The 56,621-nt window shown below is 47.7% G+C and carries 54 protein-coding genes and 2 tRNA genes (2 of these 56 only partly in view); 33 read left to right on the top strand and 23 right to left on the bottom strand.

The window, feature by feature from the left end; genetic code table 11:
• The 6 genes from EHO60_RS16925 to clpX all read left to right on the top strand — a co-directional run.
• Positions 1 to 305 carry the 3' portion of a molybdenum cofactor biosynthesis protein MoaE gene (locus EHO60_RS16925; RefSeq protein ID WP_135769391.1) on the top strand. 139 nt of this gene lie to the left of the window's left edge, so 305 of the gene's 444 nt are visible here — the last part of the coding sequence; the start codon falls outside the window, past its left edge; it ends in the stop codon at positions 303 to 305.
• Positions 286 to 903 (top strand): molybdenum cofactor guanylyltransferase, encoded by a 618-nt coding sequence (gene mobA / locus EHO60_RS16920; RefSeq protein ID WP_135769390.1) that lies wholly within the window; start codon positions 286 to 288, stop codon positions 901 to 903. The genes EHO60_RS16925 and mobA overlap by 20 nt, the downstream gene beginning before the upstream one ends.
• Before the next feature lie 190 nt (positions 904 to 1,093).
• Positions 1,094 to 1,165, top strand: a tRNA-Gly gene (locus tag EHO60_RS16915).
• 33 nt (positions 1,166 to 1,198) lie between these two features.
• A complete protein-coding gene (gene tig, locus EHO60_RS16910) occupies positions 1,199 to 2,584 on the top strand; it encodes a trigger factor (RefSeq protein ID WP_135769389.1) in 1,386 nt (461 codons plus the stop codon).
• Positions 2,581 to 3,174 (top strand): ATP-dependent Clp endopeptidase proteolytic subunit ClpP, encoded by a 594-nt coding sequence (clpP, locus tag EHO60_RS16905; protein WP_135769388.1) that lies wholly within the window; start codon positions 2,581 to 2,583, stop codon positions 3,172 to 3,174. The genes tig and clpP overlap by 4 nt, the downstream gene beginning before the upstream one ends.
• A gap of 22 nt (positions 3,175 to 3,196) precedes the next feature.
• Positions 3,197 to 4,468: an ATP-dependent Clp protease ATP-binding subunit ClpX gene (clpX, locus tag EHO60_RS16900; protein ID WP_135769387.1), complete on the top strand. Its 1,272-nt coding sequence runs from the start codon at positions 3,197 to 3,199 to the stop codon at positions 4,466 to 4,468.
• Positions 4,469 to 4,489: 21 nt separating this feature from the next.
• Here the strand turns inward: clpX and tatC are convergent, their stop codons facing one another.
• Positions 4,490 to 5,296: a twin-arginine translocase subunit TatC gene (tatC, locus tag EHO60_RS16895; RefSeq protein ID WP_135769386.1), complete on the bottom strand. Its 807-nt coding sequence runs from the start codon at positions 5,294 to 5,296 to the stop codon at positions 4,490 to 4,492.
• Positions 5,297 to 5,366: 70 nt separating this feature from the next.
• A complete protein-coding gene (locus EHO60_RS16890) occupies positions 5,367 to 5,609 on the bottom strand; it encodes a Sec-independent protein translocase subunit TatA/TatB (RefSeq protein WP_135769385.1) in 243 nt (80 codons plus the stop codon).
• A 106-nt stretch (positions 5,610 to 5,715) separates the two neighbouring features.
• On the opposite strand from EHO60_RS16890, the gene EHO60_RS17175 reads away from it, so the two are divergent.
• From EHO60_RS17175 to EHO60_RS16860, 7 genes are all read left to right on the top strand, one after another.
• Positions 5,716 to 5,886: a hypothetical protein gene (locus EHO60_RS17175; protein WP_167880249.1), complete on the top strand. Its 171-nt coding sequence runs from the start codon at positions 5,716 to 5,718 to the stop codon at positions 5,884 to 5,886.
• A 4-nt stretch (positions 5,887 to 5,890) separates the two neighbouring features.
• Entirely contained in the window at positions 5,891 to 6,700 is an 810-nt protein-coding gene (locus EHO60_RS16885; RefSeq protein WP_135769384.1) for a hypothetical protein, read from the top strand.
• A 52-nt stretch (positions 6,701 to 6,752) separates the two neighbouring features.
• Entirely contained in the window at positions 6,753 to 7,067 is a 315-nt protein-coding gene (gene trxA, locus EHO60_RS16880) for a thioredoxin (protein ID WP_135769383.1), read from the top strand.
• Between the two features lie 36 nt (positions 7,068 to 7,103).
• Complete coding sequence (locus EHO60_RS16875; protein WP_135769382.1) at positions 7,104 to 9,254, top strand: cAMP/cGMP-dependent 3',5'-cyclic-AMP/GMP phosphodiesterase; 2,151 nt, start codon at positions 7,104 to 7,106, stop codon at positions 9,252 to 9,254.
• Positions 9,255 to 9,269: 15 nt separating this feature from the next.
• Positions 9,270 to 10,400 carry an acyl-CoA dehydrogenase family protein gene (locus tag EHO60_RS16870; protein WP_135769381.1) on the top strand — a complete coding sequence of 377 codons (1,131 nt, stop codon included), beginning with the start codon at positions 9,270 to 9,272 and terminating at the stop codon, positions 10,398 to 10,400.
• A gap of 34 nt (positions 10,401 to 10,434) precedes the next feature.
• Entirely contained in the window at positions 10,435 to 11,658 is a 1,224-nt protein-coding gene (locus tag EHO60_RS16865; RefSeq protein ID WP_135769380.1) for an Lsa36 family surface (lipo)protein, read from the top strand.
• A 180-nt stretch (positions 11,659 to 11,838) separates the two neighbouring features.
• Positions 11,839 to 12,450, top strand: coding sequence for a hypothetical protein (locus tag EHO60_RS16860; protein WP_135769379.1), 612 nt, complete (start codon positions 11,839 to 11,841; stop codon positions 12,448 to 12,450).
• A 40-nt stretch (positions 12,451 to 12,490) separates the two neighbouring features.
• On the opposite strand, the gene EHO60_RS16855 is transcribed toward EHO60_RS16860, so the two are convergent.
• The 11 genes from EHO60_RS16855 to EHO60_RS16805 form a co-directional block, all read right to left on the bottom strand.
• Positions 12,491 to 13,786 carry an MFS transporter gene (locus EHO60_RS16855; protein WP_135769428.1) on the bottom strand — a complete coding sequence of 432 codons (1,296 nt, stop codon included), beginning with the start codon at positions 13,784 to 13,786 and terminating at the stop codon, positions 12,491 to 12,493.
• Between the two features lie 117 nt (positions 13,787 to 13,903).
• On the bottom strand, positions 13,904 to 14,260 hold the full coding sequence (locus EHO60_RS16850; protein WP_135769378.1) for a phasin-related domain-containing protein: 357 nt from the start codon (positions 14,258 to 14,260) through the stop codon (positions 13,904 to 13,906).
• Between the two features lie 84 nt (positions 14,261 to 14,344).
• A complete protein-coding gene (locus EHO60_RS16845; RefSeq protein ID WP_135769377.1) occupies positions 14,345 to 14,920 on the bottom strand; it encodes a bifunctional nuclease domain-containing protein in 576 nt (191 codons plus the stop codon).
• 58 nt (positions 14,921 to 14,978) lie between these two features.
• The gene (locus EHO60_RS16840) at positions 14,979 to 16,856 is read right to left on the bottom strand and encodes an alpha/beta hydrolase (protein ID WP_135769376.1); all 1,878 of its coding nucleotides are present in this window, start codon (positions 16,854 to 16,856) and stop codon (positions 14,979 to 14,981) included.
• Between the two features lie 436 nt (positions 16,857 to 17,292).
• Positions 17,293 to 17,366 (bottom strand) — tRNA-Ile (locus tag EHO60_RS16835).
• Between the two features lie 38 nt (positions 17,367 to 17,404).
• Complete coding sequence (locus tag EHO60_RS16830; protein ID WP_246028371.1) at positions 17,405 to 17,920, bottom strand: condensation domain-containing protein; 516 nt, start codon at positions 17,918 to 17,920, stop codon at positions 17,405 to 17,407.
• Positions 17,917 to 18,414 carry an LIC_11959 family protein gene (locus tag EHO60_RS16825; protein WP_135769375.1) on the bottom strand — a complete coding sequence of 166 codons (498 nt, stop codon included), beginning with the start codon at positions 18,412 to 18,414 and terminating at the stop codon, positions 17,917 to 17,919. Before EHO60_RS16825 ends, EHO60_RS16830 begins: the two co-directional genes overlap by 4 nt.
• A gap of 1 nt (position 18,415) precedes the next feature.
• Complete coding sequence (locus EHO60_RS16820; protein WP_135769374.1) at positions 18,416 to 19,747, bottom strand: HEAT repeat domain-containing protein; 1,332 nt, start codon at positions 19,745 to 19,747, stop codon at positions 18,416 to 18,418.
• A complete protein-coding gene (locus EHO60_RS16815) occupies positions 19,683 to 20,171 on the bottom strand; it encodes a response regulator (RefSeq protein WP_135769373.1) in 489 nt (162 codons plus the stop codon). The genes EHO60_RS16820 and EHO60_RS16815 overlap by 65 nt, the downstream gene beginning before the upstream one ends.
• 110 nt (positions 20,172 to 20,281) lie before the next feature.
• The gene (locus tag EHO60_RS16810; RefSeq protein ID WP_246028370.1) at positions 20,282 to 21,415 is read right to left on the bottom strand and encodes a 6-hydroxymethylpterin diphosphokinase MptE-like protein; all 1,134 of its coding nucleotides are present in this window, start codon (positions 21,413 to 21,415) and stop codon (positions 20,282 to 20,284) included.
• Between the two features lie 240 nt (positions 21,416 to 21,655).
• Entirely contained in the window at positions 21,656 to 22,192 is a 537-nt protein-coding gene (locus EHO60_RS16805; protein ID WP_135769371.1) for a DNA primase, read from the bottom strand.
• 85 nt (positions 22,193 to 22,277) lie between these two features.
• Here EHO60_RS16805 and EHO60_RS16800 point away from each other — a divergent pair, with 85 nt between their 5' ends.
• The 8 genes from EHO60_RS16800 (at position 22,278) to EHO60_RS16765 (ending at position 30,652) form a co-directional block, all read left to right on the top strand.
• Entirely contained in the window at positions 22,278 to 22,907 is a 630-nt protein-coding gene (locus EHO60_RS16800) for a TlpA family protein disulfide reductase (RefSeq protein WP_135769370.1), read from the top strand.
• A complete protein-coding gene (locus tag EHO60_RS16795) occupies positions 22,904 to 23,620 on the top strand; it encodes a type 1 glutamine amidotransferase (protein WP_135769369.1) in 717 nt (238 codons plus the stop codon). The genes EHO60_RS16800 and EHO60_RS16795 overlap by 4 nt, the downstream gene beginning before the upstream one ends.
• A 48-nt stretch (positions 23,621 to 23,668) precedes the next feature.
• Positions 23,669 to 26,398, top strand: a complete 2,730-nt coding sequence (secA, locus tag EHO60_RS16790; RefSeq protein ID WP_135769368.1) for a preprotein translocase subunit SecA — start codon at positions 23,669 to 23,671, stop codon at positions 26,396 to 26,398.
• Positions 26,395 to 26,868 (top strand): hypothetical protein, encoded by a 474-nt coding sequence (locus EHO60_RS16785; RefSeq protein ID WP_135769367.1) that lies wholly within the window; start codon positions 26,395 to 26,397, stop codon positions 26,866 to 26,868. Before secA ends, EHO60_RS16785 begins: the two co-directional genes overlap by 4 nt.
• A gap of 138 nt (positions 26,869 to 27,006) precedes the next feature.
• A complete protein-coding gene (locus EHO60_RS16780) occupies positions 27,007 to 27,342 on the top strand; it encodes a hypothetical protein (protein WP_246028369.1) in 336 nt (111 codons plus the stop codon).
• Positions 27,343 to 27,473: 131 nt separating this feature from the next.
• Positions 27,474 to 28,898, top strand: a complete 1,425-nt coding sequence (locus EHO60_RS16775) for a TolC family protein (RefSeq protein WP_246028368.1) — start codon at positions 27,474 to 27,476, stop codon at positions 28,896 to 28,898.
• Positions 28,899 to 28,908: 10 nt separating this feature from the next.
• Positions 28,909 to 29,910, top strand: a complete 1,002-nt coding sequence (locus EHO60_RS16770) for an efflux RND transporter periplasmic adaptor subunit (RefSeq protein WP_135769365.1) — start codon at positions 28,909 to 28,911, stop codon at positions 29,908 to 29,910.
• Between the two features lie 25 nt (positions 29,911 to 29,935).
• Entirely contained in the window at positions 29,936 to 30,652 is a 717-nt protein-coding gene (locus tag EHO60_RS16765) for a hypothetical protein (RefSeq protein WP_135769425.1), read from the top strand.
• Between the two features lie 384 nt (positions 30,653 to 31,036).
• On the opposite strand, the gene EHO60_RS16760 is transcribed toward EHO60_RS16765, so the two are convergent.
• The 5 genes from EHO60_RS16760 to EHO60_RS16740 all read right to left on the bottom strand — a co-directional run bounded on the left by EHO60_RS16760 (position 31,037) and on the right by EHO60_RS16740 (position 35,387).
• Positions 31,037 to 32,686: an outer membrane beta-barrel protein gene (locus tag EHO60_RS16760; RefSeq protein ID WP_135769424.1), complete on the bottom strand. Its 1,650-nt coding sequence runs from the start codon at positions 32,684 to 32,686 to the stop codon at positions 31,037 to 31,039.
• Between the two features lie 272 nt (positions 32,687 to 32,958).
• Complete coding sequence (locus EHO60_RS16755) at positions 32,959 to 34,275, bottom strand: CCA tRNA nucleotidyltransferase (protein ID WP_135769364.1); 1,317 nt, start codon at positions 34,273 to 34,275, stop codon at positions 32,959 to 32,961.
• Positions 34,272 to 34,619 (bottom strand): hypothetical protein, encoded by a 348-nt coding sequence (locus tag EHO60_RS16750; protein WP_246028367.1) that lies wholly within the window; start codon positions 34,617 to 34,619, stop codon positions 34,272 to 34,274. Before EHO60_RS16750 ends, EHO60_RS16755 begins: the two co-directional genes overlap by 4 nt.
• Positions 34,620 to 34,665: 46 nt before the next feature.
• On the bottom strand, positions 34,666 to 35,061 hold the full coding sequence (locus EHO60_RS16745; protein WP_167880254.1) for a ribonuclease HI family protein: 396 nt from the start codon (positions 35,059 to 35,061) through the stop codon (positions 34,666 to 34,668).
• Positions 35,062 to 35,078: 17 nt separating this feature from the next.
• Positions 35,079 to 35,387 carry a hypothetical protein gene (locus EHO60_RS16740; protein ID WP_135769362.1) on the bottom strand — a complete coding sequence of 103 codons (309 nt, stop codon included), beginning with the start codon at positions 35,385 to 35,387 and terminating at the stop codon, positions 35,079 to 35,081.
• Positions 35,388 to 35,500: 113 nt separating this feature from the next.
• Here EHO60_RS16740 and EHO60_RS16735 point away from each other — a divergent pair, with 113 nt between their 5' ends.
• The 4 genes from EHO60_RS16735 to EHO60_RS16720 all read left to right on the top strand — a co-directional run bounded on the left by EHO60_RS16735 (position 35,501) and on the right by EHO60_RS16720 (position 40,772).
• Entirely contained in the window at positions 35,501 to 36,298 is a 798-nt protein-coding gene (locus tag EHO60_RS16735; RefSeq protein ID WP_135769361.1) for an arginyltransferase, read from the top strand.
• A gap of 71 nt (positions 36,299 to 36,369) precedes the next feature.
• Entirely contained in the window at positions 36,370 to 37,110 is a 741-nt protein-coding gene (locus EHO60_RS16730) for an SDR family NAD(P)-dependent oxidoreductase (RefSeq protein ID WP_135769360.1), read from the top strand.
• 30 nt (positions 37,111 to 37,140) lie between these two features.
• The gene (locus EHO60_RS16725) at positions 37,141 to 38,628 is read left to right on the top strand and encodes an FAD-binding oxidoreductase (RefSeq protein ID WP_135769359.1); all 1,488 of its coding nucleotides are present in this window, start codon (positions 37,141 to 37,143) and stop codon (positions 38,626 to 38,628) included.
• Positions 38,629 to 38,678: 50 nt separating this feature from the next.
• A complete protein-coding gene (locus EHO60_RS16720; protein WP_135769358.1) occupies positions 38,679 to 40,772 on the top strand; it encodes an O-antigen ligase family protein in 2,094 nt (697 codons plus the stop codon).
• Here EHO60_RS16720 and EHO60_RS16715 read toward each other — a convergent pair.
• On the bottom strand, positions 40,729 to 41,979 hold the full coding sequence (locus EHO60_RS16715; RefSeq protein WP_135769357.1) for an acyltransferase family protein: 1,251 nt from the start codon (positions 41,977 to 41,979) through the stop codon (positions 40,729 to 40,731). The two genes, EHO60_RS16720 and EHO60_RS16715, sit on opposite strands and share 44 nt — an antisense overlap.
• On the bottom strand, positions 41,966 to 43,507 hold the full coding sequence (locus EHO60_RS16710; RefSeq protein ID WP_246028366.1) for an ArnT family glycosyltransferase: 1,542 nt from the start codon (positions 43,505 to 43,507) through the stop codon (positions 41,966 to 41,968). Before EHO60_RS16710 ends, EHO60_RS16715 begins: the two co-directional genes overlap by 14 nt.
• 166 nt (positions 43,508 to 43,673) lie before the next feature.
• Here EHO60_RS16710 and EHO60_RS16705 point away from each other — a divergent pair, with 166 nt between their 5' ends.
• Both EHO60_RS16705 and EHO60_RS16700 read left to right on the top strand, forming a co-directional pair.
• Entirely contained in the window at positions 43,674 to 45,248 is a 1,575-nt protein-coding gene (locus EHO60_RS16705; protein ID WP_135769355.1) for an LA_3751/LA_3752 family putative glycosyltransferase, read from the top strand.
• A 45-nt stretch (positions 45,249 to 45,293) separates the two neighbouring features.
• Positions 45,294 to 46,949 carry a hypothetical protein gene (locus EHO60_RS16700; protein ID WP_135769354.1) on the top strand — a complete coding sequence of 552 codons (1,656 nt, stop codon included), beginning with the start codon at positions 45,294 to 45,296 and terminating at the stop codon, positions 46,947 to 46,949.
• Between the two features lie 17 nt (positions 46,950 to 46,966).
• Here the strand turns inward: EHO60_RS16700 and EHO60_RS16695 are convergent, their stop codons facing one another.
• Positions 46,967 to 48,133, bottom strand: coding sequence for a DUF1577 domain-containing protein (locus EHO60_RS16695; RefSeq protein WP_135769353.1), 1,167 nt, complete (start codon positions 48,131 to 48,133; stop codon positions 46,967 to 46,969).
• An 81-nt stretch (positions 48,134 to 48,214) separates the two neighbouring features.
• On the opposite strand from EHO60_RS16695, the gene guaB reads away from it, so the two are divergent.
• The 3 genes from guaB to EHO60_RS16680 all read left to right on the top strand — a co-directional run bounded on the left by guaB (position 48,215) and on the right by EHO60_RS16680 (position 51,279).
• Complete coding sequence (gene guaB, locus EHO60_RS16690; protein WP_135769352.1) at positions 48,215 to 49,741, top strand: IMP dehydrogenase; 1,527 nt, start codon at positions 48,215 to 48,217, stop codon at positions 49,739 to 49,741.
• A 91-nt stretch (positions 49,742 to 49,832) separates the two neighbouring features.
• Positions 49,833 to 50,576: an outer membrane lipoprotein-sorting protein gene (locus tag EHO60_RS16685; RefSeq protein WP_135769422.1), complete on the top strand. Its 744-nt coding sequence runs from the start codon at positions 49,833 to 49,835 to the stop codon at positions 50,574 to 50,576.
• A 1-nt stretch (position 50,577) separates the two neighbouring features.
• On the top strand, positions 50,578 to 51,279 hold the full coding sequence (locus EHO60_RS16680) for a 16S rRNA (uracil(1498)-N(3))-methyltransferase (RefSeq protein ID WP_135769351.1): 702 nt from the start codon (positions 50,578 to 50,580) through the stop codon (positions 51,277 to 51,279).
• Between the two features lie 3 nt (positions 51,280 to 51,282).
• Here the strand turns inward: EHO60_RS16680 and EHO60_RS16675 are convergent, their stop codons facing one another.
• Positions 51,283 to 51,669 (bottom strand): hypothetical protein, encoded by a 387-nt coding sequence (locus tag EHO60_RS16675; protein WP_246028365.1) that lies wholly within the window; start codon positions 51,667 to 51,669, stop codon positions 51,283 to 51,285.
• 57 nt (positions 51,670 to 51,726) lie between these two features.
• Between EHO60_RS16675 and thiS the strand changes: the two genes are divergently transcribed.
• The 3 genes from thiS to EHO60_RS16660 all read left to right on the top strand — a co-directional run bounded on the left by thiS (position 51,727) and on the right by EHO60_RS16660 (position 53,502).
• Complete coding sequence (gene thiS, locus EHO60_RS16670; RefSeq protein ID WP_135769350.1) at positions 51,727 to 51,927, top strand: sulfur carrier protein ThiS; 201 nt, start codon at positions 51,727 to 51,729, stop codon at positions 51,925 to 51,927.
• Between the two features lie 8 nt (positions 51,928 to 51,935).
• Complete coding sequence (locus EHO60_RS16665; RefSeq protein WP_246028364.1) at positions 51,936 to 52,613, top strand: thiamine phosphate synthase; 678 nt, start codon at positions 51,936 to 51,938, stop codon at positions 52,611 to 52,613.
• Between the two features lie 61 nt (positions 52,614 to 52,674).
• Positions 52,675 to 53,502: a WecB/TagA/CpsF family glycosyltransferase gene (locus tag EHO60_RS16660; protein ID WP_135769349.1), complete on the top strand. Its 828-nt coding sequence runs from the start codon at positions 52,675 to 52,677 to the stop codon at positions 53,500 to 53,502.
• Positions 53,503 to 53,509: 7 nt separating this feature from the next.
• Here the strand turns inward: EHO60_RS16660 and EHO60_RS16655 are convergent, their stop codons facing one another.
• Positions 53,510 to 56,621 carry the 3' portion of a tetratricopeptide repeat protein gene (locus EHO60_RS16655; protein ID WP_135769348.1) on the bottom strand. It continues 599 nt past the right edge of the window, so the window shows 3,112 of its 3,711 coding nt (coding positions 600-3,711); the start codon falls outside the window, past its right edge; the stop codon is at positions 53,510 to 53,512.

The following is a 56,621-nucleotide window of genomic DNA, read 5'->3' as shown; positions in this document are numbered from 1 at the left end:
ATCATCTGGAATACGAAGCGTTCCCCGAAATGGCGGATCGGATGATACGATCCATTCTTTCGGATGCAGGCAAAAAATGGGATTTACTTCATGCAGATTGTAGGCACCGCCTCGGAAAATTGGAGATTTCGGAAATCGCAGTGATTGTTACGACAGGTTCCCTGCACCGAGAGGAGGCGTATTCCGCCAATCGGTACATCATAGATCGGGTCAAACACGAAGTTCCGATTTGGAAACGGGAATTTTTCGAGGATGGCACTTCGGAATGGTCCCAAGGTTGCACCCATGAACAACATCGGCATTGAGCCGATCGGAGTTCTTTTGGCGGGAGGTTTCAGTTCCCGTATGGGGAGAGATAAGGCTTTGTTGCCCTTGGGAAAAAAAGAATCCCTCTTTCTCACTCGTTCTTTTCGTAAGTTGCGATTTTTGTGTTCTACCGTTTTTGTTTCGGTCCGGGAAGAGCAGATTCCGTCTTACTCGGAATGGATCCCACCCGAGAATCTTCTTCCCGACGAACCGTTTTCCTTCGGGGGACCTCTGAAAGGAATCTTGAGCGTATTTTCCCATTGTGTCAAAAATGCGATCCTATCCCCGTTTTTGACTCTTCCCGTGGACATGCCGAAGGTCCGAATCCGTACTCTCGAACGGTTGAAATCCTTGGGAAAGAATTCTTCGGAAGGGGTGTTCTACGCCGGAGCAGACGGACCGGAACCTTTGTGCGGATTTTATCCTCTGGAGTATTTGGCGGATTGGAGGAAGGAATGTGAATCCGGTCGGATCGTCGATGCTTCTCCCCGGTCCAAGATCCTCTCTCGAAATCCTCTGCTGTTGGAATTGCCTAGATTGGAGAAGGATTCTTTTCGAAATATAAACGTTTGGGAAGATTACATAAATATAAAATAATATGTAAAAATGTCATGTCGCATTCTTCGAATGTTTCGTTCTACCGTACGATTCGGACAGAGTGAAATTCCTTCCCGTCAAAAGAAGGCCCGAATTTTTGCCAGGGAAGGTGTGGAACAAGCGGCCGTTTTCTTCCCAAAAAACCGGTTTACAGGCGGTTCCGGGTCAAAATGATGGTTCTACCAATCGTGCGGGAATAGCTCAGTGGTAGAGCACCTCCTTGCCAAGGAGGGGGTCGCGGGTTCGAATCCCGTTTCCCGCTTTTTCTTTTTTTCGCCTTTCGGCGCCTCAATCCATGGAATTTAAGACTAAGAAAAACGCAAACGCATCCGTAGACCTCAAGTTAACCTTTGACAAGAGCGATCTAGAAAAAGCCTTTGAAAAGGCCTACGTCCAAAAACAGAAGGACCTGAAAGTACCTGGCTTCCGACCGGGAAAAGCGCCCTTGGCAATGGTCAAGCGGCATTTAGGGGATTCCGTCGCGAGTGACGCGATCAATCTCCTTTTGTTCGAGTCCGTGGATTCATTGAAGAACCAGCTCGAACACAAGATGGTGCGATTTCCGAAATTCACCGTAGAGGATTACGTTCCGGAAAAAAGTCTGGTAGCGACTGCGGTCTATGATACGGAACCGGAAGTCACCCTCGGCAAATATAAGAAAATCAAGATCAAGCTCCCGGAAGTGAACGTGACCGAAGAGGATGTCCAGGACGAGCTGGAAACGATCCGGAAGCAGCTTGCTCGCAAGTTGCTTAGGGAGCCGGAGGAAACCGCTCAAGTCGGCGACACTGTAGACATGGAATTCATCGTCCATGAAGAAGGAAAGGAATCCGGGAACGCCAAAAACGGGTCTAGCGATTATAAATTAGGGGAGCCGAACAATTTGCCCGGTTTCGATGAGAATCTCTACGGGATGAAAATGGCGGAACCGAAAACTTTCTCCTACTCTTATCCCCAGGATTATCCTCGAGAAGATTTGGCCGGAAAGACGATCCAGTTTGAAATGACTTTGAAAGCCGTTTACAAAGAAGTTCTTCCCGAGCCGGACGACGATCTCGCGAATGAATACGACGGTTCCGAATCTCTGGCTTCCTTGAAAGAGAAAATCAAGGAAAATCTGCGTAAAAATTACACGGAAGGCGTAAAAGCCAAAAAGCTGGAGGAAGTGTATAAGGAATTGGTCGAAGATTCCAAATTCGTTTTCCCGGAATCCTTTCTATCCGAAGAGTCGGAACACGTTTACCGAAATATGATGAGAGACGTGATGGGGAGGGGGCAGGGGGCCGGATTGTCGGACGACCAGATTCCCCCCATCGAAAAATATGCGGAAATGGTCGGGAAACCTCAGGAAGAAATTCGGAATTCCTTTAGAGGAATCGCGGAAAACCGACTCAAAGCCTATTTTGCCAGACAGAAATTGGCAAACCAGGAAAATATCTCTCTCTCCGAGGAACAATTCTCCAAGGAATTGGCCGATCTCGCCTTAAGATACGGGATGCAGGAGGCCGATTTTAGGAAAGAGTTGGAAAAAGGGAAACTTCTGGAATCTTACCGGGACAATTTTTTATCAAAAAAGATAGACGATACGCTCTTCGAGCTTGTAGAAAAGAAATACAACGAGAAGATGAGTATCCGACAGCTTAAGGAATTCCTGTCTAACAAGGAAAGCGGAGGCGTATGAGCGTAATTCCAGTCGTCATCGAGCAAACAGGTCGGGGAGAAAGATCCTACGATATCTATTCCCGTCTTCTAAAGGATCGAATCATCTTCCTTGGAAACGCGATCTCGGACGAATACGCGAATGTGGTGATCGCCCAGCTTTTGTTCCTGGATGCGGAAAATCCGGACCGGGACATATATTTGTACATCAATTCTCCCGGAGGATATGTTTCTTCCGGGCTTGCCATTTACGATACCATGCAGTATATTAAAGCGGATGTGCGTACGCTTTGTGTCGGACAGGCTTCTTCCATGGCTGCTCTCCTTCTGGCGGGAGGGGCTAAGGGAAAACGTTCCGCTCTTCCGCATTCTAGAATCATGATGCACCAACCGACCGGAGGTGCCACCGGCCAGGCTTCGGACATCGCGATCCAAGCCAAGGAAGTCTTAAAGTTGAAAGAGATCCTGAATGGTTTGTATACGAAACATACGGGAAAATCGATAGAGCAGATCCAAAGGGATACGGAAAGAGATCTTTATATGACTGCGGAGGAAGCGCAGACCTACGGCATTCTGGATTCCGTTATTTCCATAGAACGCGGCAAAAACTGATCAAGGGGAAAGGATAGGCATCGTGGCAAAGAAACCGACCGGAACCAATGGCAAACAAAAACTCTTCTGTTCTTTCTGCGGGAAGGAACAGGATTCGGTCAAGCGGCTCGTCGCCGGTCCGGGGGTTTACATTTGCGACGAATGTATTTCCCTTTGCAACGAAATCATCGCTGAGGAACCGGAACAGGAAAAGGAGCGCACGGAACTTTTAGGCGAAGTTCCGAATCCGGCCGCCATCAAATCCATATTGGACCAATACGTCATAGGCCAAGACCACGCGAAAAAGGCTCTTTCCGTGGCCGTCTATAACCATTACAAACGGATTTATTTGAAGGACAAAAAATCCGATATCGAATTAGAAAAATCGAATATACTTTTGATCGGCCCTACCGGATCCGGAAAAACCCTTCTAGCCCAGACTCTGGCCCGAATCATCAAAGTCCCTTTTGCCATCGTGGATGCCACCGCATTGACGGAGGCAGGATACGTCGGAGAAGACGTAGAAAACATCATTTTGAAACTCATCCAAAACGCGGATAACGATATCAAGAAAGCCGAGATCGGAATCATCTACATAGACGAAGTGGATAAGATCGCCAGAAAGTCGGACAGCGCCTCCATTACGAGGGACGTGAGCGGCGAGGGCGTGCAGCAGGCTTTGTTGAAAATCATAGAAGGCACCGTGGCAAACGTTCCCCCTCAAGGCGGAAGGAAGCACCCTCACCAGGAATACCTGCAGGTGGATACGAAGAACATACTCTTCATTCTAGGCGGGGCTTTCGTGGATCTGGAAAATATCATCAAAACTAGGACCGGGGTCAAAACCATCGGTTTCGGCAGCGACGAGAAGGGCGGCAAGCAACTCCGCGACGAAAGCAAGGGAGAAATTTTGTCCAGAGTCATCCCCGAAGACCTAATGAAATTCGGTCTGATTCCCGAATTCATCGGAAGGATGCCGGTAATCGCCACCTTGCAGGATCTCAGTGTGGAGATGTTGAAAAGAATCTTCCGTGAACCTAAGAATTCCATCCTACGCCAATACACCAAGATTCTGGAAATGGAAAACGTTAAGTTATCCTTCGAAGAGGCTGCCATCGATAGAATCGCGCAACTTGCGATCGAAAGGGAATCCGGAGCCAGAGGACTACGCGCAATCGTGGAAAATCTGATGCTGGACCTGATGTACGAGATTCCTTCTCGCAAAGACGTGGAGGAAGTGGTCATTACCGAAGACGCGGTCAATGGAACCAAGCCGCCGAAATTAGTCCTCAAAAAAGAGCCTAAGATCGCGTGATTCCCTTCGGGAATCTTCCCGCTATCGCTTCTTTTCGATCAGCTTCATAATAAAAATCGAAATTGCGAATAGTACCACGAGCGGGACGAATAGCATCAGCATAGAGATCACGTCCGGACCGGGAGAAAGAACGGCCGCCGCGAAAGCCAATCCTAGAATCGCTTCCCTCCAATGGGAAAGCAGGAAGGAAGTTTTCAGAATTCCGAGCGCTCCGAGTAGGATCAGAACGATCGGAAGCTGAAAGGCCAATCCGAAGATCAAGTGGATATTAAAAAATACGTCGTAATACTCGTCTATCGGTAGCTTGGTCTCTATATCCAAGGGACGGAAGGTGACTAAAAAGATTTTTAGAAAGTTCTCGAAGGCTTGCGTCCAGCAAAGCCAAACTCCCAGCCAAAATAAAAGAGTGGAGAACGCGATCAGAACCCTGCCTAGTCTTGCGGTCTTGGGTTCCAATGCGGGAGCGACAAACCCCCAAAGAAAAACTAGAGTAAACGGAAAACTCAAGAGCAAGGAAACCATGAATCCGGTCCGGAGATAGACCATGAACGGCGCCATGAGCTTGATCTGGTAAAAGGTGGCGCCTTCTCCCAGAACCCGTTTATAGGGTCTCGTAAAAATCTTATGGATTTCTTCCCCGAAAAAAAGGGAAGCTAAGAAGAAAACGGAAAAAACCAATAAGGTTCGGATGAGCACGAGCCGGAGTTCCTCCAGGTGCTCACCTAGGGTCATATATTTTTCCTGGTCGCGGGAGACCGCATCCGGATGGGAGACCGGTACGGGTTCGTTCGGCTCAAGGGCCTGGATTTTCTTTTTTTTTACGGGCATTCCTGGGAGTCGATAGCTCTTTCGTTAGGAAAAAGCCGCAGGACAAACGTCTCCACGGCTCAGTACTGATTTAAGCGGACTTTTTGGATTTTTTGGATGTCGTCTGAGTCGTTTTGTTCTCAGGCTCTTGTATTTTGGGAGATTCATTTTCGGGGTCGCCGGAAAGGGATTTTCTAAATTGGCGGATGCCGTCTCCCAAATCTTTAGCCAACGAGGGAAGTCGCTTGCCTCCGAAAAGTAGGAGTGCTAAAAACAGGATTATGAGGATTTCCGGCCAACCTAGGTTACCGATGAATGCCAGGGGTAAAAACATGGATCTTCCTCCTTTGTTAGGATTTCCCGTAGGTTTTATCTGTCAAATAGATAGTAGCCTATAGCCGATAATTCTAAAAGAGCTTCCGGCAAGGAAATACAGGAAAATGAGAGTAGAATCTTCGCCTTTCGACGCGGTGTCCTCCTATCCCCCTATGTCCCAGCCGGGAGCAGAGCCTCCTATGGAAAAGGCGGACAGAAAGGAAGAGGAAAAGACCCCCAATTCCGACTACGTTTACGCGTTGTCCACCGGTAGCATTATTAACGTGCAGGTATAAAAGAATGGCCTTAACAAAGGAACAGAAGCAGGAGTTCCAGGAGAAGCTGGGGGATTTCCGAGCCTATTTGGAGGATTTGAAGAAGGAAGGAAACCTACTAAAGGCTCAGTCCCGAAAAGACCCCAAGATGGAGCCCTATTTCAACGTAGCTCTTTCTCTGAACGCCATAAAAAACATCAATACCTGCCTTCTGATCAACGAGATTTCCGTGGTGATTTTGGATCTGAAGTCTGATACGTATCTGAACCAAGGGAGAAAGGAAATCTATAGCGCGATCTCTTTTATGGAGAAAGTGGTAGGCGTGGATATCGACGGGGGTTTGGCCGAAAACAAGGACTTATTGGCGAAAATCCTACAGTTCAATCCTATCCAAAGATTGAATTACGTAAAAGGACTTCGTCTCTGCACGAACAAAACGATCGACGCGTTCGGATCGAACTCTAAATGGAAATGGAGCTTTCCGGAAATACATTTCAAAATCGCGATTCTTAGTAAGAATCTTTTTGACTTTCGGGCTTTCGAAAAGGAAAGAGACTTAGAGAACCCGTATTATTATCCGCGTCAGGAACATTATAACCTGATTCTAGAGCTATGTAACTTTGCCGCTCAGGAATACCGGGCGAAATTCGATTTGTCCACGCAGGATGCGGGAGATCTGAAAAAGTCCATCTCTCTTTTGGAGGTAAACCGGAAGATTCTCCAGACCACGGGAGAAACCGAGGATTTGGGCAAGACAAAAACCCTGATCGAATCCTTGAAAGAGAAGGTGGAAGCAATAGAAGCGGAGAAGGAAAAGAAGAAAAAGAAGAAATAGACCCGTCTCATCTGTTGTAAAGAGTGGGAAAAAAAGGAGTAAAAACGAACTCATGGCATTGTCCGAAATCAACGACGCAACATTTCAAACGGAAATCTCCGGAGGAATGGTTTTAGTAGACTGCTGGGCCGAATGGTGTGGTCCTTGTAGAATGGTCTCTCCTGTACTCGAAGAGCTTTCCAACGAACTGAATGAAGTTTTGAAAATCAAGAAATTGAACGTGGACGACAATCAGGATACGGCTCAAAAATTAGGAATCCAATCACTGCCTACGCTATTGCTTTTTAAGGACGGGCAACTCGTCGACAAGATCATAGGTGCACTTCCCAAAGCTCAAATCAAGAATTTCATCGAAAGGCACAAATAAGGCCTCTTCGTAGAGGCGATTCGTCAGGAATCTTTCATGCTAAAAGAACAATCTAGGGAATATATCGAACTCCAGCGCGGCGGCTATCTTGTCGAGACCAGCGAGGGTTTTTTCCAAATCGGATCGCCTCCGGAAACGATCAAGGATACCATGGCGGAAAAAAAGACTCCGCTGGTATTCATTCTACCGAACAAGTTCTTTCACGTGGAAAAGGGCATCAGTACTGCCGAACTCGAGTTCCCCATCTATTTCAATTTCTTTCTCCGCCAGAAAAAAACCACCATCATCTGTACCGAGGAACAGAAGGAGCAATTGATCACCGTTCTTAAGGAATCCTTAATGGGTCCCGAGGAAATCAATCTCGAATCGGAATACCTGAACGGAGCAGAATCTTTCGGCTTTCCGGATATGCGTGCCGAGATGGCCTACTTCAGAAGTTACAAGGGCCTGGACGACGTCGTGGATTTCAAAGTCTTCGCTTCGGATAACATGGTGACGCTAGGAAAAGTCATCGTCCGGAAACTTCCTTCGGGAGATTTTCGGATCACGGACGGAAGCAAAGAGACGGAACTTCCGGGCGAAGTTGGCTTCAACATAAAATACGATATAGGTACCCGTCTCAAAGAACCGTTTCAACCGCCTCTCTTGGGAATCACCTGTCTAGGTCCTTCTCACGGATTCGATCCTGACGACAATACTTCCGGATTCATCATTTGGCTGAACCACCAAGGAATCATGGTGGATCCTCCCGTGAATTCCACGGAATGGCTGCGGAGCTCCAACGTGAATCCGAAGCTGATCAATCACGTCGTTCTGACGCATTGTCACGCCGATCACGACGCGGGTACGTTCCAAAAAATATTGGAAGAAACTAAGATCACGATCCATGCGACCGCAACGGTAATGGAGAGCTTTCTCCGGAAATATTCCGCCCTAACCAAGATACCTAAAAAGGAATTGTTGGAACTCTTCAATTTCCAGCCGATCATCATCGGAAGACCCGTGATGATCAACGGAGGAGAATTCAATTTTCATTATGCTTTGCATTCCATTCCTTCCGTCGGATTCGAGTTCTTTTTTCAGGACCAGTCCTTCGTGTACACTTCCGATCACCTAAACGAACCGGAAATTCACGATAAGATGTACAAAGAAGGGGTGCTTCCCGAATCTCGCTGGAAATTCCTAAAGGAGTTCCCTTGGGATAGAAGGGTGATCTACCACGAAGCGGGGATTCCTCCTCTTCACACTCGGATCAGTTATTTGGCTAGCCTTCCTCTGACGATCCAGGAGAAGATCACCGTTTACCATATCGCACGAAAAGATATGCCACCCGGAACCAAATTGAATTTGGCGAAATTCGGGATCGAGAATACCCTATATCCCGAAATCACTCCGCCCAAACATATCGAGGCGTACAACCTTCTGGATATACTCAGCCAGATCGATATTTTCAGCGGGTTTCCGATAGAAAAGGCCAAAGAGTTCCTTCTGATCGTGAGAGAAGAGAGATACAAAAGAGGCGATCTCATCCTTCGGAAGGGAACCCTAGGGGACAAGTTCTACATTATCGCGTCCGGGAACGTGAAGTTCGAGGGATTGGATACTTCTTCCGAAGCGGTTCCTGTGAAACGATACGGTCAATACGAATATTTCGGAGAAGCCTCTCTAGTGTTGGATCTTCCTAGAGCTGCGGACGTATTTGCAGAAACGGACGTCGTGGCTCTCACGGTGGAGAAGAATAAATTTTTGCAATTCATTCGGAACACGGACCTTCGCCAAAACCTGATCAGACTGAACAGCATTCGGGATAGTAATTCCTGGAAGACTCTAATCGAATCTAGACACTTCAAAGGACTGACGAGTCACCAGGTCACCCAGTTGGAAATGATCATGAGGCTTTCTAAAGTGAACGCCGGTTCAGTGTTGATCAAGGAAAAATCGTTTTACCATGAGGCGTATATCATTCGTCATGGAAAAGTAAGCGTCTACCAGAGCGGAAATAAATTGGCCGATCTTACGGACGGGGATTTTGTCGGGGAGATCTATGCGATTTCCAAAAAGCTGGCTGCGAATTATACGTTCGTTGCGGAGTCGGATGCGGAATTGTACTCCATTTCCCAGAACGAACTCATCCAGTATATAAAGAGGAATCCCGGCGTTTACATGAGAATGAATACCGTCTACTAAAACGAGGGAATAGGAATGGAAAGAGTCCTGCAATTCACAGAGGAACACGAAGCGTTCCGGGAAATCGCGCGCAAATTTTTCGAGACCGAAGTGGCCCCACACCATCACGAATGGGAAAAGGTGGGAAAAGTTCCGAAAGAGCTTTGGAAAAAAGCGGGAACCAGCGGTCTTTTATGTCCGGATGTGCCCGAGGAATACGGCGGCTCGGGAGCCGATTTTCTATATAACATAGTCGTAATAGAAGAATCTGCGAAAGTGGGGAACAGCGGTTTTTTCATTTCTCTTCATAACGACGTGATCGCGCCTTACATTTCCGTGTACGCTACCGAAGAGCAGAAAAAGCGTTGGTTACCCGGTTGCTGCTCTGGCGATAGCGTTTTAGCGGTTGCTATGACGGAACCCGGCGCCGGTTCGGATCTGAAAAGCATTCGTACTTCCGCCGTGAATAAGGGGGATCATTATCTGGTAAACGGCCAGAAGACGTTTATTTCGAACGGCCAATTGGCGAATTTAGTGATTACCGCCGTAAAACATGAAAACGGAACGATTTCGCTTGTTATGATAGAAGAGGGGATGAAAGGATTCGAGCGAGGTAGAAACCTCGAGAAAATCGGCCTGAAAGCCCAAGATACTTCGGAGCTGTATTTTAATGACGTAAAAGTTCCTAAAGAGAACGTGATAGGCAAGGATGGACAAGGTTTCCGATACCTGATGATGAAGCTTGCGCAAGAACGGTTGGTTCTCGCGGTTGCCGCGGTGGAAGCTACCGCGTTGGTGCATAAGATGACCTTGAAATACATCAAGGAGCGGATGGCTTTCGGTAAGAAAATCGGATCCTTTCAGCATATCAAATTCCAAATGGCGGAGATGACCACCGAGTTGGAAATGTGCCGTACGTTCGTCGATAAGGTAGTCGCTGAGCATATGAAAGGAAATAAATTGACTGTGGAAGCCTCCATGGCCAAGTATTATTCCACCGAGATGCAAAAAAGACACACGGACCTTTGTCTTCAGTTCTTCGGAGGATACGGATATATGATGGAATATCCGATTGCCCGCGCGTATCTTGACGCGAGAATTCAAACGATCTATGCGGGAACCACCGAGATTATGAAAGAAATTATTGGCAGCAGCCTCGGTCTCTGAAAGAATCTCGACTTTCTCTTCGTCCTAGTTTACTATGGGCGAGATGTCTCAAATTAAGAACGTTTTAAGGCGGTGTGTAAAAGCCATCGCCTTTGTTATTTTAGGTGTTTCCGTATATTCGTTCCCCTTTTCTGGCTTGCAAGCTCAGATCACTTGTACGCCCCCACTGACAGGCAACAACGTATGTACGATGATTCCGTCGAACATACAGTCCGACTTTAACGGGTTGGCGCTCTCCATCCAAACCCAGTATTTGAACCAGGTTACGAAGTCTATGGCGGACTCCGCGGTGATGAGCAACATAAGCGCATCCATGATGGGGCCTGGTACGGTGAACCGATTCCAAATCGGAGGCGGTCTCGGAGTAGCGGGAGTTAAACATAACGACATTACGGTTTCTTATAATGGTACGACTCTTCCGAATTTTCCGAACGTAGGAGCTTCCGTAAACCCGTCCCTGATGTTGGCTGTGAATTTAGGATGGCTGTTCGGCAAGGGGCAGGCCGACCAACCGGATCGTTCCGCGGATGTTCCCGATTCCCAACGATCCTTTTTGCATCGATTGAACTTGTATGTACACGGATTCCAGGGAAATATCGGGTCCGGCGATCTGAAGACTCTCACGAACCAGGCAAACAACGGAGTCCATCTAAATGGAAATTTCAATAACGCAGGTGTGACTCTACGATTCCAATTGTTGAGAGAGAGATACACTCGCTTGGATTTCTTCGGCTTTACGGGATTGAGCTTAGGTGTAGGATTCCATCGGCAGAGCGAAAATGTGAGCCTCTCCTATGCCCCCGGAGTGAATTCCGCGGCCCAGGTCAATTTCGGATCCGCCGTAGGTAGGTGGGACGAAACCGTTTCATTCGGTTATAGAAACAAGGCCCAGTCCGTCCCTGTGGATATTCGAACAGGATTGAGGCTGTTCTATTTTCTCACCGTATTCGTAGGGGCCGGAGTCAGCAATAATACGGGCTACGCAAAAATGAATCTGGACGTAAACGGACCTCTGTATCTTGCGGTTAACGTTCCTACTTCTTCCGGATTGCCTGCGTCGGTGATCCAGCAATTGAGTGGAGGCGCCAGCGGAACTCTTCGAATGGATCTCACCGGATCGGCCAATTCTAGAACGCAGACGAATTACTTTTTGGGCGGAGTGGAAGTGAACCTTCTCACCTTTAAGATCTTAGCGGAAGGGATGGTCACGAACGACAAGATCTATGCAGCGAATATAGGACTGAAGTTCGCACTCTAGTCGCCGCGGTTTTTTAACGTTTAGGAAAGATTCCCCGATAAAAAAGAGAGCCTAATTCGGTTTTTATTCTATACTAATAGAATAGGCATGACTTTTGCAATATAAAGGAAAAGCGGGCAAAGGGAAGTAAGTTCCGAGCTGAATTGTGTAAGAATTCAGCAGACCGCTTGAGGAGGCGATATGACGATTCCAACGACGGAAAAGCCGCTTCACATTTCCTGCATTCCCAGGGGGGATGCGTACGCTTTAAAGGTCAATATTTCCAAAAACGAGATCGGGATCATCTATCGAGTGACCGCCGTTTTGTACGTTCACGGTTGGAATATAGAGGAAGCAATCGCGGAAACTTCCACGGACGGATACATCCAGGATATCTTCATCGTTCGAAGACTGGACGACGAACGGATGAAAGAGGAGCACTTGAATGCCATTCATAAGGATTTAAAGGAGCTCTTTTACGGCGGAATTTCGGTGATGAACTATCTGGCTAGATATCCGGAAAAGACGGAAACGCTCCGTATGAAACTGGAAGAGACCCCCGAGATTTTTCTCTTCAATTCCGAAATCAGCGATTCCACCGTTATGGACCTGAGGATGAGGGATCGTTCGGGGATCCTGTTCGAGATCTCCCAAATTCTCTTCCTTTTCGGGATAGACATTCTTTCCTTTAAGGCGGTAACGGATTCCGGACAGGTTCGCGACACGTTTCTTTTGCGGCTGGAAAACGGTTCCAAATTGGACGAGGTTTTACATTTCCAAAAATTGAAAAACGCGCTCCTATCCGTACTATAATCCTGAAGTTTGAAAACTTAGGAAATTCTCGGATCTTTCTTTAAGATTGATGGCGTTTCGGTTGTCGTACGAACCAAAAGAAGAATAGGAATAAAGCGCTTAAAATTCCGGAAACTAGGAAGGAAATTTGGGGTCCCTTCTGGGAATATACCAAACTGAAAGCGACCGGCGAAATTCCTCTTCCTAGGGAACCTAGGCTTCTCAAAATCCCCAAATTTTTTCCCTGGTCCTGGGCAGGGGAGAACAAGGAGACCATGGCCGAAACGGCGGGGTTTAAAAAGGCGCTGCCTATCGCCAAAAAGGTTAGAGATAGGAAGAGTTGGGTTTTCGAATCCGTGAAGGAGAGCAGAAGAAAGCCGATCACAAGCATGGATCCGGCAAACATTCCGATGCTTTTTTCCGGCACTTTTCCGCTGATACGCCGGATGATTCCGCCTTGTACCAACACGATGATCAGGCCTATATAAACGAAGGTGTAACCGATTTCCATCGGTTTAAATCCCAAAAATTGGTCCAAATAGAAGTTCAGCGAGAATTCGAATCCGGAAAAGAAAAATAAGAATAGAAAATTCAACATACTGATCCAAAGGACGTCGCGCGAACCTATATCAAATACTCCTAATATAGGATGCAACCTTCCTTCCGGTTTTCTTCTCAGCGATACGGGGAGAGTTTCCCGGAAACGGAAAACGACGAAAAGTAGGTTGATCAGAGCCGCAGCGGTCGCCGCCAGAGCGACGGAAGGGAATACGGTCATCTTTGACCAAGGAAGGAACGGAATCAAAACCGAAGGATCGGTATGAGCAAGAATTCCTCCTATGGACGGTCCCGCGATGAAGCCGAGTCCGATTCCCGCACCGATCATTCCCATTCCTTTTGCTCTATCTTTTTCCTCCGTGGAATCCGCCATGGCTGCCGTAGCCACGGAAATATTCCCTCCCATGAGTCCGGTGATTACTCTAGAAAGTACGAAAAAGGAAAAGCTACCCGACGAGAGCCATACCAAATAGCCGACGAAGCTGCCCGTGCAGGTAAATACTAACACGGGTCTCCGACCGGTCCGGTCCGAAAGTTTTCCCCAAATCGGAGAGAACAGGAACTGTAAAACGGAGTAGAGACTGGCGACGATCCCTCCGAATAAAGCAACGAAAAGTTTCCAATCGTGAGCGGAACTGTCCAGCAACCGGGAAGTCCAACTTGCAAGAAGGTCCAAGAGAGGATCTCCGGCTTGGGCGAGGAAATGGTTCAGGGTTTCGGGAAAGATCGGGAAGATGAGGGAAAACCCCATCATATCAATGAATACTGTAAGAACTAAGATGAAGGAATGTTTCCTCATGGGTGGGTTCATATTCGAGCGGTACAAGAATCGGCAAGGACCGAATCGTATTGCCTATTTTTTGAGCCGAGTCTTCTTTGTCCCGAATTTTTCGGCACCCAGGAGGATTCGCGGAACCTACTTTTTTTGGCTAAGTTTGTTGAGCTCTTCTATCGCGGATTTTGCCTTAGCCTTTAGGTCTTCCGGAAGTATCTCGTTTACCTGCGAGGAGATTTTTTGAAAATTCTCCTTCAGTTGCTGGTAAATCGCGGTCGTTTCGGAGTTCGCGCTTTGCAATTTAGATTGAGCGTCGGTGATCGTTTTTTGGATCAGATCCCGAAGGCGATTCGCTTGCTCCGATTGGTTTTGCGCACCCTTGGCCCGCAATTCCTCGTAGAGTTTTTCCAAATCGTGGACGGATTGTTTGATCTTTCCTTCCCCAGACTGGAATGCGGCTATGCCGGCATTTAAGATATCCATTAAGACTTTTTCCATGGCGATCCTCCTCGCACGGCGTCCCAGAATACCGGTCGATTCCGAATTCATCAAGCTAAATCGCAGGGAGAGTAATCTTTCGTTTTAGGAGGGATTTTCCAACATTTTGCGGATCTGGTCCCGGATCTTTGCAGCGGTTTCGTAATCCTCCGCCTTCAGAGCGTTATCCAGAGAATCTTGCAGGATTTCCAATTGCGACTTAGGAAGTTGGGAAATTTTTTCCTTCCCGATGGTTTCTCCGGGAATTTCATCATCCTTCATTACGATTCCGGCTTCTTCGATCACTTTCTTGGCGAGGTAAATGGGGGCGCTGGCACGGAGAGCGAGCGCGATCGAATCGCTTGGTCGGGCATCCAGAACGATCAGTTCTTCGTCCTTCCTAAGGGTGATTTTGGCGTAGAACGTATTGTCTATGATTTCCTCGATCGCGATCTTTACGATTTGGATTCCTAGAGTCGTCAAAAGGATGGTCATCAAATCGTGGGTCATGGGGCGGGGAGGCTTGGTGCCTTCTAAAACGGACGTGATCGAATGGGTTTCGAGGGGGCCGATAAAAATGGGCACGACCCTTTGATCCGAGTCGTCTTTTGCTTTTAGGAATACTGCGAATCCGACATTGGTTAGAGAAATATTGTAAATGTTCGCTTCTATTAAATCCATTCCTAGATTAGACCCTATCTTTCGATTTCCGAAATGTCAAGCCTTCTAAACCGACGGTTCAGGTCGAGTCTAATCTGCGGATCCAAGAATCGATTTCGGAGCACATTTCTCTGACCACAGGCATGTGGAAAACGATTCCCAAATGTCCCTGTTCGTAGGAAAGAATCTGGTTTTTTTCGTGTGGAAGAGCGGCGAGATCGGCCTTGATGGTTTCGCTGGGAACGACTTTGTCTAAGGAACCTAAAATCGAAAGCAAAGGAATTTTGAGATTCTTTTGTAAAGCGGTATAGTCCAGATTTCCGTCATAAGAAAGAAAGGAATGGTCCTGGCTGAGTTGGGATCTGAGGAATTGCAGTACTACTTTGGTGGATTCCTCGCAAAAAATGTCTTCGATTAAAAAATACCATTCCGGCGGAGAAATCTGCCTGTAACCCACGAAGTCCCGAAGATTCACGACTTTTGTGTGGAGGTCGAAGGACACCGCCCGGAGAGAGGAATGTAATCCCAAGAGGAATTTGAAAAACTTATTCAGGTCCACGGTGGGGAGAGTGGTCTGAAGAGAAAACGAAGTCAGGTCGAACAGGAAATCGGAAATGGTCTTGGAAGGGACCAATTTTAAACCCATTTTCAAAACATCCAGCCCAGGAATTTGGGCCTGGAGACGGATAAAGTTCGGGGAAGTGATGGAAACGATTCCGGAAAGGATCTCCTCCGGTTTGGGAAGAGGAAGAGGGGAATCCTTTCTTTTCCGGACGATTTCTTCGTAAGCTGCCGAATAAAAACGAGGAATCATTCCTCCCATGCTATGACCCACTGCGACCAGCTTCTCATTCGGGAAGTTTTCCTGAATCCATTGTAACACTGCGGGAAAGTCTTCCTGGATGAAGTCGTCGACGGTCCATCCTTCCCGGATGCCGAACGGGGGAAGGGTGCGTCTCGATCGACCTCTCATATCCATAGAAAAGACTCTGTATCCGTGTTTCAGAGCCAGCTCCCGAGCCACTTTGTCCATTACGGATCGCCTACAGAAGAAGCCAGGAATCAGAAGCAGATTGATTCCGGTATCGTTTTTGTCCTTGGGTTCGAAACGCTTCAGGCTGACGGAAAAGCCGTCTCCGGAAGGAATGATATAGCTGGCGTCCAATCGATAAGATCGGTGGTATGTATGGGAATCGAACACGATCGTAGTAACCGGATCGTTTTGTCCGTATCCTCTCGTATAAAAAAGGTTTTTGGCCCGGGAATTCAGGTCGGATTTTTCTATATTCTTGCGCGCATAATAGGGATCCCCTTTGGATCCCATTTCCTTGGAAATTACGAAGTCGATGACGTCGTATAAGGAATAAAGCTGTTGGCGGACTTCCTCCTCCTGGTCCTCGGTCATATTATCCCGGCGGATTCCCCAGAGCATTCCGATCGGAAAGCCCTTTACGAAGAGAGGAATTCCGGCGGCGTAATTCATGGTCTCGGTTAAAAGTTTTTTTAAGTTGGGGTGGATCCTTTCGTCGTTTAGGCTATGAAAATAGACTTCCGGCCTGGCCTTTTTTTCCACGGAGAGAATCGCTTCCCTCAAATATCTGGCGGAAAGATTTCCGGCATCCTGTATGGAAATCGGAATCGTATTTCGGATGAATTCCTCTATGCTTTGGAGTCCGACCCTGTCTGCCACTTCTTTCATTTTAAAGTGCGTGGCGGAAGCGACGATCTTCAGATTTTTTCCTTGGATGGATTCGAAGATCGCATATTGAAACACCGGCTTTCCGTTCGGCAGAGTCATCGCCACCATCTTATTCACGAAGGAGTTCCAGACTTTTTGCAGGAAAGCGTTCGTTGCATCCGTTAACGGAAAAATATAAATATCGTCAGGACTGACGTTGTAATCGTTGCCTTTCCTGCGGGTTTTGGGGCTGACCTTTTTCACTACGGTCTGTTCCATACGGCTAATTTTTTAATTCCGGTCCTTTCTGCGCAATCTGGATTCGTATTCGAAACTAATCCTTTTGGGGGAGAGAAAGGGTTTTTTAGGAAAAAAGATTTTTATAATTTAAGTAGAACTTGCCGCTACGCAATCGCCCGTCGTAGTCGACTGGGGGCTCCGCGGCGTCTGTATGATTGCTTGGGCTCGAGAAGGACTTGCACCTGCAACCCGGGGATTTGAGCTGCAGCTAAAAACCAAACAAAGGTAAAAAGATTTGGGCCCAGAAGGACTTACCGCTACGCAATCGCCCATCGTAGTCGACTGGGCTCCGCGGCGTCTTTTTCGCGCGCTTCGCCCTCCTGGCTTGCGTCGCATTTGTGACGCTCCCCATGGGTCGCTACAAATGCTCTCGCTCAAAAGCTTCAAGTCCTTCTGTGCTGATAATAGAATTGCTTGGGCCCAGAAGGACTTGAACCTTCGACCCGCAGATTATGAGTCTGCCGCTCTAACCAACTGAGCTATAGGCCCGACCGATCCAGTTTTTTCCGGAGGCAAAGCCTTTCAAGTCATTTCGGAGTTTCTTTGGGAGAGGACACATATCTTTCCGGAGATGCGAACCTTTCGTTTAAATCCTGCCGTTCCCGGTACATGGCCACGTATACTGTATAAGCCGAATCTCCTTGGCGGATTAAAAAGAAATAGATTTTGAGCGGATTCCCGCCCGAAACATCCTCTTTTGTCCAACGCAGGATCTCCGTGCCGCCGACGGAAAACGTTTCCGCCGGTTTTTCGGGAAAAACGCTTAAGACGGATTCCTTCGCATTTTCGAATTCTCCGGCCCTATCCAATTTTCTCCAGATGAGAATCCACTGCCTATCCTTTAGCGGAACCGCTCTCCATCTCTTTCTGGATTCCGTACGGACCAGGGCCTTTTCCGGAAAGGAGATCGTGAGGAAATTCTCCCTGAAAATCTCGTCCCGATCGTATACTTTTTGGTCTGGATCCAAGGGTACGGAAAGTAGCCCGAGTAAAGGAAGCGAGAATATTATAGAAATTGCGGATAAAGTCGCGATTCCATTCAAAACAGGATATCCTCGACGATGAGTTCCTTGTAGGCCTTCAATCTAAAGACGGGAATCGATTGCCTTTCCTTTTTGTCGGCCAGGGAATCCTCGCCTTTCTTTTTGAATCTTCGGACCACCTTATTTTCAAAAACGAAAACACCTACATATTCTCCGGAAACTTCGTACGCAGCTCCGTTCGAGAGTCTGGATACGTACTTTCGCAGCCGTCGATCGAATTTGTTTTCCCTATATTGGTAATAAAACGTATGTCCGTTCCAATCATAAAACACGGCGTAATTTCCCTCCGTCCCTTGGAAGAACAGTCGGATGTTTTCCGGAAAATTCGGATTCCCTTCGCTTAAAGCGGATTTTAAATCGGAAGAGCGGGGGGATTCCAAAGGAATCGTTCCCCGATAGGTATTCGCAGCGGGTTCGCCAGCCACTTCGGCGGAGGAAATCGTTAAGGCGGCAAAATACAGTGCGCCCACGAGTTTCCCCCGGAATCCGAGCATCCTATTGGTCCTCTAAGTCCTCGGACTCGCCGCTGCCGCCTTGGGGAGCGGCATCCGGTTTTTTGTCAGAGGAAGAGGGAGAACCTGCATCCGTTCTTGCAGGAGATTCTTCCCGTGAGGAAGAAGGTCGGCGAGAATTGTATCGTTTGATGCCGGAAGGCTCACGTGGTTTCTCGGCGGCGGGAGGGACGAAGTCGGGAGAAATCTTTTTCTTAAGCTGGTTCAAAGCGTTCTGCGCCGCCCGTTTCACTTTTTCGCTCGGATCCCTCTGGGCTTTGTATTCCAGGATTTCTAAGACGGCCGGGTCTTCCGTTTCCGCCAAATGTTTGATGGCTCTCAAGCGAACCACCGCATCGTCGTCTCTCGCCAACGAATATAATTCTTCTATAATGTCCTTGTCTCCTAACGAGACCAAGGCGGTGATGATATGGATTTTTAAGGCCTGGTAATCCTGGACGTCGGTCTTCGACTTTAGGTTCCGGATCTTGGCCAATAATTCCGTCATCGGTTGGATTGCATCCTTCGACTTCATTTTTCCTAGGGAATTGACGCTGTACGCCCGGATCGTGATCGGTTCCTTATCGTCCTTAAACGTAGAGATCAGCAGGTTTTCCACGGATCCGTTTTTTACTTTTCCGAAGTACAGAGCGGTTTGTGCGCGGAGTTCCGGGTCGTTGAATTTTTCCTGAAATCTGGACTCCAATGTCTGAAAAGCGTCCGTTGCCTCGGGGAATTCCGCTAACGTATCTATGAGGGCGATCGTATAATTCGAGTTTTTGGTAAAATCCTGCGTTTTTAGGAGTTCGGTCAAAGTAGGGATCGCGGACTGAAACTTGAGTTTTTTGGTTACGTATATCGCTTCTTTAGAGATCTCTTGTTGGTCGCTTTTTAGAAGAGCGACGATCTTGTCCTCGAAATTGGTAAGTTCCAGGGTTCCACAGATGCGCAATGCATAGATGCGCATGGACCAATCCGGATCCTTGGAAAGGATGACGCCGACGAGATCGTAAAGTTCTCCCGCGTCCTCCTTCGGAAAATCCTCGAGTTCCCGGAGAGCACCGGCTCGCTCTTTGGTGGTTCCGTATTTTAGAATTTGAAGAAGTACTTCCTTCTTCTTTTTGATTTGTTCTGCGGTGTATTTCGGCTTCGGAGGCTCTTTGGCGCCCGCTTCGGCTCGGGAGACGAAGAGCAAAGCAAGGGTCATGACGAGAGCAAGGCAGAAATTCCGGAAGAAAACGGAAATACCGATTTCTTTCCTTCTTTTTCCTTCAGTCGGTCTGTTGGAGTTTTCGATTCTCTTCTTCGAGTTCCTTGATTCTGCGGTTGAGTTCATTGACAAGATGTTGGTTCTCCAGATTTTGACGGAACTTCTCGATCAAGGACCGAATGTCCTTGCTCAGGTCCTCGATATTCCAGGGCTTTTCTACGTACCTGCTTAGCCCTCCGAAATTTATGGCATGGATGGCCGAATCCAGACCGGCTTGTCCGGTCAGTAGGATTTTGATCGAATCGGGAGACTTTTTGTGGACAGCCTCCAGAAAATCGGCACCTTTCATCCCAGGCATGACCTGGTCCGTGATAATGACTTCTATCACGAAACCCGAATTCTGGATTTCCTCTAAAAGAGCTAAGGCTTCCTCCGCGCTCCTCGCGGTTTCGATTTCGTGGGTCTTTCCGAATTCGTTATGTAGCTGCTCCTGGAGTGTTTCCAGAACCGATACTTCATCATCGACACAAATAATGTAACCTTTATTCATATTCCTAAGACCTGGGGGACGAGTCGATTTCCCGGAACTATAGAATTTTGGAGACTATTCCAAGAATGTCAATAAGAAGAATTCGCGAAAGAGTTCGGAGCCCGGAATCCCTAAACCGTTCCGTCTAGAATCCGACTTTGTCTCTCCAAAATGGAACGGACTTCGGAAGGAAATTCGACCAGGATTGCGTCCGCTTTTCTCCAGAAATTTCCCGTTCCCGGAAATTTCGGCGGGGCTGCGGAAAGAGCGAGTTTCCATTCCGAAGAAACTTCCGCCTCTTCCGGTACGTTTGAGAGAAAGGGAAGGGGACTCCATTCCTCCCAGAGTTCAAGTACCGCCTTCCTGCGTTCCCATTTTTTTTCCGAAATGTATCTCCTTCGGAACATGCTTTCTTTTCTTTCCAAAAAGAAGCGGTCGTATCTCTCGTACCCTGTTCCTCTGCAATGGGTTTTGCCCGATTCTCTCCGAAAGTCGAAACCTTTCCAGATACAAGACCCGAAACCAAGGGCTTCGAAAACCGAAACCGCCATTCCGACAAGATTCAGTGTAGGGTTTTCCAGAAGAGGACCCGAAGGAAAGAATGCGGAGCGAGAAAATTGGTCCAGGGGATGAGTGGAAAAATACAGCCATTTCGGATTCGGAAGGTCGAAAATCCTCGCCGACCCCCCGAGCCAGGTGACCACAGGAATTTCAGGCGGAAAATCCATCGGAAAATGGAATCCAGTTCCTCTTCCACTATCCAGGGAAAGTACTGCGTCGGGAAATATTTTCCGGGAAAGTAAAAAACCTAGACTCGTGTCCGAAGAGAGCAGAAAGATTTTGGACCGATGTTCTCTCAGCCAATCCTCTTCCGTTTCCAGATTCGGGGAAGCTCCCGCAAAGCAACCGATTTCCTTGGGTCTCTTAGGCAATTTCCGAGAGATCCAGCGGTAGGAATCCGGACGGTCCTGGTACATCCTGGCATGCCGAAAATAATTGTGTACCCAAAGTCTGCCGAATTCCGTTTTTGCTCTTCTGTTTTCATCCTGAGGACTGAAGTTTCTAAACGTTTCCAAAATCTCCCGGGAAAGTTCGGGAAATTTCCGCGCATAGGCCGGATGGAGACAGATTTTTATCGATTTGGTTCCCTGCGGCAACCAGTCGGATTGGGGAAGTCCCAGGAAATTCTTCCATCCGAAGCAGACCGGAATTTCGCCGATTTCTTCCCTTAGGCGCTCTCCTAAAAGGGATTCCAGTTCCGGCAACGGCTCTAAGCAAAATACGGGAAAGGAAAATGAGACGGACTGTACATACGGGAGAATATGATAGCCGCAACCGATTCCAATAAATAGAACAAGTTCTTGGTTAGGAGAGGGAGGAGGAAAAGAATGTGCGATTCGGTCGCCTTCTTTTCTGGGATTTTGTTGGGAGTGGAGGTGAAAGGAGGAATCTTCCTCCTTTAAATTCAGTTCGCCGTCTGGATTTCGGACAACGAGAAAAATAGGTTACTCTTCCTCGTCTTCGGTTTCTTCCTCTTCGTCCTCTTCTTCATCCTCGTCGTCGGAATCGTTCTCTTCTTCGTCTTCATCCTCGTCATCGTCGAAGGAATCGTCTCCTTCTTCTCCGTCTTCCATGTCCATAAACGGTTTCGGAGTCTCTTCCGGAATGAAATCTTCCTCGGTATCTTCTTCCGAGATCGGGGCTTGGGGGGCTTCGAAAAGTCCGTTGAATTTAGAATATGCCGGGTCGGAAATTCTGGTTTCCTGCTCGATGGCAGCCCTTTCTTCCTTGGTGACGTATTTGTATTGGACGTCCTCGCTGGCCAGGGCGAACATCGCCTGAACCGCTAGTTTTCTGCCTTTGATTTTTTTAGGCAATTCGAGTCGATCTAGCCTGTCCAGAATTTGGAATCCGGCTACGGCTCTTTCATACTTGTTTTTCTTGGCCAGTTCGATAAGAGTCACAATGTCGAATTCTGAATTCGGATGCTGGGTCATTTTTTGTTCCTGAGAAGGGATAGCAGGCGAAGATTTTACCATCATCTTCCGTTTCCTTTGCTTGTCAACACCTTATGTCCTCGTTTATTCCTTGAATTTCCCGGTGAGCCTCCGATTTTGGTAAACGCCCATGGATTCCCCGGCAAACCCCGATTCCAGGCCGAACCCCCCCGGATTTCTTTCCCGGTTTTGTTTTGGTCTATTTTTCACTCTTTTCGCTGCCCTTGCGTCTTGTGCCCCCTCGGAACAATCCAATCTAGGGGTTCAGGCGTTCGAGGGGCTGACCCTTGACGACAAACCCGTAAGGCTTGCCGAGGTTCCCGCGGACCGGATCGCGCTGAACGTATATGGACCGAATTGCGTTCCTTGCATCAAGGAAGTTCCCGTGCTCAACCATCTCTATTCGGAATTGGAAGGGAATCCCAGAATCAAGTTTTACATGGTCGTGGACCCGACCGTATTCGTGGACAATCCAGAGCAGATGACGGAAGAAGAAATCATCCGGGAGGCCAAAGTTCAGATGGGCTCTGAAATTCGGAAGTACGGAATCAAACTTCCGGTATTGATCATGAAGAAACCGTTTCGGATTTCCAGAAACCAAGGACTGGTGACCGGGACTCCGGAGACTTTGCTCTTCAAAACCAAACCTCTGGTCTTGTATTATAATTTTATCGGGCCAATCAGCGAGGAATCGGATTCTTCGGCCATCCAAAAGGATCGGAAAGTAATGTTCTTTAAAAGGATGGTGGGATCCTCATGAGATGCTTGGTCGTTCGTTTTAAGGATTGCGAAGGCCCGGGAACCCTCCTCGATTGCCTCCGAGAAAGAAATTATAGAATCACATATCACAACGCGTACGATCCGCATGTGCATCTTATGCCGGACGCCCACCAAGTCTTCGATTTGGTGGTGTTTCTCGGAGGTCCGCAAACGGTACACGATCCGGCTCAAGAGGCTTTTTTTTCTCCCTGGCTGGAACTCGCTTCCCATCTGGTTCGGATGGAAAATCGGAAAGTGATCGGGATCTGTTTAGGCTCTCAGATTCTCGCCAAGGTGTTAGGAGCGAAAGTTTATACCGGAGCTAAGGGACCCGAAGTCGGTTTTTCCGATGTTCGTCTGGTCAACGGATCCCATTCCCGTTTTTCCAAATTGAACGGAAAAGCGTCCTTTCCGGCGTTTCATTTGCATGAGGATGTCTTCGATCTTCCGGCGGGTGCGGAACTGATTCTGGAAGGGAAGGAGTATCCGAACCAGATGTTCTCCTGGAAAGGAAGAATTTTCGGGATCCAATGCCACTTGGAAGTTACGGCTCCCATGCTCGAAGTTTGGAAAAACGTGCATTCCGAATTCATTCGAAAGGCCGGATGGAAACCTGGACCGGAAGTAGGACTTCAGAGGTCTCAAATGGAAGAGGCCGGTAGGATCATTTTCGAAGGAATCCTGGATGCAGGGCCGGATTTTCCGAAGCTTTAGATCGCAATACTCTGTTATGATTTCGAAACAAACAAAAACGGTGCGTACATGATACAGAAAGTTCTGAAAGTCATCTTCGGAAGCAAATATGAAAGGGACCTAAAACGACTGATTCCGATCGTACAAAAGATCAACGAATGGGAGGAATCCATCCATAAGTTGAGCGATTCGGAACTTTCAAACCAGACGCGCAAGTTTCAAGAGCGCCTTTCCCAAGGTCAGACTTTGGACGACATCCTTCCCGAAGCGTTCGCGACCGTTCGCGAAGCTTCTTTAAGAAAATTGGGAATGCGTCACTTCGACGTTCAGATGATGGGCGGTATCGCGCTGCATTGGGGAAATATCGCCGAGATGAAGACGGGGGAAGGAAAAACTTTGACCTCCACTCTCGCGGTCTATCTAAACGCTTTGGCAGGCAAGGGAGTGCACGTAGTCACCGTAAACGATTACTTGGCTAGACGAGACGCCCTCTGGATGAAACCCATTTACGATTTTCTGGATTTGAAAGTCGGAATTATCCAGCATGACATGGATCACGACGACCGCCAAAAGGCGTATTTCGCGGACATCACCTACGGAACCAATAACGAATACGGATTCGATTATCTGCGGGACAATATGGTATCCCATATCGACCACAAGGTCCAAAGGAGCCACTTCTTTGCGATTGTGGACGAGGTGGACTCGATCCTGATCGATGAAGCTCGGACTCCTCTGATTATATCCGGACCTTCGGACGAATCCACGGACAAATACGTACGTATCGATCGAATCATTCCGAAATTGTCGGAAGGGGAAGATTACGAGAAGGACGAAAAAGCCAAAAACACCCTCCTGACGGAAAAGGGTGTGGCTCATGTGGAACAAATTCTCGGAATCGAAAATCTGTACGCTCCCCAAAACGTGGACCTAGTCCACCATGTGCATCAGGCTTTGAAAGCGCATAAGATCTTCCAAAAAGACGTGGATTACGTGGTCCAAGGCGGAGAAGTGATCATCGTGGACGAGTTCACGGGAAGATTGATGTCGGGACGTAGGTATTCGGACGGGCTTCACCAGGCGTTGGAAGCGAAAGAGGGAGTCCCTATCGCGAGGGAATCCCAAACGTTAGCTAGCATTACGTTCCAAAATTATTTCCGTCTGTACGAAAAATTATCCGGAATGACTGGAACCGCGGATACGGAGGCGGAGGAATTTCATAAGATCTACAATTTGGACGTGATCGTTATTCCGCCGAACGTTGTGGTCCAGAGGAAGGATTTTGCAGATCGCGTCTATAGGACCGAGAAGGAAAAATTCAACGCCATTCTTAACGAAATCAAGGAATGCCAATCCAAGAAACAGCCGGTACTAGTGGGTACGATTTCGATCGAAAAATCGGAAGTGCTTTCGAGGCTTTTGACCCAATCCGGGATTTCACATAATGTGTTAAACGCCAAATTCCATGAAAAGGAAGCGGAGATCGTTGCGAATGCCGGTAAACCGGGCGCGGTAACCATCGCTACGAACATGGCGGGAAGGGGAACGGATATCGTGTTGGGCGGAGCCCAACTCTTCAAGGAAAGCCTCGAATCTTGGGACGAAACCGATCCCGCGGTGATCGAATTCAAAGAGGGGACGTTACGCTCCAATTTCGAAAAGGCGGAGTCCTTGGTGGACAAGTTGGATTCCCAGAGCAAAAAGAGTAAGGCCAAGGAAATCCTCACTTCCGCTAAAATTTGGAAAAAGAATCATGACGAGGTCTTGGAGGCCGGAGGATTGCATATTCTCGGGACGGAAAGACACGAGGCCAGACGGATCGACAACCAGTTGAGAGGTCGTTCCGGTCGGCAAGGAGATCCCGGTTCCAGTCGCTTCTACCTCTCCCTGCAGGACGACCTGATGCGTATTTTCGGATCGGATCGGATTTCCGGTATTATGGAAAGGCTCAAAATGCCGGAGGGCCAGGAAATCGAACATACCATGGTTTCCAACGCCATTGCGAGAGCGCAAAAGCGGGTAGAAGGTCACAACTTCGATATACGTAAGCATTTGCTGGAATACGACGATGTGATGAACCGTCAGCGGATCGTCATCTACAAGATGAGAAACGAAGTGTTGGAAGGCGGAGACGTCACCGGGCTCGTCAAAGGCTTCTTGGACGAAATCATCGAATCCCAAGTGGTCGCCACTTGCGAAGGTGGAAATCCGAACGGTTGGGAATGGGGCACACTCCAGGAATGGTTCACTGGACTCGGGCTTCGTTGGGAGATCGACACGATTACGGTGGCGAAGTCCAAAAATCCTCAGTTGTTCCTATTTAATTCGTTAAACGAATCCGCGCAGAATTTTTACCAGGAAAAAGCGGATCGGATCGGGCCTGAAGTCTGGAAGGTTCTAGAGAGGAATATCTTTTTGGACATTCTGGACCATCGCTGGAAGGAACATCTCTATGCGATGGACCATTTGAGAGAAGGAATTTGGACCGTCGGCTACGGAGAAAAAAATCCCCTCGTAGAATACAAGCTGCAAGGATTCAGACTTTTCGATCAGGCGATCGAGAATATGAAATATGAGATCGTAGGCTTTTTGATCCGTGTAGAAGTGACCGAAAAAACCCAGATCCCGGAAGAGAAGAAGGAATACAAGAAGGTCGGTGAAGAGCTGACCGGCGGGTTCCAGGAATTGCAGGGAGCGAAAAAGAGCGATAGAAGTACTTCTTCTTCCGCCCAGCCGCTACCCGTAGCTTCCGGCGGAGGAAGTTCCGAACGGAAAACAAGTAGGAGGAAACGAAAATGAGATTCTTTGCACTGGCGATCCTGCTTCCGACCTTGCTCCATTGTTCCCTAGTACCGGGCACAGGGAGAGAGGCCAAAACTCCGAAACAACTCTTCGAAGAATGCATGAGCACGTTTTCCGACGAAGCGAAATGTAAGAATTTCGTTCTGAAGTCGATTCCGGATGCGGATATTGATATTCTGGGAAAACAACCCGAGCTTGCGGACGAGGCCAAAGCGAAGCTAAGAATCCGTTCCGAAATGGTTCATTCCCTTTTGTACCAGAACCAATTGTACGTGAAGAATCAGATCGGAGAGCCGGACGAAAAAATGACGATCAACAATTGGGCTCCCGGAATGGAAGAATGGGTCTATCACCGTCCTATCTGTAAGTATGCGGAAGGTTCCCGCCCCGATAAGGAAATTCGGATCCGTTTCCAAAGAGGCGCCGTGGTCAAGGTTTTACACACTCCTCCGGACCCCTTGCGCTGATTCGCAGGACTCGGTTTTTTCTAGCTCCGACTCCATTCGACGAAATGGATAAGAGATCATAATTATTGAATCTGTTCTTCTTGACAAAAGGAATGCGCATTATTCTCTGGCTTTATAGTGCGGCGCGCGTTGTACATTTTGCTAGTTCTTGTCCAAGTTGTACTAGTACTTTTTTCCTCCTCCATCGATCTGATCGACCAAGGAGAAACCTCCCGTATTTCCAACGTAGCCCTTAAGAAAGGAAGTTCTCTGGCCTTTTTGGAGTCGGACTTAACAGGTTCGGATCCTCTCTTTTTCGCGCCTGCCCGGGAAAGAGATAGCAGGCCAGTCGAGTTACTGTCCGATGCGCCTTCCTTTTTTCCCTGGATTCCTCCTGTGTTTCTCTCCGGGCATTTCTTTTTGGATGAAAAGACCTGGTCTAAGAACTTAGTTTCTTTTCTTCTAACGAGCTTACCTCCTCCGGCCCTTTCTTAAACTTTTATACCTAGCGCACCTGGGATTTTCGTCTCTTCGGGTAAGTGCAATTTCGCCGCCCGGATATCGATCTAAAAGGTCCGCTAGTCGATTCACTTCGATTTTATAGGACATGGAAACTCCATACATAGATGAAAACTAAAGTATTCGCACTACTTCTGATTGCCTCGACGAACGTAGATAGCTCCGAGACGAAAGAATCGCAGAAATTCGTTTCGCCGAAGGACGTTCTTGCGATCGAGGAAGGAGTGCTCCCGGCAACGGATCCTACGATCGGAAGCTCACCCTATGACAACAAGGAGCTGCAGATCAAAATGCGGTTAGAAATGGCAAAGGCTGAGGAACTCCTCTGGAAGAACAACCTTCTACTTTTGGCTGCGAAATACAATATCGACGCCAAAAAAGCCGGAATCGAGCAGGCGGGATTGTATGCGAACCCCAGTATTTTCATCGATCAGAGTATTTTTGCAGAACCGACCCGTAGGTTTTTCGATTTTACCCGCGCCGGTCAGACGGTTTATCAGATCCAGCAATTGTTCCTGTTGGGCGGGAAGATAGACAAGCGGATCCGTGTAGCGGAATTGAGCGCCAAAATGGGCGAACAGGAATTCTACGATCTCGCTCGAGCGCTCTTGTCCAAATTGAGAAGGACCTTATACTTTATCCATTATTACAGGGAAGCGATTTCGTTTTACGACGGTAGTCTGGAGGCCCTGGAAAAAACGGTCAGTTCCGCGGAGCTCGCTTACAAAAGAAGAGCGATCTTGCAGGCGGAACTACTTCGTTTGAAAGCTCTGCTTTTTTTCCTCCGTAAGGAAAGGGAAGACCTGCGCATCCGAGTGCTGGAAAAAGAGGCCGATTTGCGGGTTCTGTTAAACGAAGATAAATTCATGAGTCTGGACATCGCCTTCGAACCGATTTTAAACCAGGAATTCGTGGAAAATATCGATCCTAGTAAATTAAAAATTTCTGATATTTTGCAGACCGCGAGAGAATTCAGACCCGACTTGAAAAAGGCGGTCCAGGCATTGAGATTTGAGGAAGCGAATCTGGAATTACAACACGCGAACGCGATTCCTGACTTGGCTTTCGGTCCTATGTACAACCGAGGTGGAACGGCCTTCCAAAACTATTGGGGGGTCACGGCCCAGTTGAATATCCCGCTGTTCGACAGGAACCAGGGAAATATCAAGGCGGCGGAAAAGTCCGTTCTGGTTCGGAAACAGGAATTGAAAAATACGATCCTGGAAGTGGAAAACGACGTTAATGTGGCCCTGGCCACAGCTAAGGCGAAGGATATGTTGTACCGTCGTTTTAGAAACACTTATACGAAAGATTACTCGGATCTTGCCCAAGATATGATCCTGAGTTACGAAAAACGTTATATTTCAATTTTAGAATTTGCCGATTTCTTCGAGACGTATCGGTCCAGTATCGTTGAAATGCTCCGTCTCCAGACGGACAGAATGGATGCAATAGAAGGAGTGAATTACTCCGTGGGCTCCGGTGTGTTAGTACCGAACTATAAAACTTCGACGGAATCAGGTCGGGAGTAGGGTGTTGCGTATGAATATTCATCTTTCCAGTAAGAGCAAATTTTGGCTGACGTTAATCGTTCTGGCGGGAATCGGTTCCCTCGCGGCCGCCTTCTTGCACAGGGGCGCCAAAAAGATGGTTCGTCCGCCGGGGAGACCCATCGTATCCGAAAAAGGGGAGAGGGTGGAATTTAAGGATGGCAGCCCGGGACTACAGATCATCCGAAGCGTCACGATCGGCAAGGAAGGGGATTTCGTTAATGTAGAAGCGCCCGCAAGGCTGATCGCAACGACCTCTCCTTCCGTTTCCGGAGAAGGGGAGCCTATTATTCTTTTCGAGTCTGCGGAATTGAACGATCTGTATGTGGGGTACATTCATTCAAAAAACAGTTTGAGTCGCTCTCGGAAGGCTTTGGCCAGGATCCAAGACATGTTCAAACACAGAGTCGCCACCGAGAAGGATCTGGTAGAAGCCGAAACCAACGCAGATAACGATGCTGCGGAATTGGCGGAGTTCGAAGGAAAGTTGCGTGCGGTCGGATTGAACCCCGCTTCCTTGAATCGGGCCGGAGCGAAAACGGCTTGGATCATGTGCGACGTTCCGGAATCTCAATTACAAAATTTGAATAAAGGAAAGAAGGTGAAGGTGAAATTCTCCTCCTTTCCGAACGAGGAATGGGTCGGTGTGGCTCAATCTTTGGGGGATAACGTGGATCCGATCACTAGAACCGTCAAAGTGCGGATCGAGATCATGAACAACGGCTATAAATTGAAACCGGGAATGTATGCAGTCGTCAAATTTCCCGAGGAAACGAAAGGAGATACCGTAGTTTTACCCTTCAATTCCGTGGTCACGGTCGAAGGAAAAAATTACGTTTTCGTGGAGGAAGCTCCCGGAGACTTTTACAGAAGGGAAGTGACACTGGGAATTTCCAGTCGGGAAAGGGTGAACGTACTGGAGGGCCTAACGAAAGGCGACAAGGTCGTAGTAGAGGGAGCCATTTTATTAAAGGGATTAAGTTTTGGGTTCTAACTCCGTGCGGAATTTCTTTATCTCGATTTCGATCGCTCTTCTTTTGGCTTCCAACCTATCTATTTCGGTTTTTGCCCAGTCATACGACAAAGCCGACAAGGGATCCGAACAGCCTGAATGGTCTCCGGATCCTGACCGAAAAACGAGGTTCGGCCAAGACGAACCTACGATCGTGGAAACCAAGAAAGCAGGTCCTAAAATCACGAACTTTCTAGTTTACGGAGCCTCGATCGGTTCTCCCGGGAGCATGAACCTAAATTTAGGATATTATTATAAAGACGTAGTGTTTCGGGTCTCTGGCGGTCATTGGAGACCGCATTGGTGGGGAGGCCAGGTGGATTTCGGCTATAGTTTTTGGAAGACTCCCGTAATCACCCATAGCGTTTCGATCGTGGCAGGAAGTTATGCGGTGGATCCGTACGCTCCTCAGGTGGGTCACGGTGGACAAAATAGATATCCCAGCGCCTTGAATGTACCCGGTTACAACCACTGGAACCCGACCTTCGAAGATTTGGTCATTCGCTCTTACGTTTCGAACAATATCGATCCTAACTTGGAAGCCTACCTCGAGTATAAAAGTAGGGAGAACCAAAAGGTTTTCCTGAGCCAAAGATACGTAGGTCTGACATACGATATCCTGCTCGGTAATTTCTTTTTGCAAATCGGCGTCGGCGTTGGCAAGGGAAACTTCACCAATCCTCAGCTTCTTTTGCAGATGGGTTATCTCTTCGATACGAGATAAGATTTTTAGAACACCGATTCGATTTTGACGGACGGTCTTACCGGGCGGTCCCTATTTCGGAGTTCGCGCACTGCCGGATTTTCCAAGGGAGATATTTGAGCTCGGGAGGAATCGCTACCTCCATATCTTTCAACGATCCTAACTCAAAAACCGTCGGGCGGTAAGTGAAATGAGAGAGGAACCTTTTCCCACCTGTTCCAATCCAAGAGAGATATTCAGAATAGCGAATTCTTGCTTAAAACGCGGCAAAGAAGCGAAGCCCGGAGTAGTGCGGACCGAGCGAAGTGAAGGGAGCCGCTCCGGAACTCGGTTCCTATCTTTTTATACCATAAAAAAAGGCGCCCTTAAAGGGCGCCTTTTCCATAACAAGGGGAAAGGTTCGGTTTAGAACTTTGCGACTACACCGAGAGTAAACCCGATTTGGTCGCTTCTTCTATGACCGGATGCATCCACAAACTGCTTTCCGAGAGACCAGTCACGTCTCATGTCCAACTTGATCAATAAGTTTTCCGTAAAGTTCCAGACGGGAGTTACGGTAAACGTTCTGTACTGACCGAAGTTGTTGGCGCCGTTGTAGTGTTTGTAGTTGTCGCTCATGTGAGCCAAAACCCAATCCGTAGGGGTGTTATACCCACGTGCGTTCAGGTCGGCGATTCCTGCAAGCAGTGCGTTGTTAAGACGGGGGTTAGCCGCCAAAATCGCATTCGCAACCGCGGTGTCCGTAGCAACTTGATACGTGCTGAGGGAGGTGTTGATTCCCGTAGAGCCGAAAGCGCCGGGAGCGAACGTGTTCAATGCACCGTTATTGTGTTTGTCATCCAAGTATTCGTAACGGATGTTCACTCCCCAAGATTCGTTGATCTTGAATTTAGAGAAAACTCCGTACGCCTTATAGATGCTCTTGTTGTTTTCGGAAGTAACCTGACCCATGGCGAGTCCGGAAAGGGTTACGGTGTTGTTCGCGTTGTAACCTTGCTGTGCCAATCCTCCGTTCGAGAGGGAACCCGCTTTTTGGCTCCAGGTATAATCCAAGTCGATCTGGATACGATCGGTCGGAGTAATGGAGAGGATCGCGTGGTTCATGAACCAATAGTCCTTGTTGTAATGGTTCCGAGTAGCGGTAGGAAGAAGTCCTCCACCACTTTGCGGAGTCGCTGCAACGTTGAAGTCCCTGTTTTGCAGGTAGTTCGCCATCAGCGCTTGGTTGACGTCCACACGTCCGTTCGCCAAGTCGGAAGAATATATAGTGTTCCAGGTGATGGCCAATTTGTTTTCAATCAATTGTCCTTTCAGCTGAGTACCTATAGATTTGTGCTGGGTATATGCTTCCACATACGGGCTATGAGTCGTATCCGTCAGAGCCGCAGTCGTGGGAGCCAGATAACCGGTACCTTGTCCACTGTTGTAGAGATAAAAGGTTCCTGACCATTTATCCGAAAACTGGGTGGTTAAACGGGCACCGGTGTGAATGAAAGGGATTGTATTCTGGAAGATGGCCCCTATCGAGTAGTTGGGGTTGTTCATCGATTCGAGCACCTCGTAACCGATGTGCGTGGCCATCTTACCTACGTCCAATGTCATCCCTTTCAGAACGGGAAAGAAGAAGGTCACGTACGCTTGCTTCAACATGTTCATGTTGTAGATCTGGTTGGAAGTGGTGTACGGAGTTTCTTGGAAGGCGTTGTTTTGTCCGTTCTGGAAGTCTACACGGAAACCCCAAGGGGAGGCTTTTTCCGCTACCTTTTGAACTACCAGCGACACTGCGTTGATCGCGAAGTTTTTGTTGTTCGTTTCGAAAGCGCGGGTCGTATCGACCGAGTTTCCTTGCAGAGGGTTGTTGTTGTACATATAGTACACGTCTACGAATCCGGAATACTCTACCTTATCGTACCATTTTTGTTCGACCGGCTCAGGCTCTTTAGCGGCCGGAGCTTCCACCGCGGCTTCTGTGGGTTTCTTGGCGGGTTGGGCAAAAACCGAAGAAACGCTCATCAGGGCCAGGGAGGCAATGAGGCTAATTGTTTTTGTTCTCATCATTCTCCTAAATCTCCTATGCTGCCTTCTATGCAACTAGCGTGCCAAAGTTAAAAAAATGGGCAATGCGACAAAAAATGTCTTAAAAACAAGAATAGAAGGGAAATTATCTGTAGCGAGAATGGTCTTATTTTAGAGAGAATACTTTATTACTGCAGTGTGCTTAATATTTAGGCACATTTGATTTGCTTAGTTTTTGAGCAAGAGGGGGCTTTTTTCCTGATTTTTGTGAATCAATAGATCCAAAGTGGCGTAATTCTAATCCGGAAGGTTTATAAGAATTCCGGAAAATTCTTATGTACCAATTCGGACAATTCTTTCGCCGAATTCTTTTCCGGTTCCTGCAAAACCGCTTCCAGACAGAATCTTAGAACCTCTCCGGTTTTTTGAGGCGGGAGCTTCGGAAGCGCAGCCCTCAAGGTGGTTCCGTTGATTTGTAATTCTCCAAGAAGGAGAGGGGGATTTTGCAGGAGAATTTCCTCCGCTGCTTCCGACCAAGCGGGAGAAGAATTCTCGGACACCGTCCAGAGAGAGACTAGCTCGGAACAAAGTTGCCGGAGAGAATCTCGTCCGGAATATTGCGCGCAAGGATGCAAAATTTTCTTTCTGATCTCTTCGGGAGAGAATGCGTGTTCCTTCTCTTTCAGGAGGGAGGTCAGAGTTTCGCAAAGAAAAAGGGAATCTTTGGTCTTCTGGTTGGAAAAACGCAGTGCTTTGCAGAAATTTTTTCCAGCCTCCGAGGAAGCGGAGTCGCCGAACGTGAGCTTTAGAAAATAAGAAATTCGTAATCGATCCGGATCCACTTCGAGTTTCGAAAGAGAACGAATCTTTTCCTCCCAGTCCGGTTCCGAGTTTTTATACAGATTTTCCCCTTGGAACAGCTCGAAGATCCGGTATCGTCTTAGAAGCTTTAGGGAAGGACTCGGGTCTTCCGTCTTCAGGATCTTTAGAAATTCGTCATGGATCCGCTCGGCCGAGACTTTCGCGGTGATCGGACGGCAGTCTTCTATCGCTTTTTCCGTCTTTGGATCGATCTGAAATCCTAGGGCGGATACGAATCGAATCGCTCTTACCGGCCGTAAACCGTCTTCCCGGAAACGATCTTGCGGGATCCCGATCGTTCGGATCCGTTTTTCGGAGATATCTCTTAGGCCGTCGTGTTCATCTATTAATTTTTCGTCAAGAAGGTCCAAGGCAAGCGCATTCATGGTGAAGTCCCTTCTTTCCAGATCTTCGCTTAACCCGACTCCGAAGGAAACCTGTTCCGGCCGCCTTCCGTCTTTGTATTCCTCTTCCTTACGAAACGTAGTCAATTCGTAGGAACGATCCTGGAGAAGCACGGTAACGGTTCCGTGCTTGATTCCCGTAGGAACCACCCGGCGGAACAATTTCTGGACTCGGTCCGGATGACTGGACACGGCTAGATCGAACTCATGGGGAAGCCTTCCCAGTACCAGGTCGCGGACTGACCCTCCGACCAAGTAGGCTTCTCCCCCGTCGGACCGAATGGTACGGGAGATTTCCAATAGATCTTCCAAATAGGGAGAAGGGATTGCTCGAATGAGATTTTGCGCCGAGTCGGAAGTCATTCCTGCACGAACTTTTTCCAGAGAGGAAGGTACTTCTCCCGAAACTCGGGGTTTTTGGACAGAATCTCCTCCACCTGTTTCCGGGTGCCTTTGTCCACGGAAATTCGCAAAAAAGGAAGTTCCGCTTTTTGGGAAAGGATGCCGTCGATCTTGGCGGAGGTTTCCGTCCAGGCTTCATCACAGTAGCTTTTGTATTCCTTTTCCCGGTGCTCGGTACAGAGTAAGGAGAGTTCCAGATATTTTCCCTGGTTTTTCAATTCAAGCATCCTGCTTCCGATATCCTTACCGCAACCGTAAGAGAGGAGCGCCAAAATCGAAATCAAGGTCGGGAAAAAACGGATCATCTTGGGAAAAGAGTTCTTCGATTCGCGGGAGAAGGAAAGTTCTTTTTTAATCCGATTCTTTTCGGGGTTTGAACGCTTGGTTCGCGAGTTTGTCCGCTCTCTTGTTTTTCTCGCGTAGGACGTGCGAAATTTTAAAACCGGATAATCGGGAGCTCAATGCCTGAACTCTTTTCTTTGCTTCGGAGAGATGAGGGGATTTTACTTTGTATTCCCCTTTGAATTGTTTTACTACGAGTTCGGAATCCAAAAAGGCCTCCACTTCCGAGGCTCCGTTTTCCAAACACCATTCTAGCCCGACTTCCAAAGCGGCCCATTCCGCCGTATTGTTCGTGCCGTCCGCAATCCTCTTGGAAATGGTATGGATTTCCTCTTCTCCTTCGTAGATTACGATTCCGATGGAAGAAGGTCCCGGATTGCCTTTGGAAGCTCCGTCGCAGTGCATCCGGAATTTTCGCAATTCTATTCTTCCCGCTTTCCCTTCAGTAGTAGAAAGGGTCTCCAAAAAAGAAGGTATCCGATGAGTAGGAAAACGGAGACCACGAAGGACACGATTCCTACCGCTACGGACCGGAAGCGATTGTAGCCTTCCTGGAAAGGATGCGGGAAAAAAATTCCGGCCAGAAGGCAGAAAAAGCCCAATCCGAGGCAAAGAAAAAGAAAGTTGGGTTGGCTTAGGAAATAAAAGAGAAAGCTGAGACCTGTCCATCCGAAGGCGAGTCGGTAGGCTGCGATACGATTGAAATTTTCCATGAAAAGACGGAGTACCATCGATTGTCCTATCCTACCGGTGCTTTTCTTTGGCAACGGAAAAAATCTCCTGATTTAAGTGTTGTTTATTCCGTCAGGAAAGGTTTTCCTGTTTCGGTCCGGATCGGAAAAAGATGAACAACGGATACCTTCGGTTTTTGGAATCGATTCCTTCTTCCCCGCCCGGTGAATGTTCCTATTATCCGGATCGAATTTCGAAGGTGAAGGGTTTTCTTTCTAAGAAGCCTCCCAATCTTCCCGCGCTAGACTTCCTTTTGGCATCCGGTTTTCGCAGGTCGGGAGAATTCTTTTACAGGACGGCTTGTGACTCCTGTATGCACTGCCTGAGTTACCGCATTCTTTTGGATCAATTTACGATTTCGAAAAGTCTGAAAAGAATAGGAAAACGGAACATAGATCTGGTTCCTTCGGTGCACTCTCCGGAGCTGACTTCCGAAAAAGCGGAATTGTATGTGAAATACCAGAACGCAAGACACCCCGGAAGTTACGGAAATACGGACTCAGAGTTACGGGAAACGATGTTCGGACAGATGTACTTAGGTTCCGAAAATTCGGTAGAATTACAAATACGTAAGGAAGGAAGTTTGCTGGGTTGGATCCTATTGGACTGCGGAGAGGCGGCGGTTTCGGCGGTCTATTCCGTCTTCGATTCCGAGTTTCGCGATAGAAGTTTGGGAAAATTTCTGATCCTTACATCCCTTCTTTGGGCAAAGGAAAAAGGATTTCGAGAATACCATCTCGGCCTTTTTTTGCCCGGTCACCCGAAAATGGATTATAAGGGATTTTGGAAACCGGCGGAAATATTGGACCAAAGAACGGGAAATTGGATCGAGTCTAGGAAATTTCTTGCGGATTATCTGGAAAAGGCGGGACAGGACGGGAGTCGACTGGAACCGAAATCACCCCTATGATGCGTAAGAGGGGGAAGACAGAGGATCTAGAAAGACTTGTCAGGGGAACTCCCTTCCTTAAAAAGGCAGGTATGGCTAAAAAGATCATCGTTGTAGGGGCATCTAGCGGTATTGGGAAAGAAATCGCGACCCAGCTTATCGCCGAAGGCCACAAAGTCGCTCTGTTTGCGAGAAGGGAAAAGGAACTTAAGAATCTCCTCGGGTCCGCATCGAGCGCAAAGGCAGGCCAGGTTTACACTTTCAAACACGATGTAACGCAATATTCTCAGGTGCCTTCCACTTTCGCGAAGGCGATCAAATCCCTTGGCGGACTGGACGAAATTTATTACTCTTCCGGGGTGATGCATCGGATCGAACCGAACGAATTTTCGATCGAAAAGGATCTGGAAATGTTGGAGGTCAATCTGCTCGGATGTGTAGCTTGGCTGGATTTGGCGGCTAAATTTTTTCAGGACCAGAAATCCGGAAAAATCGTCGGGATTTCTTCCATAGCAGGAGATAGAGGACGCCGATCGAATCCGGTGTACAACGCTTCCAAGGCCGGCATGACTACGTATCTAGAAGCTCTGCGGAATCGATTGGCGGTAAAAGGAATCCAAGTCGTAACGGTGCGCCCGGGAATGATCGAGACTCCGATGACTGCGGGGCTTTCCGGACTTTTTTGGGTCATCACCGCCAAAGAAGCGGCGAATACGATCTTGCAAAAAGTGAATTCAGGCAAGGAAGATTTTTACGTCCCGGCTCGATGGGCTCTGGTCTCGTTGGTCATCCGCTCCATTCCTTCCTTTATTTTCAGAAGGCTCTCCATCTAGACGTGAACGCGACCTTTTAAGGCAGACGATATGGCTACTGCACGCAAAAAAAAATCCGTACAAACAACGAAGGTCCCAAAGAAAGGAACCTCTTTCGATAGGGCGGCCTTCGAAGCCAAACTAGGGGCTCCTAAAAAAGTGGAAGCTTGGGGAATGAATCACTTCTCCCTCAGCCCGGTTTTCTATCCGAAATCGGAACAGGATTTTCGGGAAGCATTTGCTTATGCAAGTTCCACCGGAACCAAGCTTTCCTTTCGCGGGGGAGGTTGCAGTTACGGCGACGCGGCGACGAACGAAAAAGGCATCGTCATCGATATCAAGGATTTTAACCGTATTCTCTCCTTCGACCAAAAGACCGGAGTGTTAAAGGCGGAGTCCGGAGTCACGATCAAACAACTCTGGGAATTCGGTGTGGAAAAAGGTTTCTGGCCGCCGGTGGTAAGCGGGACTATGTTTCCGACTTTGGGTGGTGCACTTTCCATGAATATACATGGAAAGAATAATTTTGCGGTAGGGCCCATCGGAGACCATATCCAAGAATTCACGTTTTTGACCGTGGACGGAAAAGAGCACGTCTCCAGTCCTAAAAAGAATCCGGATCTGTTTTATTCCGCAATTTCCGGCTTCGGAATGCTCGGGGCATTTCTCACCGTTACGATTCGGATGAAGAAAATCTATGCCGGAAAGATGCGGGTTTGGCCGGTCAATACGTTCGATCTCCAGGAGATGTTCGACTATTTCGAGAAAGAATACAAGCAATCGGATTATTTGGTCGGGTGGGTGGATGCGTTCGCCTCAGGCAAACAACTCGGGAGAGGACAGATCCATAAAGCGGTCCATTTAAAAGCGGGGGAAGACCCCGGCTTCCCGGAAAATTGCAAGATAGAAAATCAGATTCTTCCTTCCACCTTTCTGGGTCTGGTTCCTAAATCATGGATGTGGATTTTCATGTACCCGTTCAGCAACAAATTCGGAATGCGCTTTGTGAATTTCGGAAAGTGGCTTTCGGGATTTCTGAACAATAATAAACCTTATATGCAGGGACACGCGGAATACGCGTTTCTTCTGGATTACGTTCCGAATTGGAAATTTATGTACAAGCCGGGCGCGATGATACAATACCAGAGTTTTCTTCCGAAAGAGAATGCTGTTCGGGGATTCGAGGAACTTCTCAAAGCGGGGCAAAAAAAAGGAATCGTGACCTGGTTGGCCGTATTTAAGAAACACCGCCCGGATAAATTCCTTCTCACGCACGCTTTGGACGGATATTCCATGGCAATGGATTTTCCGATGACGAAAGGGAATAAGGAAAAGCTGTGGGAACTAACGAAGGAAATGGACGAAATCGTTTTGAAATACGGTGGGAAATTTTATTTTGCCAAAGACAGTACTCTTCGTCCCGAGATTTTGAATCGCGCCTTCCCGAAAAAGACTCTGGATAAATTTAGATCCTTGAAAAAGAAACTGGATCCGGGTAATTTGCTGGAATCCGATCTGTACAGGAGGATTTGGAAATAAGTGGGATGACTTCCCAGAATGATCCCGCAATATGAAAGGATTCGAATATAATGTCTAAAGGGACGATCGGCTTTTTCGGCGAAAACTTCAAATCGCTAAAAAGAGCTGCGAATATAATCTTCTTTTCCGTCCTTTTTATGTGGATGGGTTTCGATCCGGCCGTCTCCAGAAACTCCCTATATGAATTGATCGTAGGCGGGTTCTTTATCGTAAGTTTGGGATACGCCTATCTTTGGCTCAGGAGAGATCAGAGACGGAAAAGAATCCTGGATTTCGGGCTCCTCTTCGGATTGATTTATTCCTCCGTTTCCACCGCCTTATTCACTTCCTATCTCATCAACACCGAAATCCCCAGATTGAAGATGTTCGGAAGATTCGCCTATATGGGCGTGATCGTTTTTCTCATCATACGTTATGTTCGAGGTGCGTCGAGGGTCGGGACGAATCTGATCCTGGCATGTTTTTACGGAAGTCTTCCTTTTTTGGCGCTGCAGCTCCAGACTCCATACAAGGGGGCCTTGACGTTCTTCTTTTTGCTCGGTATACTCGCGGATCGTATTCTGGGTTTCCGGACCGTCAAGGTTCTTCGTTACCGTGCTCCTAAGTCGTTCGTGCTCTTTTTACTTCTGTACGCTTTACTCCCTTGGCTTTATGCGGGATTTAAGACTCCCGTGCTCGACTTTGCCGACGGATTTTTTCTGCAAGGCATTCCGATCTGCCTCTTTCTTCTATTCGTAAACATCGAACCTTCCTCATGGAGTTCCATGGTCCAAAGATCCGTCGGGACTTTATTTATCGTAAGCGGTTTCTTTTTATTCGCGGCTCTTTCTTTCTTTTCCTTCCAGAACGGACTCGCATCCTTGATTTTCGTAAAGAAAACGATACTCGCCGGAACGAATACCAACGATATCGCGACCCTGCTTTCACTTTCCATGCCTTGGGTTCTTCACGGTTTTTTTTGCTCTCAGAAATGGAAAGCCAGGACCTTTTTTCTGGTTTGTTTCTGCTTGCTGGCTGCGGCTACGTTCGTCATTCATGTTCGCGGTCTGTACATCGCTTTCTTCGCGACGGTATTCGTTTTCTTTTTCCTGAAATTCGTTTCCGAAAAACTTCGTTTGATGTTCGTCGGAATCCTGGTCGTCTTTCTAGGTTTGTTCGCCTGGATTTTCTTTCAGAATTTCAAGTTTCCTCTCTTTGACAATTTTCATTCCTTGTGGGCAAGAACCCTGCTCTGGAGATTGGCTCTTCGGGCTTTGGCGGACAATTGGCTCTTCGGAATCGGAGGATTCCAATACAAAGGTTTATTGGTCTGGGGGAATCCGTTGGACCTCCCCCCAGGCGTCTTTATGCAGGAGGATTTGGGAAGGATTCACGTACATAATCTATTCCTTCAGGTCGGTTTGAACTGGGGTTTTTTTCCCGCGCTCGGATTGCTAGGGTGTTTTTTCTTCGCTTTATTTCCGTTTCTGAAAGCGGATAAGATCCAATTCCGGAGCAGCGCTTTCGGTTTTCGTATCTCCCTCTTTTGCTTCGGGGTCTATTCCATGGCGAACTATTCGTTTAACATTGCGGGGTTGCATACGGCCTTTTCTCTCCTGCTGTTCGCGTCTCTGCCTCCCGAGTTCTCCGCACCGATTAAAAACGGGATCTCGGTTTTTGCCAAAGGAATTGGCCGCTATATCTCCGTCGGAGTCGCTTTTCTTTTCTTATGCTCCGCGTGTTTTCTGCTTCATATCGAATCCCTGCATTCGGAACAGGTCGCATTGACCAAAGGATTCCGTTCCAGAAATCTTCTGAACGATCTGGTGCTGGACGAGAGTTTTGTAGATGATCAGAAAATCGTTAAGTTACGGGAGGCTTTTTCCATTTCGGAAAGGTTAGTCAGGGTCTTTCCGAAGGATCCCATTTTTCTGGAAGAAAGCGCAGAATTAGCGAGAGTTTTGTACAGCAAAACCCGAGAGGATCGTTTTAGTCACGTTGCGATCGAAAGATTCGAAGCTTGCACTTCCTATTCTTCCAATCCTTGGTTCTGTTTCTATAATTTGGAAAGGTTGAAACCTAACGACAATTCCGAGAATTACAAAAAAAGCATGAGAAAGTTCAACCCGTTTCTCCTGCCTCTGGAAAAGCGTTCTCCTTTTTAGACAACATCACTTCTTTCCCGTACCTGGATTCTTTCCAGACCATGAAGGGTCTTTCCGCGATCAAGTGGAATAGATATCCGAAGAAAAGTACGATAAACCCTGCCGGCACGAAAGCCAGTGCAAAATCCAGATATCTCGGATGATTCACGTCTACGAACAGGGGAGTTAAAATTCCCGCCAGAAAGAAATGAATCAGATACGCACAGTAGGACAATTTTGCGATGGGTGAGAATATCCTAAACGAAAGTAATTTGGAAGACAGGGACTCCGGCCTCAACGAAAGAAGCATCACTGCGGCACAAGCAAAAGCGTTCAGATTGAAACGGAAAACCATGGAAATCGGATCCGGACGGAATTCGTAGAGAAAGAAGATGATATAGAAAACTGCGGCAGACGAGGCAAGCAGTAGAGTTCTTCTTTTTTTACTATCTTTCAGAAAATTGAAAATACGATCCGGATAGCGGTTTAAGACGTAGGCGAGCAAAATTCCCATAAAAAGGGAATCCAGTCTAGCGTGAAGAGGGTAGTAGATCAGTTCGTGGTAGAGCGCTTTGGAAAGAACAGGATCCGTAATTCCTTCTATTTTTAATTTGAATATTAGAAACCGATAAATCGTTGGAAATAGGATGCAGGATACCAGCGTATAGATCCTGTATTTTTCCGGAATTTTTCTGAAAAAGACGAGTAGAAAGGGCGGAAAAAGAAGATAGAACTGTTCTTCCAGGGAGAGGGACCATCCGTGCGGAACCGTTCCCGGAAAGTAATTGGATATATATAGAAAATCGAATACGGCTCTGCTTCTATATTGGATCAACTCGTTTGCGGATTCCGGCTGGAGTTTGATTAGCAGGGGAAGGAGCAAGAAAGTCTGCAAGGACAGAAAAATGAAATACGGGGGAAAAATCCGAATCGTCCGTTTGGAAAAAAACACGCCGAGTCGGATCGTTCCGGATCGATCCAATTCCCGAAAAAGCGGACCCGAAATCAGGAAGCCGCTCAATACGAAAAAGATATCCATCGCAAAACTTCCGGAGCTGAAGAAGTTACGGGCGAATTCGTTCGGATCCTGGATCTTCGATTCGAAAGGGCGGTACATGTGACCCGCGACGACTAAAAAGAAACCTAAACTTCGTAATCCGTTTAGAGGGGCGATTTCACGAGGATCGAATTTGAATATTCCAAAAAAATAATGCCTAACGGCTTTCATGCAGCGTTTCCAGGTCGGCTCGGTTCGGTATCGGTCGGATTTCCACGGTTTCTAAATGGATAGAAGGACTTTTATGAAAAGAGATCTCGGCGATTTCGAACCGGCTCGATTTCGGCACTAATTTTTCCTTGGGATAATAATCCTTGGCGCCGACTACGGTAAACCTTCGGATACCGGATCCGTAGAGTCCAGTCAAAAGTACGTCGAATTCCGTTTCATCCGGGAGTTCGAAGATCATTCTTTCCGTCCGAAACGAATTCGGGGGAAACATGGCGCTCCCTCTTCTATAAACGACGACCTTTTCCGCAAAAGAATCCAATTCGGAGTTTTCCAAAACGATGGATTTCGTGAATTTATGGTACATCACGTCGTACGTACAGGCCCCGAGAACGGAAAATCCGATCGCAAGAATCGCCAATACTTTCAAGGGTTTAGAACCGACTGTGTAGAGGCTTTCCAAGGAATGAAAAGCGAACAGAAGTAGGATCGGGGTCACCGTCAATAGGAATCGGGGGCCGAAAAGAACTCCCTGCCAGAATTTAGGGGAAGTGAGAGCCGCGGATAAAAGAATGAAAAGCAGAATTCCTACGAAAACGATCCGGATCTTCGAATCCTTAAAGATCGATTTCCAAGTGAAGAGCAGGATCGGATACGCTCCGATTAACCCTACGGATCCGTGGCCGAAGGCGATCAGTTCCCAAAAGAAAGAAAGTTGTATCCAAGGATCGAATTCCTTCGGAGAGAAAGACTGTAGGTATCCACGGGACCCGAAAGGATGTCCCACTATGGTATAATTGATCGCTGCTTGCAAAAGAAATAGGACTCCGAATACGGCGGGGAACCATAGCAATCGGAACCGTTTCGGCAGGAAAAGGACTTGGGAGAGAATGAGAGAAGCCGCCAGCAAGACCACTTCTTGGCGGAAAAATGCCGCAAGCCCGAATGAGATTCCGGCTAGGATCGCGACTTTGGTTTCTCGACCTTTCTCTTCCTCGGCTAGCAATAGAAAATACAAGCCGGCGGTGACTCCCGCTATGGAAAGGATGTATTCGGACATATCCGTGGAAAAAAGGCTGAACGTGGAGCCGACTAACAGAAATAATACGAAGAAAAGTCTGGTACTTTTTCGGAAATGCAGTTCTTTCGAGATTTCATATAGGAAGGCGAGACAGACCAAACCGGAAATCAGAGACAAAATGAAACTTCCCGCTCTTCCGAAAAGGAGAGCGAACGGCGCCTGGACGGCAGCGTAATAAAAAGGAAAAACGTAATAGCATTTTCCTCGGTAAGAATGAGCCATCGTGTCTCCCTTTTCGATGGTCATCGGGAGAAAGCGAAACGTAGGATCGAAATCCTTTCCGAAGTACCTGCAGGAAAAATCCGGAAATCCTTGGATTAACAAGTCCGCCACCTGCTGCTGCTTGATGGCGCCATCTCCGACTCGGATTCCGGTTTGGTATTGCCAGGTTAAAAAAAGAACGAGAAAAGAGGCGCCGAAAAGAACGAATCCTTTTTTTGAATCGGTCAAGGAAATCAAACGTTGCAACGCGGCTCGAAACATGAAAGCTAGGAAATGTAGTTTTCGATACCGGTCAAGTAAATTCTCCCGCTAATGCGGGTTCCGTATTCGTACTCTCGGAGTTTCGGATTTTCCTTTACATATTCCTTCCCGTACAGCAGAATACCTGCGATTCATGAATCGAGTCCTTCGTAGCTCTAGACTTCTGACTTTATTCCTATTGGCGGTCGTGTTATTCGGTTCCGTCTCGTATTTAAAGCCTAGATATTCCTTTAATTGGGACATACATAACAAAGCGGTCCAAGCATATTCGCTGTTCCAGAATCGTTTTCAATCGGAAGAGCTGTATTATCCGGGAAAAGCGGTGGACCCGACATTCAAATTCTTTCCACAACAAGGGAACGTATTCCTCCAGATCGGCCAAAGGAATTTAAGCGCGTTTCCAGTAGCGTTCGCGGCTATTTCGGCGCCTTGGATTTGGATTTTCGGACTCGAATCTCTGCCTTACGCGAGCGCATTCGGTCTCTTTCTTTGCCTGGTCGCCTTCATAAAATATTGGAGACCCTCGCCGCTCGTACTGGCTATCAGCGTACTATGTACCTTCTTATGGATTCTTTCCGTGGAATATTCGGAACACAGCGTTTTCATTCTTTTTTGCTTCCTTTCCTTAACCTTCTCCGTTAAAAAACGAGGTACGGATCTCGCTTTCCTTTTGTCCGGACTGCTGTGCGGGATCAGCGTATGGTTCAGGCACGAGGGATTGGTCTATTGCGCGAGTTTGGCCTTATGGATTTTTCTTTCCAAGGTCGGAAATCACAAAGAGGCGGACCTGAAAAAAACCGTCAGGAAATCTGCGCTTTTTATTCTGGGCGCAGGGCTAGTCGTAGCAATATTCGGTATTTTTAATTTTATAGATTACGGACATCCTTTGGGTCCGAGATACATGATCAATCGGGAAGGATTGGGGGTCCCGTTTCTCGTTCGCCTAGGATGGGCCAAGAGTCTGCTCTTTTTCGGCGATTTCAAGCTCGGATATTTCGGATACATGCCGGCGACGCTCCTGCTTTTTCCGGTTTTATTGTATTCCTGGAAAAGGCTCTCTCGAGCCAACAAGTTGATCTTGGGCTCCTCTCTGACTTATATATTTCTAGTATTGCTTATCGTTCCGAACGACGGATTCACGAATTGGGGACCGCGTTTTTTCGGCCCGGTCGTATTTCCGTTCGTGATTCTTTTTTCCAAATATTTCTATTTTCTAAAAAGAAGAAGGAAAGCCGTTCTATTCAGGTACGTTTTGTTGGCGGGATTGTCTTTTTCTTTCCTGATGGGATTTGCCGGTATAAGGTATATAGGCGAAGGAAGAAAGCAGCAGCAGAATTCCAATACGTTCTACCATTCCTCCTCCGCGGATATCTGGATCTTTCCGGATGATTCCATCGCGTATATGGCGGGTGTCGATTTTTTCTCTAAGATCGTACTCAGGGTCGCGACCCCGTCGGATCTCGAAGATTTGATTCCGAAAGTAAGAGAAAAATGGCCGGGAAGCAAGGTCGCTTTTTTCCAGACGGATATGGATCGGATCGATCCTAGAATGAAAACCGTGCTCGCCTCCAATCCTGCGTTGGCGGAAAGTGTCAGAAAAACGATCTGGCGCGAGGAAGAACTGAATCCTATCCTGGGAAGATTTTTCGGAAATTTGCGGGAAATCAAGTCGGACCGATTGAAAGGCCAGGTCGGAACTTGGAAATGAGCGGACAAATTTTCAAGTATTTTAGGAATCGATAAAATAGATAAAATGGAATCGTCTTTTTGGAATAAAATCTCGGATCGGATCTTCTCGCAGTCCCGGGCAAAGTGGCTCGATTCTTTTTCCGTAATCTTGTTCGGTTATGTGGTTTTGATGAATTCCTGGGTCGGAGAGGATTCTTATATCACCTTTCGGACCGTGGAAAATTTTCTGAACGGTTTCGGATTGAGATGGAACGTGTACGAAAGGGTCCAGGCCTATACACATCCTCTATGGATGTTCGGCATCGCGTTCTTCGGAGCCTTGAAAATTCCCCTTTTTTATGCCTCTCTCCTGCTTTCCTGGATCTGCATTTTTGGGAGCGCTTTTTTACTTGTTCGATCTCGCTCGGAGAAGCAGGAAACATTTGCGTGGATTCTTCTGCTTTTGGTTTCTTGCCGCGCCTTTGTCGACTATTCCACCTCCGGTCTGGAAAACCCCGCCTCTTTTCTACTTTTGATCCTGCTTTTCCTGAAAGGGGAAAAGCTTCTTTCGAATCCGAACGGAAAAGACGTTTTCGGCTTCGCATTGATTCTTTCTTTCGCATATTTAAATCGACAGGATACGGTTCTATTCGGAGTCCCTTATCTCGCCTGGCTATTTCTTATTTCTTTCAAGAATGGACAAACGATTCGGTGGATGGGATGGGGAAGTCTCGGACTCTTACCCGCTTTCGCATGGATCGTTTTTTCCTTACTCTATTACGGTTATCCGTTTCCGAACACCGCATATGCGAAATTGAATACCGGGGTACCTTCCGGAGAGCTCTGGTTTTCAGGATTTTTGTATTTGAGAAATTCCGTCCTCTGGGATCCTGTATCCGCCCTTGCCTTGGCTTTTTCGATCGTATATCTCGTTACGAATCGGAAAAAAGGATTCAATCCGGAATTTCTTTTTCCGCTGTTGGGAATTCTTTTTTATCTGATTTACATCCTAAAGATCGGCGGCGATTTTATGGCCGGAAGGTTTGTTTCTCTTCCGTTCGTAGCCGCGGTCTTCGTTTTAACTAAAATCCGTCATCGATCCGTTGCGGTATTCGGGTTCTTATGTTTTATTCTTTTTATGGTCCTGAATCCCCGTTCGTATTTGTATACGACCACGACTTATTCCCGGGCTAGGATGGACGGTAAAATCGCGGACGAGAAGAGCATGTATTTTCCGAATGCGAATTTTTTACGATCCTTTTTCGTTTCCGAATATCCGGATCACGGTTGGGCGGAGCAGGGTAGAAAATACAGAAAGGACAAAAGTAACTCTCCGTCCCGTTTTTCCGTCTGCGCTACTTTGAACGTAGGATATTTCGGGTACTATTCCGGGCCGGAAAGGAAAATCGTGGACGTGTATGCGTTGACCGATCCCTTATTGAGCAAACTGAAATCGGCCCGCCCTTGGCGTATCGGTCATTTCGGACGGAATTTACCGGAGGGCTATTTGGAATCCATCGATAGCGGGGAGAATCGAATTGCGGATCCCAATCTGAAAGAATATTATGAAAAACTTAAATTATTGACCGAGTCGCCGGATCTCTTTTCCAAAAATCGTCTCGAAGAGATTCTAAGGGAAAATTTGGGAGGAAACAAACAACTTCTTTCCCGATATATGGACGAGAGAGAACAGCAGGAAATTCCGAGCGATGCGACCTGCGGACTCGGCCAAGGGTTTTGACCGAGACCCTAGTTTTTCTAACTCGGATTTACTTTCGCGCCGAAATCCGCCATCAGGCGATTGACGTTGTCTAGGTATCTTTTTTTCTCTCCGGGACGGGCCGAATTCCCTTCCAAGGATATTCCCACATACATATTGTTCTCCGCATCTCTGGCAACGGAGCGGACCACTCCGTAGGCGGTCAAGGGCGCCTGCATTTTAAAAAAGATGTCGAAAGTGAATCCTACTCGGCGAGGCAGGTCGTCGTTCAGATCCGGATGGTTGATTTTAACCCGAAGGCCCCCTGTGGAGAGATCCAAAACCGGAAAACGCTCTTTGACTAGAATTGTGTTCGATTCCCGGATCCGGTCCACCATCTCGAATGTAAGAGTTTTGATCTCCATCACTTCGGTAATGTCGATTTCCTTATTCCGGTTCTGGACCAAAACATATCCGATCGGGATCGCTTGTTCATCGTGGTTGATATAAATGACGGGGACGATCAGTTCCGATTTGATCTTCTGGTTTGCATATTCGATGATTTTCCGGCGGACGTCCTCTTCATCCCCCAATTCGTGCTCGTAATCTATGTATCCGTTCGGATCGGAGGTGGTATAACTCTCCGGTTTTTGGGTATTTGGTATGTATAGAATCTTTCCGGTTTTTTTGACCAGGTCGAATTTATCCCCTATGGAACGGAAAACGTCGATTTTCAGAATGTCGAATTTCGGTTTTAGGATCCGTTCATAATCCGCAAAATTCACTTTTACCGAAGTCGGGATATTGAATAGATTCGCGTCGATGGTGGTCTTACTGGTGCGTAAATTCGTGATCCAGACGGTTCCGTCGGGAGGCTTGATCCTCATAAATTGGCGTTCCCGACTCGCAATCGACACGGATTCCACTTCCATTACATACTGGTTGTTCGGGCGCTCGTCTATAACCTCGCATTCCAATTCCAAATACCGGGCCAAGAGTTTGTACAAAACCACATGGGAATTCAATTTGAATTGTTCGGGAGCTTTTCCTTGGACGAGAATCTTTTTTGCGTCTTTACTGACGGAGAGGAGTTGGACGGAATCGTGGGAATCCGTATCCCGAACTAGAAGTTCGCTTTTTAACAGGAATTTTCCGATGATATGGAGCTTTTTTTCAGGCTCTGCAATGATTTCGCGGTCCCTTTGCTTACGTTCGACCTTTTCCATTCAATTCTCAGGTGCAAGGAGCGGAAATTCTCTTGATTCCAGCCTTTCGCTTCGTTTTGATGTAATAGGTAAGGTACACTAATGTCAAACCAATCTTACCGCGACTCCCAATTTTTAGACGGCCTTTCGGGCGAAGAACTTTTCAACATGCAGATCGGGCTTACGTACAGGGACTTTTTGGTCCTGCCCGGCTTTATCGATTTTCATCCCTCCGAAGTCGAACTGGAAACTAGGCTTACAAAAAAAATCCGGTTAAAACGTCCCTTCGTAAGTTCCCCTATGGACACGGTTACCGAATCCTCGATGGCAATCGCTCAGGCGTTGATGGGGGGAATCGGAATCATTCATTATAATAATACGATCGACCAACAAGTGTCGGAAGTCACCAAAGTGAAACGTTTCGAAAACGGTTTTATCACGGATCCGGTCGTTTTAGGTCCGAAACATACGATCCACGATCTGGACAGAATCAAAGAGAAACACGGATTTACCGGGATTCCGATCACGGAAGACGGGACCAGGAACTCGAAGCTGATCGGGATCGTGACGAATCGAGACATCGATTTCGAGCGGGAAAGGAGCATCACTGTGGACAAGGTGATGACCACCGAAGTAATCACTGGAAAAGCCGGAATCACTTTAAAAGAAGCGAATGATATCATCAAAAAGGAAAAAATCGGGAAGCTCCCGATCATAGACAAGGACGGAAAGTTGGTTTCCTTGGTAAGTCGATCCGACTTGAAGAAGAACAAGGATTTTCCGGACTCTTCCAAGGACGAGAACAAACGACTCCGTTGCGGTGCCGCCGTATCCACATTGCCCGAGTCCAGAGATCGGGTTGCGACTCTGTATGAAGCGGGGGTCGACGTGATTTTCATCGATTCCGCCCAAGGAAACTCCATATACCAGATCGAGATGCTGAAATTCATCAAAGCGAATTTTCGGAATCTGGAAGTAGTGGGAGGAAACGTAGTCACTAGAGGGCAGGCGGAAAATCTCATCCAGGCTGGAGCGGACGGACTTAGGATCGGTATGGGACCCGGTTCCATCTGCATCACACAGGATACGATGGCGGTCGGTAGAGCTCAGGCAACCGCGGTCTATCAAACCGCTTTCCATGCGGCGAAGCACGACGTGCCCGTAATCGCGGACGGTGGAATTTCCAATATAGGCGATATCGCGAACGCTTTGGCGATCGGCGCTTCCGCCTGTATGATGGGTTTTATGTTTGCCGGAACGAACGAGGCTCCCGGGGAATATTTCTATGAAAACGGAATCCGTCTCAAGAAGTATAGAGGGATGGCCAGCATCGAAGCCATGAAAGCGGGTGGAGACAAACGATATTTCAACGAAGGGCAAAAGGTCAAAGTAGCCCAAGGGGTGAGCGGTTCCGTAGTAGACAGGGGTTCCATTCTGAATTTTATTCCTTATTTAAGCCAAGGAATTCGGCTTTCCTTCCAGGACATGGGCTATAAAAGCATCCAGGAACTTCATAAGGGATTGAGAGAAGGAAAACTGAGATTCGAAAGGAGAAGCGAATCCGCCCAGGCCCAGGGTTCGGTTCATAGCCTGTATTCCTATAACGCTCCCAGTTTGAGGGCCGAATAGATTCCGACTGGGTCCTTCTCCGATCCGAAAGAGGTCTGTAGAATTGCAAAGATTCCGTCCTAAACTGGCCGCTTTAGCCGCTTTGGTTCTCATGGCTTCTGGGATAAGCCATGCCCAGACCTCCCCGGAAAAAAACAGGGTGGCGCAGGAACTAGTGGCGCGGCTGGACCAGGCATTGCTGAAGACGGAAGGATTGGTCAAGGCGAATCTGATTTTGATCAAGCGGTCCGGGGACAGTTGGACTTGGGACATGAGCGTGTTCCGAAAAGGAGAGGATTCCCTCTCCCTTTTCGAAAGCAAGGGACGCGGCCTGGAATACAAAATTCTCTTCAAGGAAGACGGAGAATTGATCTACGCATTCAATGCGCTTTCGCGGAAAATCTTCCGAAAAACCGACGAAGAAAAGTACGAAAGTCATCTGAGTACGGGATTCAGTTTCGTCGACCTTTCCGGGAATTCCTACCAGGCGAACTACAATCCGATCGTCCAAAGCGATCTGGAAGTGGGTGGAAAAAAGATGAAACGGGTGGCGATGAGACCCATCGTTCCCTATTTTTATTCCAAGCTGGTGCTATTGTTGGAACCCGAAAGCTTAAAGCCGATTCGTTTGGATTTTCACGATAAGGACGGGGTTTTATATAAGACTTTAAACATCAAATACGGTCCGATCAAGGTAAAAGCCAAACAGAAAGTTACGAAGGAAGATCTCGCGAGTAGGTTGGAAATGCTGGATTTGAACACGGGTTCTATTAGTGTTTTAGAATATACGGAAGTGGATCGGGATGTAAAACCGGATCCTTCCCTCTTCGAACTGGAAAACCTGAACCGACTTTAAGATGTCGTCGACGGAAGCGGTTTTTTTCAGACCGGGTTTTTTGCCGGAAGCGGACCTAAAACTTTTACCGGAAGAGATTTCCCATCTCAAAGCCCTGAGAATTTTCCAGGAAGATAAAATCGTAATCCTGAAGGACGGCAGAGGACTGAGTTGTTTTTTTCGAGTCCCTACCTCTTCTTCAAAAGGGCACTTCCTAAAAAGCGAAACCAAGCAAGATCTTTCTCGGCCCGCCGTGATCGCCACCGCGATTCCGAAAGGGAATCGATTGGAATGGCTGATTCAAAAAGGAACGGAACTCGGAATTACGAAATTCATCTTTCTGAATTTCGCCCACTCGGATCGGAGGGATTTGAATCCGGAAAGAATGGGGAAGGTGGCCGCCGAAGCTTGTGCTCAATCCGGTAGAGAGTTTTTACCTTCGATCCACGGTCCGTTGGAACTCTCCGCATTTTTGGAAGAAAGTCGGAAAGAGGGATCGGAGCTCATCGTTCTGGATCCGGAAGGAACGGAATTTTTAGGACCCGACTCTGTCCGGAATCGGATCCTAATCATCGGGCCGGAAGGAGGCTTTCGGGCGGAGGAAAAGGAACTTTTTGAAAGAGAAAAAATCCGGAACTATAACGCGGGAGACTCGATTCTTAGGATCGAAACCGCAGGAGTATATGCGGCTTCTCTTTTTAGAGCTTTTCTAGGAAGAAGCTAGAATTTATTTTCCGACGCCGTTCGAGCCTAGGATCAACAAGCAGTTCGTATAATTGCTTCCACAATCCCTTTTACAAGCTTGCTGGAGCTGGAGGCATAGAGTGGAGATATTGCAAGCGGTGTTGCAGTTGGAAAGACAGGTGTTCATCTGCAGAGCATTGTCCGGAGTAACGGAAGTGCCGTACAAGTTTTCGCAATTCAGTTTGCATGCGGTATAACCGCCGCCTACGCACCCCGCTAGATACGTGTTCATTGCGGTTCCTTTTATATCTCTTTCTTTGTGTTCGCAGGCAGTTAAAAAAATCGCCGATAGTATCAAAAGGATCCGTAAAAGCAGGGCCATATATGTAATAGGTTTTCGCTCGGGAAGGTACGGTAAACTAAAAAACATTCGACGGGTTTCCGTTCTCGATCGGAATAGAAGCAGAATTAGACCGAGGTGCATGATATGTTCGTAAACGGAAAGCGGATCTTGGTCGGGGATCTTTCCTCCCCGGATCTAGTCTCCTTATTGGAATCTCTTAGACTGAAGCCCGAAATGGTCGCAATCCAAAGAAACGGGGAAATCATAAAACGAGAGAGTTGGTCGGGAGTGAAATTACAAGAAGGAGATCGAATCGAAATTCTGAAATTTGTCGGGGGAGGTTGAAAACCCCCGTGAAAATTCTTTCCATGCATAAAAGGCCGAGAAATTCTTTCTGGAGAGATCCGGGAATCTATCCTATTCTCGATTTGGAATATTGCACAAAATTCGGAAAAGATCCGTCCGAATTGGTGGCTCTTTGGAATCGCCACCGTTCCTATGTTCCTTTTTATCAGCTCCGTGCCAAAAAGGAAACGATCCCGAATATCATCCATCTGTATAGAAAGTTACGTCTACAATTTCCGGATTTCCCTTTGATCTTAAACGACTACGCCGACCTTGCCTTCGAGTTACATTGTTTCGGTTTGCATCTCGGGAAGGAGGACTATGAAAATTCGGATCGATTCCTGCGCAAACGTCTGTCCGAAAGCGGTTTATTTTTGGGGACTTCTTCCCATACGCTAGAAGAACTTGCAAACTTGGAGGAGGAATTCTGGGACTATACCGGCTTCGGTCCGGTGTTTGCGACTTCCTCTAAAGAAGGAGCCCGTCCGACGCTAGGATCCGAAATTCTGGGAGAAACCTTGAAAATCAGCCGGATTCCAGTGGCTCCTATCGGAGGAATCGATTCCTCGACTCTCCCTGCCGTTTTGGAAAAAGGGAACTTTCTTGCGGCTATGATCTCGGGAGCTTCCGAACCTGAGGATTTTCTGCGTTCTATTCGGCTCTTGGAGAAAGTGGGAAACGAATAGATCCAAAAATGTGAGCGAACTTTCAATTGACTTAGAGATTATGTCCAGCAGGATGCTCCGTATGAAGCAACCTGGGGAAATCCGTCACCTCTCTGCGAAAGACGACCGAGATTATCTTCTAGATTATCAATCTCTAGATATAGACAATCTGGAAAAGACGGACATTTTAGGCGTTCCGTTCGAGAACGCGAGCCTGGATGAGGCGGTGGCCAAAATCTATCATTTGATGGAGGAGAAGGATCACTACCATCACGTTCTTCTGTTGGACCCTGTTAAGACCATGGCTTTGCGCAAGGGGAAGAAACTCCACAGAATCGCGCAGAAAGCGAGCCTGATTCTGGCGGAGGGAGCCGGATTGCAATGGGCCGCTAGACGTCTGGGAGGCGAACTCAAGGAAAGGATCCCGACCATCGCTTTGATGATGGACTTAGTCCGGTTATGCGAGTTGCGCAATTACTCCATTTTCCTCTTGGGCGGAAAAGAAGATATTATAGAAAAAGTATATTTTAATCTTTCCAGACATTTTCCGGGAGTCCGAATCGTGGGCCGTCACGCAGGATACATGAACACTCAGCGGGAACTTTTGGTAAAGGAATCCATTCGAAAGACCAGTCCGAATATCATATTTCTTGCAATGGATTTTCCGGACCAGGAGATTTGGATCGAGAATAACACCGCTTTCTTCGGTCACGCGGTGGTGATCGGAGTGGCCGGCGCCATGGACATCCTTTCCGGGAAAGTCCGAAAGGCCCCGAATTTCTTTAAATTGAAAGGACTCACTTGGTTTTGGCGGATCCTCGTCCGGCCTTGGAGGTTGATTCGACTCAGTAGGATGATCGGTTTTTTCCTTTTCGTCTGGGTAAAATCCCTCTTCCAAAAAAGGAAATAGCTCGTCGTTATTTCCTTACCAGGTCTCGGATCGATTCCAAAGTCGGAGCCACCCAGTCTTCCAACAACGGGTTTCTGCGCAAAGCCTCCCGTTTAAAGAGTAGATCCTTATTGGAAAGTGCGATTTCACTCGAATCTCCGATTTTTCTGGCCGTTTCCACGGCTTTCCAGTAATTCTGTAGGGCCTCCGCCGTGTAGGATTCCGACTGCTGGGGACCCGCGTTTCTGGCCAGAATTTCATAGCACGCGCCTATATTATTGTAGGCGGCGGTAAGTGTTTGATAGACTTCCTGGTGGTACGGATCATCCGATTTGGGAGTTCCCATTCCCGGAATTCTCTCCTCCATGTCCTCTTTGACCCTGAGAAAATAACCTAAGGCGGTCTTTGTCTGTTTGGTATACAGCAGCGCGTTCCCTTTGCCCATCATTAGGGTAGCGTTGTAGTATTCGTCCTTGTCTTCGAATCCCGTCCAATCGACCAGGGCCTTGTCGAAATCCGAATCCATGTACTCGACCCAACCGCGGAAAAATTTCATTTCCCTTAAAAGGTGAGGGGAGAGTTCTCTTCTCCATTTACGGATCAATTCGTATTTGGGTTCTTCCGAATCCACTCTGGAAAATTCGATGAGCGAAGCTCTTAATTCGTTACGTCGGTTCTTTCGTTCTTCCTCTTCCTTCAGGACGGAGAGACTTTTTCCGTCGTCCTCGGTTCTTGCGCGGAAAGGATAGATTTTTCTTCCGGGAAATTCCTTAATGGATTCCCGGTTGGATAGTCCCGCGGAGGAAAGATAACGGATCTTGCCTTGATCGAAATGAATCCTGGTCGGATTTCCTTCGTAAAGAGTTTCGTCTTCGTCTCTGGTGCCGAACCAATTGGCGCTTCTATCGTATCTCTCTTCCGCTTCCTTCAACAGAGCGCGCGCTTCGTCGAAATTCCCGACTCGAATCGAATGTTCTGCCAATTCCAAGACCGCCAACCAATGTTTGCCGTCTAGGCTGGCCGCCTTTTCGAAGAACCTTCTTGCCTGAACGTTTTCCTTTAACGCAAGATAATAAAGGCCACGCTGGTAATAACCTTCCGCATAATCCTTGCCTTCGATTTCCACTTTGGTTCTCTCGTCTTCTTCGGATTTGCGATAAATGGTATCCAAGAGTCTGAGCGCGCTCTCTTCGATTTCGATTCCGGAGACCTGGTCCACTGGATTGATATTGTATTTGATCCTTAATTCTTCTGGATCCAGAGACGTATAAAACGAGGCCAGTTTGGCCATGGTAAAGAACGGTAGATCCGACTCCATGTCCAAATTTCCTCTCAGGAGTCGGTGGTGGTTCAGAACAAACTGGGGATCTCCGCTTTCCTTCCACATTTCGATATACGTGGAAACCAAACCGGACTGGCCCGTTACGCTCTTCGGATTGGCTTCCACGATTCGATTGTAAAACGAAGCCGCTTTTCCGAATTCGCGACGATTGTAATAGATTTTACCGATCCCAGCGGTGGCCTTTTCGTCGTAAGGGCTTTCTCCGTCCGTGAACACGCGTCGGTAGTAGTCGACCGCCAAGGAATCGTTTTTGTATTTTCCCCGTTTCCCTTCAGGTTCCGCAAAATCCGGAGTGATTTGGGAATGGAACCAACCTAGATTTCGGTACGTATCGTTGTCGTGGATCCTTTCCTTCAAGCGCATTACGAGAAACGCTCCCGCCGTCATGACTTTTCGAGGATTTTTTTCCTGATCCAAAAGAAAACGTATTCCTTCCTTCCCTTGGTTCACTCCTAACGGACGTTTCAATTTCTTATCATTCCAATTTTCTCCGGAAGCCAAACGCACGAGAGGGGCGTTTTCGCGACGACTCCAGGAATTCGTGGAAGGACCGAATCCAAGGTCGGGTTCGATCCGGCCGAAGAGTTTTTCGTAGGCGAGTTCGTATTCTCCGGCACGGCTGTATTCGATTCCGTACAGATTCAGATATTTCAGATTGTTCGGAAGGATTTCGGCGCCTTTGTCGAAATGGCTTTCGATCTGAATCAGATATCTTTTTCTATCCTCTTCGCCGAGTTGACCCAAAATTTTCTTGGAACCCATCTCGCGGATCTGCTCCAGTCCGCTTTCGTAATGCTGTGAAGCTTGTTTGGGACGGATGATACCGAAATAGGTAAAATAAGCGCCGAACGCGAACAATAGGGTAGCGGCTAACGTATAAACGGTCCTGCGGATTCGTTTGCGCCTTTCGACCAGGCCTTCCTTCGTAAAGATCGGGTCGGAGGAAATAATGGGAACGCCGTCCGCAGAATAGGCGCCGCTTTTGTCCACCACACTGACGGAAGTTCCGAGCGCCGAGGAAAGGAATGCCGCCACGTCTTCCGGGCTGCTTTCCACTTTGATGAGTTCTAGTAAATCTCTCTGGGATTTTTTAGAGAGCTTGTCTTGGACGATGGATTCGATTACCGTCCTTCTAAGCAAAGGAGGATAACGTAGGATCTCTTTCTGTATGATCGCTAATTCTTCGTCGGAAAGCGACTTATCCAGTTCCTCTCTTTCGTCTCCTCCCAAAGACCGGAGGTCATCCTCGAAGGAGGGAGTTTCCGTATCGCTTTCCCCTTCCGCATCCAGATCGGGGGAAAAGCTGGTAAAGTCGGAACCTTCGGGCCCTCCGCCCAAATCCATTTCGGAGACCGGTTCGGAGGCAAAATCCGCAAAAGGATCCGCTTCTGGCAAGGAAGTCGCTCCCGATAAGTCGGAAAAAGGATCTTGGCTTCCCGTGCCGGAAACCGGTGCAAAATCGGAAAACGGATCCGATTCTTGCTGGTGAGGTTCGCTGTCGAAGGAAGAAGGTTCTGGGGAAGAATCGAAACCGAGATCCCCGAAATCCGTTTCTTTTTCCGAGATTGGAGCTGCGGCAAATGGATCTCCCTCTTCCAATCCGAACTCGTCTTCGGGAGCGGATTCCATAGCGCTAGCATCAAAGTCGGCAAAAGGATCTTCCGTATCCGTTCCTCCGAAATCGGAAGCCGGAGTCGTCTCTTCTCCCAAGCCTGCAAACGGATCTTCTTCGAGGGGAGGGGAGGTTGGAGTCGCTTCGAAATCCTCGAGACCGGTGCCCGTGTCCATTCCGGCGAAA

It is taken from the genome of Leptospira fletcheri (genome assembly GCF_004769195.1).
Taxonomy (GTDB): domain Bacteria; phylum Spirochaetota; class Leptospiria; order Leptospirales; family Leptospiraceae; genus Leptospira_B; species Leptospira_B fletcheri.
The sequence above is the reverse complement of the archived record's forward strand: the minus strand, read 5'-3'. Positions and strand labels throughout refer to the sequence as shown.

What these genes read in the sequence shown, in the direction of transcription:
- EHO60_RS16820 (WP_135769374.1), bottom strand. Translation starts at nt 19,747, where the DNA reads ATGAACTCAACCGCAGAATCAAGGAACTCGAAGAAGAGAATCGAAAAC.
- EHO60_RS16785 (WP_135769367.1), top strand. Translation starts at nt 26,395, where the DNA reads ATGAGATTCTTTGCACTGGCGATCCTGCTTCCGACCTTGCTCCATTGT.
- EHO60_RS16725 (WP_135769359.1), top strand. Translation starts at nt 37,141, where the DNA reads ATGGCTACTGCACGCAAAAAAAAATCCGTACAAACAACGAAGGTCCCA.
- mobA (WP_135769390.1), top strand. Translation starts at nt 286, where the DNA reads ATGAACAACATCGGCATTGAGCCGATCGGAGTTCTTTTGGCGGGAGGT.
- EHO60_RS16700 (WP_135769354.1), top strand. Translation starts at nt 45,294, where the DNA reads ATGGAATCGTCTTTTTGGAATAAAATCTCGGATCGGATCTTCTCGCAG.
- EHO60_RS16855 (WP_135769428.1), bottom strand. Translation starts at nt 13,786, where the DNA reads ATGAGGAAACATTCCTTCATCTTAGTTCTTACAGTATTCATTGATATG.
- EHO60_RS16775 (WP_246028368.1), top strand. Translation starts at nt 27,474, where the DNA reads ATGAAAACTAAAGTATTCGCACTACTTCTGATTGCCTCGACGAACGTA.
- EHO60_RS16815 (WP_135769373.1), bottom strand. Translation starts at nt 20,171, where the DNA reads ATGAATAAAGGTTACATTATTTGTGTCGATGATGAAGTATCGGTTCTG.
- EHO60_RS16845 (WP_135769377.1), bottom strand. Translation starts at nt 14,920, where the DNA reads ATGGATTTAATAGAAGCGAACATTTACAATATTTCTCTAACCAATGTC.
- EHO60_RS16800 (WP_135769370.1), top strand. Translation starts at nt 22,278, where the DNA reads ATGGATTCCCCGGCAAACCCCGATTCCAGGCCGAACCCCCCCGGATTT.
- EHO60_RS16685 (WP_135769422.1), top strand. Translation starts at nt 49,833, where the DNA reads ATGGCTTCTGGGATAAGCCATGCCCAGACCTCCCCGGAAAAAAACAGG.
- tatC (WP_135769386.1), bottom strand. Translation starts at nt 5,296, where the DNA reads ATGCCCGTAAAAAAAAAGAAAATCCAGGCCCTTGAGCCGAACGAACCC.
- EHO60_RS16730 (WP_135769360.1), top strand. Translation starts at nt 36,370, where the DNA reads ATGGCTAAAAAGATCATCGTTGTAGGGGCATCTAGCGGTATTGGGAAA.
- EHO60_RS16735 (WP_135769361.1), top strand. Translation starts at nt 35,501, where the DNA reads ATGAACAACGGATACCTTCGGTTTTTGGAATCGATTCCTTCTTCCCCG.
- EHO60_RS17175 (WP_167880249.1), top strand. Translation starts at nt 5,716, where the DNA reads ATGAGAGTAGAATCTTCGCCTTTCGACGCGGTGTCCTCCTATCCCCCT.
- EHO60_RS16860 (WP_135769379.1), top strand. Translation starts at nt 11,839, where the DNA reads ATGACGATTCCAACGACGGAAAAGCCGCTTCACATTTCCTGCATTCCC.
- EHO60_RS16675 (WP_246028365.1), bottom strand. Translation starts at nt 51,669, where the DNA reads ATGTTTTTTAGTTTACCGTACCTTCCCGAGCGAAAACCTATTACATAT.
- EHO60_RS16750 (WP_246028367.1), bottom strand. Translation starts at nt 34,619, where the DNA reads ATGATCCGTTTTTTCCCGACCTTGATTTCGATTTTGGCGCTCCTCTCT.
- tig (WP_135769389.1), top strand. Translation starts at nt 1,199, where the DNA reads ATGGAATTTAAGACTAAGAAAAACGCAAACGCATCCGTAGACCTCAAG.
- EHO60_RS16740 (WP_135769362.1), bottom strand. Translation starts at nt 35,387, where the DNA reads ATGGTACTCCGTCTTTTCATGGAAAATTTCAATCGTATCGCAGCCTAC.
- EHO60_RS16865 (WP_135769380.1), top strand. Translation starts at nt 10,435, where the DNA reads ATGGGCGAGATGTCTCAAATTAAGAACGTTTTAAGGCGGTGTGTAAAA.
- EHO60_RS16795 (WP_135769369.1), top strand. Translation starts at nt 22,904, where the DNA reads ATGAGATGCTTGGTCGTTCGTTTTAAGGATTGCGAAGGCCCGGGAACC.
- thiS (WP_135769350.1), top strand. Translation starts at nt 51,727, where the DNA reads ATGTTCGTAAACGGAAAGCGGATCTTGGTCGGGGATCTTTCCTCCCCG.
- EHO60_RS16840 (WP_135769376.1), bottom strand. Translation starts at nt 16,856, where the DNA reads ATGGAACAGACCGTAGTGAAAAAGGTCAGCCCCAAAACCCGCAGGAAA.
- EHO60_RS16770 (WP_135769365.1), top strand. Translation starts at nt 28,909, where the DNA reads ATGAATATTCATCTTTCCAGTAAGAGCAAATTTTGGCTGACGTTAATC.
- EHO60_RS16890 (WP_135769385.1), bottom strand. Translation starts at nt 5,609, where the DNA reads ATGTTTTTACCCCTGGCATTCATCGGTAACCTAGGTTGGCCGGAAATC.
- EHO60_RS16825 (WP_135769375.1), bottom strand. Translation starts at nt 18,414, where the DNA reads ATGCTCGGATTCCGGGGGAAACTCGTGGGCGCACTGTATTTTGCCGCC.
- EHO60_RS16755 (WP_135769364.1), bottom strand. Translation starts at nt 34,275, where the DNA reads ATGACTTCCGACTCGGCGCAAAATCTCATTCGAGCAATCCCTTCTCCC.
- EHO60_RS16875 (WP_135769382.1), top strand. Translation starts at nt 7,104, where the DNA reads ATGCTAAAAGAACAATCTAGGGAATATATCGAACTCCAGCGCGGCGGC.
- EHO60_RS16705 (WP_135769355.1), top strand. Translation starts at nt 43,674, where the DNA reads ATGAATCGAGTCCTTCGTAGCTCTAGACTTCTGACTTTATTCCTATTG.
- EHO60_RS16870 (WP_135769381.1), top strand. Translation starts at nt 9,270, where the DNA reads ATGGAAAGAGTCCTGCAATTCACAGAGGAACACGAAGCGTTCCGGGAA.
- EHO60_RS16760 (WP_135769424.1), bottom strand. Translation starts at nt 32,686, where the DNA reads ATGAGAACAAAAACAATTAGCCTCATTGCCTCCCTGGCCCTGATGAGC.
- EHO60_RS16720 (WP_135769358.1), top strand. Translation starts at nt 38,679, where the DNA reads ATGTCTAAAGGGACGATCGGCTTTTTCGGCGAAAACTTCAAATCGCTA.
- EHO60_RS16660 (WP_135769349.1), top strand. Translation starts at nt 52,675, where the DNA reads ATGAAGCAACCTGGGGAAATCCGTCACCTCTCTGCGAAAGACGACCGA.
- guaB (WP_135769352.1), top strand. Translation starts at nt 48,215, where the DNA reads ATGTCAAACCAATCTTACCGCGACTCCCAATTTTTAGACGGCCTTTCG.
- trxA (WP_135769383.1), top strand. Translation starts at nt 6,753, where the DNA reads ATGGCATTGTCCGAAATCAACGACGCAACATTTCAAACGGAAATCTCC.
- EHO60_RS16680 (WP_135769351.1), top strand. Translation starts at nt 50,578, where the DNA reads ATGTCGTCGACGGAAGCGGTTTTTTTCAGACCGGGTTTTTTGCCGGAA.
- EHO60_RS16695 (WP_135769353.1), bottom strand. Translation starts at nt 48,133, where the DNA reads ATGGAAAAGGTCGAACGTAAGCAAAGGGACCGCGAAATCATTGCAGAG.
- EHO60_RS16745 (WP_167880254.1), bottom strand. Translation starts at nt 35,061, where the DNA reads ATGCACTGCGACGGAGCTTCCAAAGGCAATCCGGGACCTTCTTCCATC.
- EHO60_RS16805 (WP_135769371.1), bottom strand. Translation starts at nt 22,192, where the DNA reads ATGATGGTAAAATCTTCGCCTGCTATCCCTTCTCAGGAACAAAAAATG.
- clpP (WP_135769388.1), top strand. Translation starts at nt 2,581, where the DNA reads ATGAGCGTAATTCCAGTCGTCATCGAGCAAACAGGTCGGGGAGAAAGA.
- EHO60_RS16715 (WP_135769357.1), bottom strand. Translation starts at nt 41,979, where the DNA reads ATGAAAGCCGTTAGGCATTATTTTTTTGGAATATTCAAATTCGATCCT.
- EHO60_RS16885 (WP_135769384.1), top strand. Translation starts at nt 5,891, where the DNA reads ATGGCCTTAACAAAGGAACAGAAGCAGGAGTTCCAGGAGAAGCTGGGG.
- secA (WP_135769368.1), top strand. Translation starts at nt 23,669, where the DNA reads ATGATACAGAAAGTTCTGAAAGTCATCTTCGGAAGCAAATATGAAAGG.
- EHO60_RS16850 (WP_135769378.1), bottom strand. Translation starts at nt 14,260, where the DNA reads ATGGAAAAAGTCTTAATGGATATCTTAAATGCCGGCATAGCCGCATTC.